Genomic DNA, 54,074 nt, shown 5'->3' with positions numbered 1-54,074 from the left:
CGGAAGGAATACTGGCTTCCGGCCACTAATTCTGAAGGGACTAGATAAGTGAAATTGTTTGTGTCAACTAACCGGTCGACATTATATATCTGCCCGCTGTTTGCATCTTCAATAATAAAGGACTGCGTACAGGCTGCATCGTCCATGTCCCATCTGAGCATTACCTGGTTATCTGTAAATTCATAGGTCAGCGCATTAACGGCTTCTGGTGCCATACACTTTGAAAAGTATGCAATTAATTCTGCGTTTTCTTCAGGAATACGATAATGCCCGTCCTCAACAGTCGCCGACCAACCGGTCAAAACATATATTCCTTCCTCTCCTGCTATTTCCTGTTCTTCAGCACTAACAGGCAGGCGAAGGGATTCGACAAATTCCTGTGTGAGCGGGGTCTGATATGCTGGTCCGTCAATCGAAATTTCAAGCCCTGGGGGTTCCGTCCGGAACGAAATTTCAGATTTCCGGGGATAGATGGCAACCGTATCACTGGACTCCTGGCCTAATTCATCATGCACACGCACTCGTAGGACGTACCAGACATTTGCTGAAGTTTCCCCCACATCTGGTAGTTCGAGGGACCCACTAGAGACCTGGAGTGCCACTGCCGGTGCATCGTGAATATGATCGTCGTGGTGAAAATCGAGGAACCATTCAAAACGAGAATCCGGCAGGACTCCTTCTTCCGGATCGGTTGCACTGGCTTCGAACATTAGTGTCTCCCCTGCCCGATACAAGTAATCCTCGTTTGGTGCATCTATTTTGACGATCGGTTTGTAGTTGAATGGAATCACCTCGAGCGAAAAAGTCTCACTCCATATTTCACCAAATTCATTGTATACACGTACCTGATAGTTACCGGCGCGACTTTCCTGGGTATCACCAAAACTATATGAACTCCGGTCCGGAGCACTATTGATCCGGTTCCCCTCTCGATACCATTCATAGTGTAATTCCCCCGCACCTACAGCGTTAATGGAAAACCTGGTTCTCTCTCCAATCATAGTTACGGAGTTCTCCGGCTGCTCCAAAATGATGGGCGCTTCTCCATCATAGAAAATTATTTTATAAAGTATGTTATCAATCCGACTGAAATAATAGAGATTCCCATCCGGACCCACCTGCAGATAAATTCCCCCTTTTGGCAGTTGTGTGCCAAAGGTTTCCCTGGTGGGGCTCAAATCATGGTAGTGACCGTGATCATCGTGGCCATCTATTTGTGCATCAATGGTGTTGATCCATTGGTTCCCGAATTCCAGAAAAAAATACTTGTCCCTGTAAATTTCCGGATAATTTGAAATTCTGGGGTTATAAAATGCTCCGCCTGTTATAGCCACACCCGTGCTGTCGTTATCCGCCGTGTTGTGTGAATAGGCATAGGATGGCGGATAATACTGAGCATCCTCAGCCACCGGATAACCTTCGTAGATCGGCCAACCAAAATTTCTTCCTGGCTCGGAAGCGTCATTAACTTCCTCCGAACCCGTTTTACCCACGTCGTTGACAAAAATCAGACCATCTTCCCGATTGATGGCCATGGTATATGGATTGCGCAACCCAAGGGACCAAATGAGGTTCTGGACTTCCCCTCCGCCATAAAACGGATTGTCGGTGGGCACGCGTCCGTCTTTGTGGATACGAAGAACCTTTCCGTGGGTAGTGTTCATGTCCTGTGCATTATCCGGGGTACTATTATCTCCGGTTGTTGTGTAAAGGAATCCTTTGGAGTCAAAAACGATTGCGCCACCAACATGCCATTTGGAATAAATGGGACTAAGTTCCAGAAGTACTTGCTCTGAACTTAAATCGATACGGTCGTTTTCGAAAACAAACCGGGAAACGCGATTGTGTGTAGCCGCCTCAACTGTATAGGTTAAGTAGATATAGGGGGAATTCGGGAAATCCGGATCGATCGCTATTCCAACCAGGCCTCGGTCACCTCCAGAAGCTGCAATGATCGTTGGTATTCGTACGATAGGATCGGGGTAAAGAACGCCTTCCTTATAAAGAAAAATGTCTCCGTCCTGCTCTGCAATCAAAATGGAATCATCATCCAGAAAGGCAAAACAGCTAACATTTTCAACTCCAGAAGTTACACGCACAATCGAAAATCCCTGCGGCAACTCCTGGCCTCCAATAGTCCCGAACTGCAAAATCAGAATAAAACAACTTATGAAGGTGCAATACCTACTCCATAAATCATTGCAGGGGGAAATTGCATTTAATTTCATGTTCACAAATGTGGCTGATCTACTACATAAACTAAATAAGTAACGAGATCGTATAAAGTCTGCTTACCTGTTTACTTTAAATGCATTCGGCCCCGGATAGTAGGCCACGCTTCCGAGTTCCTCCTCAATTCGGAGCAACTGGTTGTATTTGGCCATACGGTCGCTGCGGGAAGCCGAGCCGGTCTTGATCTGCCCGGTATTCAGGGCAACGGCCAGGTCGGCAATGGTATTGTCCTCGGTTTCCCCGCTGCGGTGGGACATCACAGAGGTATACCCGGCATTCTTGGCCATGTTCACGGCGGCGATGGTTTCGGTCAGGGTGCCAATCTGGTTTACCTTGATCAGGATGGAATTGGCAATTCCCTCATTTATGCCGCGGGAGAGACGTTCCACGTTGGTAACGAAAAGGTCGTCCCCCACCAGCTGCACTTTTTTGCCCACCTTTTCGGTGAGCATCTTCCAGCCGTCCCAGTCGTTCTCGTCCATGCCGTCCTCAATGGAGATGATGGGATATTTGGAGCAGAGGTCCGCCAGGTACTGGGCCTGTTCGGCCGAGGTCCGTACGGCCCCTTTGTCGCCTTCGAACTTGGTGTAATCGTATTTCCCGTCCACAAAAAATTCGGCTGCGGCGCAGTCCAGGGCAATCATCACCTCATCCCCCATTTTATACCCGGCCTTTTCCACAGCATTGGCAATGGTGTCCAGGGCATCCTCCGTACCGTCCAGGGTCGGGGCAAAACCGCCCTCATCCCCGACGGCAGTACTCAGCCCGCGGTCGTGGAGTACTTTTTTGAGGTTGTGGAAGATTTCCGTGCCCATCTGCATGGCATGGGTAAAGCTCTTCGCCTTTACCGGCATCACCATGAATTCCTGGAAGGCGATGGGCGCATCCGAGTGGGATCCGCCATTGATGATGTTCATCATAGGGACCGGAAGCGTATTGGCGCTTACCCCGCCCACATAGCGGTACAGGGACTGCCCCATTTCGTTGGCTGCCGCCTTGGCAGCCGCCAGGGAGACCCCCAGGATGGCATTGGCCCCCAGGCGTCCCTTGTTCGGGGTGCCGTCCAGCTCAATCATGACCTGGTCGATCTTATTCTGGTCAAATACGAGCATGCCGCGGACCTTTTCGGCGATTTCCGTATTTACATTCTCAACGGCCTGGCTGACGCCTTTGCCCATATAGGCCTTGCCGCCGTCGCGCAGCTCTACCGCTTCGTGCTCCCCGGTGGAGGCACCGGAAGGTACCGCGGCCCTGCCCAGGACGCCGTTTTCGGTAAGTACATCCACCTCGACAGTCGGGTTTCCGCGGGAATCAAGGATTTGTCGTGCGTGAACGTCGATAATTATACTCATAAGGTTGTCGATTTATTCGGTTGTGTTCAGGTTGCAAAGATACGAAAACAGGCGCGTACCCGGGAGAAGTCCCGGGGCGGGGTGTAAAGGCGTAACAATATCTTAAACAGCCGTGTTTTTTGTCATGTGTTCCCGGATGGTTTCAAAGAATTGGTCAAACAGGTACTCGGCATCGTGCGGGCCCGGGCTGGCCTCCGGGTGGTACTGTACGGAAAACACGTTTTTGTCCTTCATCCGGATACCCGCCACCGTCTGGTCATTCAGGTGGATGTGGGTTATCTGCAGGTCGGGGTGCGCCTCGGTCTCTTCCCGGTTGACGGCGAAGCCGTGGTTCTGGGAGGTAATCTCCCCTTTCCCGGTTTCCAGGTTGATCACCGGGTGGTTGATGCCGCGGTGCCCGTGGTGCATCTTATAGGTGCTGACCCCGTTGGCCAGGGCAATGACCTGGTGTCCCAGGCAGATCCCGAAGAGGGGTTTGTCTGTGGCGATGATCTTCCGGGCCAGTTCCACCGCCTCTTTCAAGGGCTGGGGGTCTCCGGGTCCGTTGGAGATAAAGTATCCGTCCGGGTTCCAGGCCTCCATGGTTTCGTAAGAGGTGTCGTGTGGAAACACCTGGATGTATGCGCCCCGTCTGGCCAGGTTGCGCAGGATGTTCTTTTTGATGCCAATATCCAGTGCGGCGATCCGGATGGAGGCATCGGCATCCCCGACAAAGTAGGGTTCCCGGGTGGACACGGCGGAAGCGAGCTCCAGGCCTTCCATCCCCGGCACCTCTGCCAGTTCGGCTTTCAGGGCGTCCAGTTCGTCCACCCTCGTGGAAATCACGGCGTTCATGGCGCCGTTATCGCGGATATAGCTTACCAGGGCGCGGGTGTCCACATCGGAAATGGCAAACAGCCCGTTTTTATCCAGGAATTCCTGAAGGCTGTAATCCGCATCGGGACGGCTGTAGCTATAGGCAAAATTTTTGCAGATCAGCCCGGCGATCTTCACCCCGTCGGATTCCGACTCCTCTGCCCGGGTACCGTAATTCCCGATGTGGGCATTGGTGGTTACCATCAGCTGCCCGAAATAGGACGGGTCCGTAAAAATTTCCTGGTAGCCGGTGGTTCCCGTGTTAAAACAAACTTCGCCAAAGGCGGTTCCCTCTTTATCGCCCACCGCCTTGCCGTAAAAAACGGTGCCATCCGCGAGCAGGATCAATGCTTTTCTCTTGGCCTGATACTTCATAAATTCTTCCGTGATTTTAAGGTGTTTAACAAAATAACATAAAAAAAGGGACAGCCTGTGAGACTATCCCTTTTTGGTTTAAAACTTTTGATAAAGTCGGCTTATTCCTTGGAACCATCCGCCTTCTGATCATTTTCTTCCGGGGCTTCCTCCGGATTCCCGGTTTCCTTCGCTTCGGCAGCGGTCTCAGCAGCAGGAGCTGCTTCAGCCGGTTTGGTTTCTTTCGGTTCCTCGGCCTGCTCAGCAGCCGGCGCCTCTTCAGCAGCCTTGGTTTCCCCGGTTGCCTTGGCTTCCTTGGCTGCAGGTGCAGCAGATGCCTCGGTGTCCTTGGACTTGGAACGGCGGCTTCGCCTTGTGGATTTCTTCTTCGGCTTATCGGCGTTGTAGAGTTCGTTGAAATCTACCAGCTCGATCATGGCCATGTCCGCGTTGTCACCCAGCCGGTTGCCCAACTTGATGATCCGGGTATACCCCCCGGCTCGGTCCCCTACCTTCTCAGCCACCGAGCTGAACAGCTCGGATACGGCTTCCTTGCTGCGCAGGCTGCTCATCACGATCCGGCGGTTGTGCGTGCCTTTTTCAGCAGACTGGTTGTTCTCGGCCTTGGATTTGGTGATCAGCGGCTCCACAAACTGCTTCAGGGCCTTGGCCTTGGCAACCGTGGTGTTGATCCGCTTATGTTCGATCAGGGAACAGGCCATGTTGGCGAGCATCGCCTTGCGGTGTGCTGTTTTCCTTCCCAGGTGATTGACTTTCTTTCCGTGTCTCATCTCGTATCAATAATTTCGCTGGATGCGCTTCCCGCAACCGGCTTAATCCTTATCCAGTTTATATTTTGACAGGTCCATCCCAAAGTTCAATCCTTTGTTGATGACCAGTTCCTCCAGCTCGGTGAGGGATTTCTTCCCGAAGTTCCGGAACTTCATGAGGTCGTTCTTGTTGAAGGAGACCAGGTCCCCGAGGGTATCCACCTCTGCTGCCTTCAGGCAGTTGAGGGCGCGGACGCTCAGGTCCATGTCCACCAGTTTGGTCTTCAGCAGCTGCCGCATGTGCAGGGACTCCTCATCATAGGTCTCGGTCTGCGCTATTTCATCGGCTTCCAGGGTGATCCGCTCGTCTGAGAAGAGCATGAAATGGTGGATCAGCACCTTGGCAGCTTCGGTAAGCGCGTCCTTGGGATGGATGGATCCGTCCGTCAGGATTTCAAAGACCAGCTTTTCGTAGTCGGTCTTCTGCTCTACCCGGTAGTTTTCAATGCTGTATTTCACATTGCGCACCGGGGTGAAGATGGAGTCCACGGCAATGCTTCCCAGCGGCGCGTTGGACTTTTTGTTCTCCTCGGCAGGTACGTACCCGCGGCCCTTCTCGATGATGATCTCCATATTGATGCTCACCTTCGGGTCCATATTGCAGATAACCAGCTCCGGGTTCAACACCTGGAAACCGGAAATGAACTTCTGGAAATCCCCCGCGGTCAGCTGCTCCTTGCCGCTGACGGATATGGAGACGGTTTCTTCGTTTACGTCGTCGATCTGACGCTTGAAGCGGATCTGCTTCAGGTTCAGGATAATCTCGGTCACATCCTCTACAACCCCCTCAATCACCGAAAATTCATGTTCCACCTTGTCGATGCGCACCGAAGTGATCGCAAAACCTTCAAGGGAGGCAAGCAGCACCCTGCGGAGTGCGTTCCCGACAGTCAGACCATAACCGGGCTCCAGGGGACGGAATTCGAACTTCCCCTCGAAGTCGGTGGAGTCTATCATGATAACTTTATCGGGCTTCTGAAAATTAAATAATGCCATAATCGGATCTGTGTGGTTTTTATTTAGAGTATAACTCGACGATCAGTTGTTCCTTGATATTCTCCGGAATCTGGAGCCTTTCGGGAACAGCTACAAACGTACCCTCCTTCTTGTCGGCATTCCAGCTGATCCATTCGTAGACACTGCTGCTGTTGGACAGGGAATCCTCGATAGCCTGGAGGGATTTTGATTTTTCGCGAACCCCGACCACATCGCCGGCATTCAGGGAATACGAAGGGATGTTCACCAGTTCCCCGTTCACGGTGATGTGCCGGTGGGAAACCAGTTGGCGGGCAGCCCTCCTGGAAGGTGCGATACCCATGCGGTATACCACATTGTCCAGGCGCGACTCGCAGAGCTGGAGGAGTACCTCACCGGTTACCCCCTTGCTGCGGTTCGCCTGGGCGAACAGGTTGCGGAACTGACGCTCGAGGATGCCATAGGTGTACTTGGCTTTCTGCTTTTCCATCAGCTGGATGGCGTATTCCGACTTCTTGCCCCTGCGGCGGTTGTTGCCGTGTTGCCCCGGAGGGTAATTCTTTTTCTCGAAGGATTTGTCGTCCCCGAAGATAGCCTCACCGAACTTGCGGGCTATTTTTGATTTTGGTCCTGTATATCTTGCCATTTTCAGAAATTTTGAGGATGTGGCTATGAATTAAGGCTTGGTCCTTCGATAGCCGTGCTACACCCCCAGTGAAAAAATTATTTAATTGGGTTCTGTGTAAACTTAAACTCTGCGTCGTTTGGGCGGACGACAGCCGTTGTGCGGCAGCGGGGTCACATCGATGATTTCGGTGACCTCGATCCCGTTGTTGTGGATGGTACGGATAGCAGACTCGCGCCCGTTCCCCGGCCCCTTCACATATACCTTCACCTTGCGCAGGCCCGCTTCATGGGCCGTTTTTACGCATTCCTCAGCAGCAACCTGTGCGGCGTAAGGGGTGTTCTTCTTGGAACCGCGGAATCCCATTTTCCCGGCTGATGCCCAGGAAATCACATCGCCCTTCTTGTTGGTAAGGGAGATAATGATGTTGTTGAAGGAAGCCGTGATATGCGCTTCCCCGGTGGATTCCACCGCAACCTTGCGCTTCTTGGTCGCTTTGGCTGTTTTTGTGCCTTTTGATCCTGTCTTTGCCATATCTGCTATTACTTGGTAGCCTTCTTCTTGTTCGCTACGGTTTTACGCTTTCCTTTCCGGGTGCGCGAGTTGTTCTTGGTACGCTGACCCCGCAGCGGCAACCCCGCACGGTGGCGGATCCCGCGATAACATCCGATATCCATCAACCGCTTGATGTTGATCTGTGTTTCGGAACGGAGTTCTCCTTCAATGGTAAATTCGGACACGGCTTCCCGGATACGACCAATCTCGTCGTCGTCCCATTCTGAAACCTTCTTATCCACATCTACCTTGGCCTTCTCGAGGATTTCCTGGGCCCTGCTCTTACCGATACCGAAAATGTAGGTAAGGGCAATTACGCCTCTTTTTTGTTTTGGGATGTCTACCCCTGCGATTCTAGCCATAGTTACCCTTGTCTTTGTTTAAATCTAGGATTCTTCTTGTTGATTACGTACAGTCTGCCTTTGCGCCGTACGATCTTGCAATCGGCGCTGCGTTTCTTTATGGATGCTCTTACTTTCATCTTGTCCGTGTCTTTAGTATCTGTATGTGATTCTGGCTTTGGTCAGGTCGTAGGGGCTCATCTCAAGCTTTACCTTGTCCCCGGGCAGCAATTTGATGTAGTGCATACGCATCTTGCCCGAAATATGAGCCGTCACCACGTGACCATTTTCCAATTCCACGCGGAACATGGCGTTGGAAAGCGCTTCTATTATCGATCCGTCTTGTTCTATCGGAGCTTGCTTGGCCATATATTATGCTACTTTTCTGTTCTTACCGGTTTTCATCAGGCCGTCATAGTGGCGGTTGAGCAGGTAGGAATTTACCTGTTGCACCGTGTCGATGGCCACCCCTACCATAATCAGCAGGGAGGTTCCCCCATAGAACAGGGCCCAGCTTGCCTGCATGTCCATCAGCTTTACCACCACGGCCGGCAATACGGCCAGCAGTGCCAGGAAAACGGAACCGGGCAGCGTAATGAGCGACATCACCTTGTCCAGGAAATCCGCGGTCTCCTTACCGGGACGGATGCCCGGGATAAAGCCGCCGCTGCGTTTGAGGTCGTCGGCCATTTTGTTGGTCGGCACCGTGATCGCCGTATAGAAATACGTAAAGATGATGATAAGCAGCCCGAAGAGGATGTTGTAATACAGGCCAAAGATATCCTGGAACTGTACTTCCATCCACTGTCCGACAGCCGTCTCGTTAAACGTACTCCCCAGCAAACCGGGCGCAAACATGATTGCCTGCGCAAAAATGATGGGCATAACCCCTGAGGCATTCAGCTTCAGCGGGATGTATTGACGGGAGCCCATGATATTCTTTTCGTATCCACCGGATGCCGTGCGGCGCGCATATTGCACCGGGATGCGGCGGGTAGCCATCACCAGCAGGACGCTGGCGAGGATCACCACGAACCAGAGGATTACCTCTACCAAAATCAGCATCGGCCCGCCGTTTCCATTGAGGCGGGAAGCCGATTCCTGCAGGAAAGCCTGCGGCAGGGTGGCGATGATCCCGATCATGATCAGCAGGGAAATCCCGTTGCCGATGCCCTTGTCGGTGATCTTTTCGCCCAGCCACATGGCAAATACGCAGCCGGTTACCAGGATGATGACGGAAGGCACCATAAAGCCGAGGCCTTTGCCCAGCAGGAAGGCGCTGTCCGGCACCCCGAGGGCCCCGAGGCTGTATAGGTAGGTCGGTGCCTGGATGATACAGATAGCGATGGTGAGCCAGCGGGTGATCTGGTTTTTGGTCTTGCGGCCGCTTTCCCCTTCCTTGTCGAGTTTCTGCAGGTAGGGGATGGCAATCCCCATCAGCTGCACGACGATGGAAGCGGAGATATACGGCATGATCCCCAGGGCAAAGACCGAAGCGTTGGCAAAGGCCCCGCCGGTAAATGCATTGAGGATCCCCAGGATCCCGGTATCCGTACTGTCGGCAAGCTGGGCCAGCTGGTTGGTATCGATACCCGGGAGGACAACCTGTGCCCCGAAGCGGTATACCAGCAGCAGACCGAGCGTCACCAGGATGCGGCTCCGGAGCTCATCGATCTTCCAGATATTTGTTATGATCTCTATAAATTTCTTCATAACGGGCTCGCTTATAAACTTATCGCCTCACCACCAGCAGCCTCAATTGCGGCTTTGGCACTGGCTGTAAATTTATGAGCAGTGATTTTAAGGGGGGCTTTGATTTCGCCCCGTCCCATGATTTTTACCAGGTCGTTTTTGTGTGCAAGGCGGAGTTCAACCAGGTTTTCCAGGCTGATTTCCTTTTTCACGGCCCCGCTTTCTGCGAGTTCCTGGAGCGTATCCAGGTTGATGCCGCGGTATTCCACACGGTTGATGTTGGTGAAACCGAATTTGGGCACGCGGCGCTGAAGCGGCATCTGCCCACCTTCGAACCCGATCTTCTTCGAATAGCCGGAACGGGATTTTGCACCCTTGTGTCCGCGGGTGGCAGTACCTCCCTTACCGGAGCCCTGACCGCGTCCAACGGCTTTTCCGCCCTTGTGAACAGATCCCTTTGCAGGTTTTAAATTACCTAAGTCCATTTTCCCTCTGTTTTAAGCTTCTTCTGTAGAAACCAGGTGTTTTACTTTTGCTATCATTCCGAGGATGCTCGGGGAGGAGGTGTGTTCCACTTCCTGGCCGATACCTCTCAGCCCAAGGGCTTCCAGGGTCCGTTTCTGGTCCTGGGGACGCTTGATGCTGCTCTTTACTTGTCGTACTTTGATCTTAGCCATCTCTCTGCTGCTTATCCGTTGAATACTTTCTCCAGGGAAATACCGCGCTGTTGCGCCACGGTATTGGCATCGCGCAACTGCAGCAGGGCGTCAAAAGTAGCCTTGACCACATTGTGCGGGTTGGACGACCCCTGGGATTTTGACAGTACGTCCTGTACGCCCACGGCTTCGAGTACGGCGCGAACCGCACCTCCGGCGATTACCCCGGTACCGTGAGAAGCAGGCTGGATATAGACACGGGCTCCCCCGTACTTGCCTTTCTGCTCGTGCGGAAGGGTTCCTTTGTTCAGGGGGATACGGATCAGGTTCTTCTTGGCATCCTCCACCGCTTTCGCAATGGCGGTAGCCACCTCCTTGGATTTGCCGAGCCCGTGACCCACCACGCCGTTTTCGTCACCGACCACGACGATGGCAGAAAAGCCGAAGGCACGTCCACCCTTGGTTACCTTGGTAACCCGTTGTACTCCCACCAAACGGTCCTTCAGTTCGAGACCGCCCGGTTTAACCGTTTCCACATTTTTGTATTTCCCGTACATAGACTTGTATTAAAATTTTAATCCGCCTTCTCTGGCTCCATCGGCCAGGGATTTTACCCGACCGTGGTATTGATATCCTCCCCGGTCAAAAGAAACCATCTCCACACCGGCAGCCTTGGCTCTTTCCGCCAGGCTCTTGCCCACGGCTTCAGCAATCTCCGATTTGGTCCCTTTGGCTTTGGCGAGCTCTTTATCGCGTGACGATGCAGCAGCCAGCGTCCTGCCGGTGGTGTCGTCGATGACCTGGGCGTAGATTTCCTTGTTGCTCCGGAAAACCGACAGGCGCGGACGCTCTGCGGTGCCGAAGGACACCTTGCGGATACGCCTCCTGATCTTGTTTCTTCTTTCAGACTTGGTTAGTCCCATGATTCCTTGGATTATGCTGATTTACCTGCTTTTCTTCTCAACTGTTCACCCTTGAACTTCACTCCCTTGCCTTTGTAGGGCTCCGGTTTGCGGAAGGAGCGGATCTTGGCAGCTACCTGCCCCACGAGTTGCTTGTCGTGGGAAGTGAGCTTGATGGTCGGGTTCTTCCCTTTTTCCGAAGTTGTCTCAATCTGGATCTCCGGTGCGAGGTCCAGCACGATGTTGTGCGAGAACCCGAGGGCGAGATCCAGTTTCTGGCCCTGGTTGCTGGCGCGGTATCCTACCCCGACCAGTTCCAGTTCCTTGGTCCATCCCTTGGTCACTCCCAGGAGCATATTATTGATCAGCGCCCGGTACAGGCCGTGCTTTGCCTTATCTTCCTTGGTAAAGTTGTCCGGCCGGGAAACGATCACCTGGCCATCTTCCACCTTTACCCCGACATTGCTGAATTCCTGGGTAAGTTCGCCCAGTTTGCCTTTAACGGTAACCACGTTCTCGGAAACTTCCACCGTGGCACCCTCTGGGATCGAAATCGGGTTTAAACCTATTCTAGACATGCTTCTTCTTCTTTATAATTCTGTTAATAAACGTAGCAAAGCACTTCGCCGCCTACGTTTTCCTGCCGGGCCTGCTTGCTGGTCATCACCCCGTGTGAGGTGGAGACGATGGCAATCCCCAGGCCGTTGAGTATGCGCGGTAACTCCCCGCTGCCGGCGTATTTCCGGAGACCCGGCTTGGAAATCCGCTGGATTTTGCGGATGACCGGCTCCTTGGTATCCTTGTCGTATTTCAGGGCGATCTTGATGATTCCCTGTGTTTCGTTTTCCTCGAACTTGTAGCTGAGGATGTACCCCTGGTCAAACAGGATCTTGGTGATCTCCTTCTTTGTATTGGAAGCGGGGATCTCCACCACACGGTGCCCGGCGCGGCTCGCGTTCCGGATGCGTGTCAAATAATCTGAGATAGGATCTGTAAACATCTTCTTTCCTGTATTTAAGAGGTTACCAACTGGCTTTTTTGACGCCGGGAATCAATCCCTGGTTTGCCATTTCGCGGAACATTACCCGGGAGATGCCGAATGTCCGCATATAGCCGCGGGGCCGGCCGGTGAGCTTGCAGCGGTTGTGCTGGCGAACCGGGGAGGCATTTCGCGGGAGCTTTTGCAGCGCTTCGTAGTCGCCGGCCTCCTTGAGGGCCTTGCGCTTCTCTGCGTACTTTGCTGCCAGTTTAGCCCTTTTGCGTTCACGGGCCTTCATTGATTCTTTAGCCATACTAATTCTTTTTAAAGGGTAATCCCAATTCGCTTAACAGTGATTTCGCTTCCTTGTCCGTCTGGGCGGATGTCACAAAGGTGATGTCCATCCCGTTGATACGGTTGATCTTGTCGATATTGACCTCCGGGAAGATGATCTGCTCGGTGATCCCGAGGTTGTAATTCCCGCGGCCGTCAAATCCGGTGGCGCGGATCCCCTGGAAGTCCCTTACCCTTGGCAGGGCAGTGGTTACCAACCGGTCCAGGAACTCGTACATCCGCTCTCCGCGGAGGGTCACCTTGGCCCCGATGGGCATGCCTTTCCGGAGCTTGAAAGCCGCGACATCCTTCTTGGAATTGGTCGATACGGCCTTCTGGCCAGTGATCATGGTCAGTTCGTCCACGGCGTGGTCAATCAGCTTTTTATCGGCTACCGCGGCACCTACGCCCCGGCTTACGACGATTTTCTTAAGCTTGGGAACCTCCATTACGTTCTTGTACCCGAACTCTTCCTCGAGCGCCTTGATCACGCGCTCCTTGTATTCCTGTTTTAATCTTGGTACGTAGGCCATAACTAAATAACTTCATTGGATTTCTTAGCAACCCGCACCTTGTTTCCGTCCCGCATCTCGTAGCCCACCCGGGTAGCGTCCCCGGACTTGTCGATCAGCGAAAGGTTGGAAATATGGATGGGAGCTTCCTTTTCAACAATCCCGCCCTGGGGGTTGCTGGCGCTCGGCTTCTCGTGCTTGGAAACCGTGTTCACACCTTCCACGATGGCTTTGTTCACCTCGCGGATGATCCGCACGACCTTGCCTTCGCTTCCCTTATGGTCGCCGGCAATGACGCGAACGGTATCTCCTGATTTGATCTTGAACTTCATATCTCGTCTGTTTAGAGTACCTCGGGAGCCAAGGAAACGATTTTCATAAATTGTTTTTCACGCAACTCCCGGGCAACCGGCCCGAATACGCGGGTTCCGCGCATTTCCCCGGTGGGGTTGAGCAGCACACAGGCGTTGTCGTCGAAACGGATGTAGGATCCGTCCGGGCGGCGGACTTCTTTGGTGGTCCGCACGACCACGGCTGTCGAAACAGCACCTTTTTTGATTGTCCCGTTGGGCGTAGCCTCCTTTACGGTAACCACAATCTTATCACCGAGGGAGGCATACCGCCTTTTGGTCCCTCCCAACACGCGGATGGTCAGCACTTCTTTGGCCCCGGTGTTATCTGCTACTTTGAGTCTTGATTCCTGCTGTAACATAATTATTTGGCTCTTTCAAGGATTTCTACGAGTCTCCAACACTTGGTCTTGCTAAGCGGACGGGTTTCCATGATCTTCACGGTATCGCCGATATTGCAATCATTGGTTTCGTCGTGCGCAACATATTTTTTGGTCCGCAGTACGAACTTCCCGTACATGGGGTGCTTTACCCGCTTGACCTCAGCAACGACAATGGATTTCTCCATCCGGTTGCTGGTCACAACGCCTATACGCTCTTTTCTTAGATTTCTATTTTCCATAAAGCAACACCAATTATTGGTTTTCCCTTTTTGTTAATTCAGTTGCCAGCCTTGCCACTGTCCTGCGGGCTGTTTTGAGTTGGAGCGGATTCTCCAGGGGCGTTACGGCGTGTGCCATTTTCAGGTCGTCGTACTGCTTCTTGAAGTCGCCCATCTTCTCTTTCAGCTCCTCTACGGACAGTTCTTTTATTTCTGCTTGTTTCATGATCCTGTTCAATTAGGAGGGATCGTAATCCCTGGCAACTATAAATTTTGTCTTGACCGGCAGTTTCTGTGCAGCCAGGCGCAGGGCTTCCTGCGCGATGTCCAAAGGCACTCCGGCCACTTCAAACATGATCCGGCCCGGTTTTACAACCGCTACCCAGTATTCCGGGGCTCCCTTACCCTTACCCATCCGAACCTCGAGGGGTTTCTTGGTGATGGGCTTGTCCGGGAATATCTTGATCCAGAGCTGTCCCTGGCGCTTCATGTAACGGGTGGCCGCAATACGGGCTGCCTCGATCTGCCGGGAGGTGATAAAGCTGGAATCGAGGGATTTGATCCCGAACATCCCGTTGGAGAGCTGGTGTCCCCGCTGCGATATACCTTTCATTCGGCCTTTCTGGGCCTTCCGAAACTTGGTTCTTTTTGGCTGTAACATGTTCTTTAAGCTTCTTTATTTATTTTCTGCGGCGCTTTTTGCCTTCCTGTTTTCCGGTTTTGCCAGTTCCCTTGGACATGCCGATCAGGGGGGACAGCTCGCGCTTGCCGTATACTTCGCCTTTCATGATCCACACCTTCACGCCCAGGCGGCCGTAGGTGGTATGGGCTTCGTGCAGGGCGTAATCGATGTCCGCACGGAAGGTGGACAACGGGATACGACCGTCCTTATAGCTTTCATTCCGGGCCATTTCGGCTCCGTTCAGTCGACCGGAGATCTGGATCTTGATCCCTTCGGCATTCATCCGCATGGCCGCCGCAATAGCCATCTTGATGGCCCGGCGGTAGGAAATCCGGCTCTCGATCTGCCGGGCGATGCTGGCCGCAACCAGGTTCGCATCCAGCTCGGGGCGCTTGATCTCAAAGATGTTGATCTGTACCTCCTTGTCGGTGATCTTCTTGAGCTCTTCCTTGAGCTTGTCCACTTCCTGTCCTCCCTTACCGATAATGATACCCGGGCGTGCCGTGGTGATGGTTACGGTAATGAGCTTCAGGGTGCGCTCGATGATGACGCGGGAAACACTGGCCTTGGCCAGACGGGCGTGGATATACTTCCGGATCTTGTCGTCCTCGGCGAGTTTGTCGCCGTAGTCGTTGCCTCCGTACCAGTTAGATTCCCAGCCCCGGATGATTCCCAGGCGATTCCCAATCGGATTCGTTTTTTGTCCCATACTGTCTTTTACTAGCTTGCGTTATTTCTGGCTCCCAATACCAAGGTTACATGGTTGGAACGCTTTCTGATTCTGTGTGCCCGACCCTGGGGTGCGGGGCGCAGGCGCTTGAGCATGCGGCCACCGTCCACGCGGATCTCCTGTACAAAGAGGTCGGCGGCTTCGATATCCGCATCCTCGTTTTTGGCCTGCCAGTTGGCAATAGCCGAAAGCAGGAGTTTCTCGAGCCGGCGCGAGGCTTCCTTGGTACTGTAGCGCAGGATTGCGAGGGCCTTCTCGACTTCTTCGCCCCGGACCTGGTCTGCGACCAGCCTCATTTTGCGGGGAGAGGTCGGACAATTGTTGAGCTTGGCAAATGCCAGCTCCTTCTTCTCCTCTTTGATCCTCTCGGCCATCTGTTTTTTACGAACACCCATAGCGCTTATTTTTTACCTTTATTTTTAGCTCCGGCATGTCCCCGGAAGGAACGCGTCGGGGAAAATTCCCCCAGTTTGTGTCCTACCATGTTCTCGGTAACATATACCGGGACGAATTGCCGTCCGTTGTGCACGGCGATGGTCTGCCCCACAAAATCCGGGGTGATCATCGAAGCCCGTGACCAGGTCTTGATTACGGTTTTCTTGCCGGAATCCACGTTTTGCTGAACTTTCTTCTCCAGGCTGTAATGAACGTAAGGTCCTTTTTTTAGGGAACGTGCCATTTCTTACTGTTTTATTTCTTTCTGCGTTCTACAATATACCGGTTGCTGTCCTTGGTCCGGGAACGGGTACGGTATCCTTTGGCAGGAACCCCGTTGCGGGATCTCGGGTGGCCTCCGGAAGCGCGGCCTTCCCCACCACCCATCGGGTGGTCGACAGGGTTCATGGCTACCGGACGGGTCCGCGGACGGCGGCCGAGCCAACGGCTGCGACCCGCTTTTCCTGAAACGATCAGCTGGTGGTCCGAGTTGGACACCGCGCCGATGGTAGCCAGGCAGTTTGCCAGGATCATCCGGGTTTCTCCGGACGGCAATTTGATCGTGGCGTATTTGCCATCACGGGCCATCAGCTGGGCAAACGTCCCGGCGCTCCGCGCCATCACTGCTCCCTGACCGGGACGCAGCTCAATGCAGGAGATGATCGTACCCAGGGGCACTTCTGACAACGGCAGGGCATTCCCGATTTCGGGGGCCGAACCGGCTCCCGCATGGACCTTCTGCCCTACCTGCAGGCCGTTCTGGGCAATCACATACCGTTTCTCGCCATCGGTGTATTCCACCAGGGCGATGAATGCAGAACGGTTCGGATCGTACTGAATCGACTTGACTTCGGCGGCAACGTCTTGTTTGTCGCGCTTGAAGTCGATTACACGATACCGCCTTTTATGACCGCCGCCCTTATAGCGCATGGTCATTTTTCCTCGGCTATTCCGGCCGCCCGACTTCTTGATCGGGGCGAGCAGGCTTTTCTCCGGTGCGTCCGTAGTAATGGCATCGAAGCCATTGACTATCTTGAATCGCTGTCCGGGCGTGATCGGTTTTAATTTTCTAACTGACATGCCGTGTCTTTAGAGATTACTGTAAAAATCTATTACGTCCCCATCCTGCACATCTACAATGGCCTTCTTGAACGCATTGGTCTTCCCTTGCTGTACACCGGTTTTGGTGTAGCGGGTCTTCCGGGAAGGGCCGTAATTCATGGTGCGAACCTTCTTTACGGTCACCCCGTAAGCAGCCTCCACAGCATCCTTGATCTGCAGTTTGTTGGCCGCCGGGTTCACGATGAAACCGTAGCGGTTGTACAACTCACTGTCGGAGGTCATTTTCTCGGTAATGATCGGTTTAATCAACACACTCATGATTTCTTACTTGTTTAGGTTCGCCGCAATTCCTTCTAAAGCACCTTCCGTCAGGACTACGTTATTCGCATTCATGATTTTGTAAGTGCTTAATTCTGAATTGGTTACAACTTCCGTACCTTTCAAATTACGCGACGACAAATATACGCTATTATTTTGTTCACCCAACACTATCAGGGACTTTTTGTCCTCCAGCCCGAGTGCCTTGAGCACCGCCTGGAAATCCCGGGTCTTCGGGGAATCAAAAGAGAAGTTCTCGACCACGGTGATGGCGTTATTCTGAGTCTTGAGGCTCAGGGCCGATTTCCGCGCCAGGCGCTTGACGTTTTTGTTGAGCTTCTGGGTATAATCCTTGGGGCGGGGACCAAAAATACGTCCACCTCCGCGGAATATGGGCGACTTGATGCTACCCGCACGGGCGGTACCCGTACCTTTCTGCTTCTTGATCTTCCGGGTACTACCGGCGATCTCCGCGCGTTCCTTGGACTTGTGCGTTCCCTGCCGCTGGTGGGCCAGGTACTGCTTCACATCCAGGTAAATGGCATGCTCGTTCGGCTCAATCTTGAAGACATCGTCGGCAAGCTCTGCTTTCCGGCCGGTCTCTTTTCCCTTGATATCTAAAACTGCTACCTTCATTACTTCTCGATGGTTATATATGCATTCTTATGGCCCGGAACAGCTCCCTTGAGTACCAGGAGGTTCTTTTCCGGAACGACTTTCAGCACGCGCAGGTTCTGAACCGTCACACGCTGGTTCCCCATTTGACCGGCCATCCTCATACCCTTAAATACCCGTGAAGGGTCCGAGCCGGCTCCGATGGAACCGGGGGCCCTGAGGCGGTTGTGCTGGCCGTGGGTGGACTGGCCTACCCCGGCGAATCCGTGGCGCTTTACCACGCCCTGGAAGCCTTTTCCTTTGGAAATGCCGTTGACATCCACAAATTCCCCTTCCTTGAACAGGTCGACACTGAGGGTGTCTCCCAATTTGTATTCTCCTTCAAAATAACGGAACTCGACGACCTTCTTTTTCGGCGCGGTGCCTGCCTTCTTGAAATGACCGTGTTCGGCCTTGTTGGCACGCTTATCTGCCTTGTCATCGAAACCGAGCTGAAGGGCCTTGTACCCGTCTACCTCTTCGGTTCTGACTTGGGTGACGACACAGGGACCCGCTTCGATAACGGTACAGGGGATGTTCTTCCCGTTCTCGTCAAAGATGCTGGTCATGCCGACTTTTCTTCCGATTAACCCAGACATACTTAATTTAATTTAGTTGGGATCCGGACCTTGGATTCCGGCTCCCTGAGGAACCGGAACCGGGTCCTGCCTCCCGGTTATTAATGGTTTACTTATTCCTTTTCAATTTTCCGACAAAAAAACAGGGTCAAAAATAATCCGACCCCGAATGTATTTTTGTTTCCGTTTTTCCTTCGCTTGCAGCTCCGGACATGTCGTGGGGGGGCGCACCCCCCGGTTTTGTCAATGGTCCCCCTGCCCTCCCGGGCCCTGGAACCGGCTTGCCCAATGGCGTCAGACCTTGATCTCCACCTCGACGCCGCTGGGAAGTTCGAGCTTCATCAGCGCATCAATGGTCTTGGAGGAAGAGCTGTATATGTCCAGCAGGCGCTTGTAAGAGCTGAGCTCGAACTGCTCCCGGGACTTCTTATTCACGTGGGGCGAACGCAACACGGTGAATATTTTCTTGTGCGTGGGCAACGGAATGGGTCCGGTAACCACCGCTCCGGTCGTCTTGACCGTCTTGACGATCTTCTCGGCAGACTTGTCTACCAGGTTGTGATCGTACGATTTCAATTTGATTCTGATTTTCTGACTCATCACTACCGGAATTAAGCGGTTACTCCTTTGGTTGCTTTAATCACTTCTTCTGCTATGTTCGACGGGGTCTCCGCATAGTGGGAGAATTCCATGGTCGAAGTGGCCCGGCCCGAGGAAAGGGTCCGCAGCGACGTCACGTATCCGAACATCTCGGAAAGCGGCACATCTGCCTTGATTACCTTGGAACCGGCACGGTCGGACATGTTGTTCACCTGCCCGCGACGGCGGTTCAGGTCACCCACGATATCCCCCATGTTCTCTTCCGGGGTCAGCACCTCCAGCTTCATGATCGGCTCCATGATGATCGGGCGGCAGGCCCTTGCAGCGGCCTTGTAGCCCATCTTGGCTGCCAGCTCAAAGGAAAGGGAATCCGAATCCACCGGGTGGAAGGAACCATCCTTGAGGGTAACCTTCATGCTGTCCATTTCAAATCCGGCCAGCGGTCCGTTTTTCATCGCTTCCCGGAAGCCTTTCTCGACTGAAGGGATATATTCTTTGGGGATGTTACCCCCCTTGATCTCGTTGACAAAGGTCAGCCCCTGGTCCTCCTCGCTGTCCGCGGGGGACATGGTGAAGACGATATCGGCAAACTTACCACGGCCACCGGTCTGCTTCTTGTAGACCTCGCGATGGTTCGCTTCGGCGGTAAGGGCCTCTTTGTATTCCACCTGGGGTTGCCCCTGGTTGACTTCCACCTTGAATTCGCGGCGGAGGCGGTCGACGATGATGTCCAGGTGCAGCTCTCCCATCCCGGAGATTATGGTCTGCCCGCTGGCTTCATCGGTTTTGACCTGGAAGGTCGGGTCCTCTTCTGCCAGTTTGGCGAGGGCCATACCGAGTTTGTCCACATCGGCCTTGGTCTTGGGCTCTACGGCAATACCGATAACCGGTTCCGGGAACTTCATGCTCTCCAGCACGATGGGGTGTTTCTCGTCACAGAGGGTATCCCCTGTCTTGATATCCTTGAACCCCACTGCTGCGCCGATATCCCCGGCGGCGATGGAATCGATGGCATTCTGCTTGTTGGAGTGCATCTGGTAGATCCGGGAGATCCGCTCCTTGTTGCCCGAACGGGTGTTCAGCACATAGGACCCTGCATCCAGTTTTCCGGAATAGCAGCGGAAGAAGGCCAGGCGCCCCACAAAGGGGTCGGTGGCAATCTTGAATGCCAGTGCGGCAAAAGGTGCAGACGGGTCCGGCTTGCGCTTGGCAGGCTCTTCCGTATCCGGGTTGATCCCTTCGATGGCTTCCTTGTCCAGGGGAGAAGGCAGGTACCGGCAAACAGCGTCCAGCAAAAACTGGACTCCTTTATTTTTAAAGGCAGAACCGCAGATCATCGGGATGATGCTCATGTCCATTACGGCTGCGCGGAGGGCAGCGTGCACTTCTGCTTCGGTGATGGAATCCTCGTCCTCAAAGAACTTCTCCATCAGGTTTTCATCGTATTCGGCCACTGCCTCGATAAGCTCGGCGCGGTATTTTTTCACCTCGGCCTCCATATCGGCGGGGATGTCGATCTCCTCAAAGGTAGACCCCATGTTTTCCTCACTCCAGATGATGGCCCGGTTCTTCACCAGGTCGACGACGCCCTTGAAGTCCGCCTCGTCCCCGATCGGCAATACGATCGGCACGGCATTGGATTTCAGCATGTCGCGCACCTGCTGGCACACGGCCAGGAAATTGGATCCCTGGCGGTCCATTTTGTTGACAAAGCCCATGCGGGGCACCTTGTAGTTATCCGCAAGGCGCCAGTTGGTCTCGGACTGGGGCTCTACCCCGTCCACCGCACTGAACAGGAAAACGAGCCCGTCCAGTACCCGCAGGGAACGGTTTACCTCAACGGTAAAATCCACGTGCCCGGGGGTGTCGATGATATTGAAATGATAAGGCCTGGTATTGTCGGTAGGCTGGCCGTTCTCAAGCGGAAACTGCCAGGTACAGGTAGTCGCCGCGGAGGTAATCGTAATCCCGCGTTCCTGCTCCTGCTCCATCCAGTCCATGGTAGCCGCCCCGTCGTGAACCTCCCCGATCTTGTGGCTTACGCCCGTGTAGAAAAGGATGCGTTCGGTCGTGGTGGTCTTCCCGGCGTCGATGTGAGCCGCAATGCCAATATTCCTTGTATATTTTAAATCTCTCGCCATTATTCTTAGAATCTAAAGTGAGAAAATGCTTTGTTCGCTTCGGCCATCTTATGGGTATCCACCCGCTTTTTAACGGCCGCGCCCTCTTCTTTGGCTGCTGCAATCACTTCACCAGCAAGCTTCTGGGCCATGGATTTTTCATTTCTTTTCCGCGAATAGCTGATGAGCCATTTCATGGCGGTGGAAATCTTGCGATCCGGACGGATCTGCATCGGTATCTGGAAGGTGGCACCACCTACCCGGCGGCTGCGCACTTCCACGTGGGGCATGATATTGGAAAGGGCTTCCTTCCACAACTCAACGGCGGATTTCTCCTCGTCCGTTTTCTTTTCCTCGACGATGTCCATCGCATCGTAAAAAATCCGGAATGCCACGGATTTCTTCCCATCCCACATCATCATATTCACAAAACGCGTTACCAGCTGGTCGTTATACCTCGGATCCGGCAACAGCGGTCTTTTCTTAGCCTGTCTTTTTCTCATTGCTTCTGATTAATGTGGTGAATTACTTCTTGGGGCGTTTGGCTCCGTATTTGGACCGGCGCTGCGTACGTCCGGCCACGCCGGCTGTATCCAGTGCACCGCGTACAATATGGTATCTCACACCCGGCAAGTCTTTCACCCGTCCGCCTCTAACCAATACTATCGAGTGCTCCTGGAGGTTGTGTCCTTCGCCGGGGATGTAGGCGTTCACTTCCTTACCGTTGGTAAGACGCACCCGGGCCACTTTCCGCATGGCGGAATTCGGCTTCTTGGGGGTGGTGGTGTAAACGCGCGTACATACTCCTCTGCGCTGAGGGCACGAATCCAAAGCAGCCGATTTACTCTTCTTGGTAATTGTGGCCCTTCCTTTTCGTACTAATTGTGAAATTGTTGGCATATAATTTTGCTAAATAAAAAAATCTACCCCTGTTTAAGGGCTGGCAAATGTAGCAATTATTTCCTGTAATTCAAATCCCTGCCCCTTAATTTTCAAGCATTTTTATCACCATCCCGGCGGGGTACTGCCGGATGCCGGTCCCGGCCCGTGGGGCACCCGGGTGGGCCACCCCGGAAACCGGAAAAATTATACCTTAATATATATACTTTAAAAACCGCTTTAGGACCGCTTGAGTATCCGGCTGCTGTTCTCGCGCTATGACCCCTTCCGGTTGGACGCTCCTTTCCGCACCTTATCCAGCCCATCCGTAGAGCACGTCCGGTCCTGTTTACTGAATCCCCCATCCACAAAGGCCTGGCGCCTGGTGTCGCATATTGGTTTCGGATTGGAACGGATTTAACATAGAATTTACCTAACAGATACAAAAGTGCAAAGCTGGCTAACGCGTCCTAATGCCGCCTGAAATTGTGTTTTTCGCAATCAGAAGCGGGGTAAAATACCGATCTAACAAACAGGAAAGGCCTAAAATTATGACTACGAATTATCTCGGGAGGGCTTAAAGTTTTATTAAAATAAGTTTGGATTATTAACACATAATTAGGATTTTCGCACTTAGCTAATTCAAATAATTTAAAAATGAGAACAAAGTTAAATGGAATCCTGACGCTATTTATGGCGTTGGTTGTGCAGATTTCCTTTGCACAAGAAAAGACGATTTCAGGTACGGTTTCCGACGCAGACGGCTTACCGTTGCCTGGGGTTAACATCCTTGTTCAGGGCACTACCACAGGTACCCAGACCGATTTTGACGGTAATTACGCCATTCAGGCGAGCACCGGCGATGTACTGGTCTATACCTACCTGGGTATGCGCGCTGAAAACCGAACCGTGGGAGCCAGCAACACAATCAATGTGCAGATGACTGAAAATGCGCAGGCCCTTGAAGAGGTGATTGTGACTGCCCAGGGTATCAAGCGTGAAAAGAAAGCACTTGGATACGCGGTTTCCTCAGTTGACTCCGACCAGTTGGAGCAGCGTACGGAAGGCGACGTGGGGCGGGTGCTCCGCGGTAAGGCATCCGGGGTTAACATCACCCAGCAAAGCGGGGTTTCCGGATCTGCCACCAACATCATTATCCGGGGCTACCAGTCGTTCAGCCAGAACAACCAGCCGCTCTTTATTGTAGACGGCGTTCCTTTCAGCAGCGACACCAACCCTGCTGGGGACTTTGTTGATGGAAACAACGGTTCGTCCCGTTTCCTTGACCTGGACCCGAACACCATTGCCAGCGTAAGCGTACTGAAAGGTCTTTCGGCTGCCACCCTTTACGGGGAGCAGGGGAAGAACGGGGTAATCCTTATTACCACCAAGAGTGGAGCCGCCGGAGCCGGCGGGCCGAAGAAATCCGAAATCACGGTGACTTCCTCCATGTTCTTCAACGAGATCGCTTCGCTGCCTGACTACCAGAACTCCTACGGAGGTGGTTTCGACCAGGCATTCGGATGGTTCTTCAGTAACTGGGGACCTTCTTTCTCCCCCAGCGGACGCGCCAGCTACACGAACCCGGCCAACTTCCCGGGCATCTACGATCTGGATCCTTCGGACGGAAGTATCCGCCACCCCTATTCCACCGCCAGCGCTGCCACAGGCATCCCGGCGGCATTCCCGGAACTGGCCAATGCGCGGTACATCTTCCAGCCATACCAGAGCGTACCGAACTTCTTCCGCACCGGAACTGTTTCCAATATCTCTGTTAACGCCAACGGCTCATCAGACGACGGAAAGATTTCCTACAACGTGAGCGGAGGCCAACTGGAAGACAACGGTTTTACTCCAGGAAACAAGCTGATCCGCTCCAACATCAGTGTGGGTGGACGCGCTCAGCTCAGCAATAAATTCACCATAAGCGGTACCATGAACTATTCCCGCACCACGTTCAGGTCGCCTCCAGTTGCGGCCAGTACGGGTAACGGATCCTTCGGAGACGGGTCTTCCGTCTACGGGCACTTGTTCTTTACACCGCGTTCGGTTGACCTGATGAACCTGCCTTTCCAGAACCCGATTACGGGAGGAAGCGTATACTACCGCCAGGGTAACGACATCCAGAACCCGCTTTGGACGGTAGCCAACTCAGGTAACAAGCAGCTGACCAACCGGGCCTTTGGTAACATCGCCACCCAGTTCGATATCAGCGAAAACCTGAATATCCTCTATCGTCTCGGATTTGACGTCTACAACGAGCGGAACACCAACTTCCAGAACAGAGGAGGAACCAGCGGAAGTACACCGGTTCAGAGCGGTTTGCTGTCTACATATGACAACAACAATACCATCTGGGACCACAGTATCATCCTCAACGGTACCTTTGACCTCTCGGAAAAACTCGATATGAATTTCAACCTCGGGGGAACCACACGTAGTACTACCTTCGACCAACAGGGGGTTCGGAGTACCGGACAGAACGTTTTCGGCGTTAAACGGCACTTCAACTTCGACCTGCAGAATGAAATCCAGTTCACCACCTACCAGAACATCGCCGGTCTTTATGGCCAGGTAGACTTCGGGTATGACGAATTTCTCTACCTGACGCTGAATGCCCGGAACGACTGGGTATCCAACCAGTCCAGGGACAACCGTTCCCTGCTTTACAAGGGAGCCAGTTTCTCCTTCGTGCCTACCGGCCTGATCGGGACCTGGAACGATGCACTGGGAATCAACTACCTCAAATTACGTGGTGGATACGGAGAATCGGCTGGTTTTGCCACTGGTTTCCCGGTATCAGTTGACCTTTCGATCGACACCCAGGATTTCATCAACGGTGATGGGAATACCGTAGTAACCAACACGGTATCCAACCGGGTAGCCAACCCGAACATCCTGCCGGAGCGTTACTCCGAATTCGAAGTAGGTCTGGAATCCAGGTTGTTCAACAACTTTGTAACCCTCGACCTTTCCCTCTACAAGCGGATCACCAACGACCTGATCGTTGACCGCCCGCTCGACCCGAGTTCCGGTGGTACGGTAATCGCCACGAACGTCGGTAAGATCGAAGGAAAGGGTATTGAAATTGACATGGGTCTGTACCCCTTCCGCAGTGGAGATTTCCAGTGGAGCATCAACACGAACTTCAACGCGAACAACTCCATCGTGAAGGACCTCGGACAGGACACAGACATCATCGTCTTTGCCGGATTCAGCAACCAGGGTAACGCCGCCATCGTTGGCGAGCAACTCGGGGTGCTGGTCGGAGGCCGGATAGCCCGCGACGCGGAAGGAAACTTCCGTGTGGACGCTGCCGGTAACTATATCAACGAAGAAGTGGATGAAAATGGCCGCCTGCCGATTATCGGAAACCCGAACCCGGACTGGATTGCCAACGTTTCCAACACTTTCTCATACAAAGGATTTTCCCTGAACTTCCTGTTGAACTATCAGCAGGGCGGGGATATCTGGACCAGTACAGTGGCCACGCTGCTCGGACGGGGTCTGATCGAAGCTACCACAGACCGGGAGCGCTCGTTCATCCTGCCTGGTGTAGGACCTGACGGCAGCCCGAACACCGTTCAGATCAACAACTCGGATTACTACTTCAACAACGTAGTATTCGGTCCGTCTGAACTGCAGGTTTACGATGCCACCACCCTCCGCATTCAGGAAGTTTCCCTGGGATACAGCTTCCCGAGCAAATTCCTGGACAAGACGCCTTTTGGCTCACTGAGTTTCACCCTTACCGGATATAACATGTGGTTCCGTGCGTTCAACATGCCGAAGAGTGCTAACTTTGACCCGAACGTTGCCGGACTGGGTGTAGGACTCGGACAGGGCTTTGACTACCTCAACGGACCCAGCTCTAAGCGGTACGGGGTTAGTGTTAAAGCATCCTTTTAATCATTATAAAAAAAAGACGATATATCATGAAAATATTGTTTAACACATTATGTTTCGTAGGCGTACTCGGGCTCTTTATGCTCCAGTCCTGCGAGACGACGGACCTGGATCTGACAAAGAATCCGAACCAGCTCTCTCCTGACCAGGCGAGCCCTGACTTCCTGCTCAACGGAATTCAGGAAGACTTTGCCCGGGTGGTTGAGGCCTTTGGCCGCACCGGAGCAGAGGTAACCCGTATCGACTATATGTTCGGTCGGAGTTACATCAATAACTACCAGCCCAACACCTTCGACGGCAGATGGGAGGATGCGTACACTGAGATCCGTACGGACCTCGGTGCAATGTATGGCATCGCAAATGAAAGGGGCCTGAATTACCACATTGGAATGGGGAAATTCATGGAGGCCTACACCATGGTCACCCTGGTTGACTTTTTCGGCGATGTCCCTTACTCTGAGGCAAACCTCGGGGCGGAGAACTTCAACCCGAACCTCGATGACGGCGCCAGCGTTTATGCAGCCGCCTTCGACTTGCTCGACGAAGCGCAAGCGGCTTTTGGCGCACCTGCTGCAGCCCTGCCGCAGAATGACTTCTTCTACGACGGAGATGAAGACCTCTGGATCAAGGCGATCAATTCGCTGCGTATGAAGATGTACATGACCACCCGCCTGGTAGACAACGGGGCGTTAGCTGCCTTCAACCAGATTGTGGCTTCCGGTAATTACATCACTTCCATTGAAGAAGACCTGCAGTTCAGCTGGGGCACGAATGTGGTACAGCCGGATACGCGTCACCCGCGTTATGGTCTGAACTACGCTCCTTCCGGAGGTGCTTCCGACTACATGTCCATTGACCTGATGAACTACATGGATACTAACGACGATCCCCGCCTGCGGTACTATTTCTACCGCCAGAACGAGGTGACTCCCGGCTCTGACGGATCTGATCCTGCCCTGGAAACTCTCCAGTGCTCGCTTCAGGAAGCACCGGCTCATTACGACGGATTCCCTTTCTGTACGCTGCCCAACGGTTTCTGGGGACGCGACCACGGAAACAACGAGGGGATCCCGCCGGACGGCTTCCTCCGTACCACAGTGGGTGTTTATCCTGCCGGGGGCAAGTTTGACGATGATTCCTTCGAAGGCATGCTCCTCGGAGACGGTGCCGGCGGTAACGGTATCACCCCGATCATCCTGAGTTCTTCCATGGACTTCCTGATTGCCGAAGCTGCTATGGTGGCCGGCAATGTTGGAGCAGCCAAAGCCGCCGTCCTGGAAGGCCTTACCAAGTCAGTGGAAAAAGTACTGTCATTTGGAGAACGCGACGGCTCATCGGATCTTTCCCTTGCACCCACGCAGGCGGAAGTTGACGCTCATGCCGACCTGGTCGACGCAGCATTTGATGCAGACACTGAAGGCGGTTGGAATGTACTGGCTCGTGAGTTCTTTACCTCCCTCTACGGAAACGGTATCGACGCTTACAACTTCTACCGGAGAACCGGTTACCCGACTAACCTGCAGCCGAATGTCGAGCCGCAGCCAGGTGGGTTTATCCGCTCGTTCTTCTACCCTGCGAACTTCGTGAACAACAACTCGAACGTTACGCAGAAGTCAGGAGTAACTTCCCAGGTATACTGGGATACTAACCCCAGTTCACCCGGGTTCCCGGAATCTAATTAAAAAACAACTGCAATGAAAAAAGCAATAAATAAGTTTCTAACTGCATCTCTGGTACTCGCCCTCTTGGGTTGTAGCAGCGATGACAAAGTAATCGATATCGTTGAGGCGGAGCTCCAGACCGGAGCCTTCCTGCGGATCACAAATACCACGGGTGGTGCCATCAACAAAAATGACACCTCTTCCAGTGCCTCTGTGACCTTCGAATTCGATGGCCAGGACCCTTCGGAGCTGGCATCAGTGGATGTTTTCCTTACCTACACAGATAATGATGACACCGATGGGGCCGATGAATCCGTAGGACCTCTCCAACTTGGTCCGACCCTTACTCCGGATGATTTCGAAGTAAGTGATTTCGGCCTGCCGATCACCACTGTGGAATATACACTTGGGGATGCCTTGACACTATTTGGGTTGAATGCTTCTCAAATTACCGGAGGAGACCGCTTCACCCTGGAGTGGACGGTAACCCTTACCGATGGCCGGACCTTCGGGCCCGGTGATGCCAACGGTAACGTTTCGGCTGTAGGAGGGTTTTATTCTTCTCCCTACAACTATGTATCACTGGTTGTTTGTCCGCCACAACCTGGCGTCTGGACAATTGACATGGAAGATACCTACGGTGACGGCTGGCAGACATCCTCCGGAGGCGGTGGTTCCGGAATCACCTTTGAGCTGAACGATGGTACTGTATTTGAAGTATCGCTTTGCTCCGACTACGGACCCCGTCCGGGTTGTGTGGAGGATCCCAATGATGTAGCCGGATCTGTGCCTTCGCAGGGTACTGCAACCATTACGGTTCCGGAAGGTACCAGCTCTATGGTCGCTACGTTCCCGGGAGATTTTTATGGTGAGATTGCTTTTACCATTACCTCGCCCACCGGAAATGTACTTGCGAATTATTCACCCGGTTCATCAGCTGGTCCTATCGATCTGGACTACTGTAACGACACCTTCTGATAGTCGCAGACCAATCTATATTTTTAAAGCTCCCTCCCTTTTTCGGCAGGGAGCTTTTTTATTAGGCCGCTTGTAAGGAACCTTGATTTTTCTTTGTTTTCTGACAACAGATGTTCTTGGTATTCCCTCGATTGGACCTTCCAGTTATTCTTTAAATTCCCTATATTACCACCTTAAATATTTCAAAATGATTAAAACAGTTTTATCAAGCTTCCTGATGCTGGCCCTCATGGGTACTGCCTTTGCCCAGGCCCCGGTTCAGCTGCGGTATGATGGCTCCAGCGCCACCCAGAATGAATTCTTTAACCAGCTCCGCAATAAAAAGGAGATCAATACCGGTGTGTTGGAAACCGTCGGCACCCCCTATATCGAAGATGATTTCAAGCCCTGTGAGATCTTTTTCGGGGATGAAAAAATCGGTAAGTTTTTCTATCGCCACAACGCCCTGAACGATGAAATCGAGATTAAGGACTCCCAGGTCGCAGGGGAAGAGGTCAGCTCCCTGGCTACCATGCGGCAACTGACCCTCATCGACCTGGAAAACGGGAATGAGCTCTCACTGATGACCTACGAGAACAAAAAGGACCAGATGCGCAATGGGTACCTGTACCGCCTCAAGGACGGGGACAAATACAGCCTGCTCTTTAAGAAAAACGTGAAGTTTACCCAGGGTACGCAGCCCGTAAATTCGCTGGTACGGCCTACCCCGAATAAATTCTCCCTTTTTATCGAGTACTACTACTTTACCCCTGACGGAAAGGTGGCCCAGTACCTCCCCACTCGTAAAAACCGGTTTATCCGTTCCTTCGACAAATCCCTGCAGGATAAATTAAAGGAATTTATCGATGAGCAGGATATCAACCTCAACCAGGAAGAAGACCTGGTACGCGTCTTCAGTTTCCTGAACAAACAGGCATGAGGCCACGATAAACTATGTAAGGAGCCATCCGCGAAACCGGATGGCTTTTTTTATTTAACTTGCCGCCTGTTCACCAAACCCTGCAGGGAAAGCCACTATGAAGGAAGAAATGGAAATATTCGGGATCCGGGCCGTTCTCGAGGCACTGGAATCCGGCAAGACCCCGGAACGTATCCTGGTGCAAAAGGACCTTTCCGGCAGCCTGTTCCGCCAGCTGCAGGATGTGGCCAAAAAACACCAGATGACCCTGACCGTGGTCCCTCCGGAACGGTTTCGGCGTTTTGCCTCCAAAAACCACCAGGGGGTGGTAGCGATCCTCTCCCCTATTACCTACAGGGATCACACCTCATTGATCGACGAGGTGATGGCCCGGAAAACCAATCCTTTGTTCCTCCTGCTCGACGGGGTGTCCGACGTGCGCAACCTGGGTGCCATCATACGCTCTGCCGAATGCGCGGGACTCGATGGCCTGTTCCTGCCGGCCAGCGGAAGTGCGCCGGTTTCCGCCGATACCATAAAAACGTCGGCAGGAGCTGCGTTTAATCTGCCCATTTCCAGATGCCCGCACCTCAAAGACGCCATCTATTACCTCCAGGCCTGCGGGGTGCGGATTGTTGCCGCCACGGAAAAAGCCGGCAAGACCCTGTACGAAACAGACCTGACAGGGCCCCTGGCAGTACTCATGGGTTCGGAAGACAGGGGGATCAACCCGTCCCTGTTGAAACTTTGCGACCAGCAGGCGCGGCTGCCGATGCAGGGCACTATCGAATCCCTGAATGTTTCGGTTGCCAGCGGCGTCTTCCTCTTCGAGGCCCTCAGGCAGCGCCTGGGATAGGTATCGCTGCGCCCCGAATGCCCGGGCAGGGCCCCTATTCCGGAGAAGACCCGGAGTCCCTGTCCGTGCGGTAATGGTACCGAATGCGGACGCCTCCTCCACTCCGGGAGCCGCCCTCCCCCTTGTTTTGGTCCGGTTCTGAGGCATTTCCGGCTCCTGTGGAGGTCCTGGCCCCGCCAGCGATATTTCCGACTCCCGTCGAGGCCTCTGCTTCCCATGCAGCCGGCCCCTCATCGGATGCTCCCGGTGTCTCGATGAAATTTCCATCCCGGTCAAAATGCTGCATAAAGGGATCGTCATCTTCCCGGTAATCCTCCCGTTCCCAGTCGTATTTCGGGGGGGACGGCAGGCGTACCCGCAATAGTGCCGCAAAAATGAGCCCGCTGACGGCCCCGCTCAGGTGCCCTTCCCAGGAAATGCCCTCCTTGACGGGGAATATGTACCAAAGCAGGCTGCCGTAAAGGAACACCACCCCCAGTGAAAGCGCCACCAGGCGGTAATGTCGGGTGAGGATGCCTTTGAAAAAGATAAAGCTCGCCAGCAAATAAATGACCCCGCTGGCCCCGATGTGGTAGGAAGGCCTGCCAATGCACCATGTAAGGATCCCGGTAAGCAGCGTCCCCCAAATGAGCGTACGCCAGGCGATGGGCCTGTAAAAATAGAAGAGCGCGGCCGTGAGGATGGCCAGGGGCAGCGTATTGTTGTACAGGTGATCCAGGGACCCGTGTATCCAGGGGCTGGTGAAGACGCCCCGTAACCCCTGCAGGTCCCTGGGGTAAATTCCCCAGGAATTCAGGTTCAGGCCCAGGCGCAGTTCGAGCATATAAACGCTCCAAATGCCCAGCACCAAACCCAGGGGGACGGTAATTACCCGGCCGGAATACCGAAAATGTTGGACCTCAGACATTGGATGCCAAGTTACTAAATTACCTGCCCACCACCTGAAAATCCTGGTCTACCGGCTGCCCCTTTCCTGCCAATTATAGTATTTTTACGGTATGAACGAGCCGCTAGCAGAACGCGTCAGACCCCGGAAACTGGAAGCCTACCTAAGCCAGTCCCACCTGGTGGGACCGGAAGGAGCGCTGACTCGGCAAATCCGGACAGGCACTATTCCCTCCCTGATATTGTGGGGCCCGCCGGGTACCGGTAAAACCACCCTGGCCCACATCATCGCAGAGGAGAGCGGCCGCCCTTTTTATACGCTCTCGGCCATTAACAGCGGGGTGAAGGACGTGCGGGAGGTGATCGACAAAGCCCGGCAGAGCGGAGGCCTGTTCACTACCCGGAACCCCATCCTGTTTATAGATGAAATCCACCGCTTCAGTAAATCCCAGCAGGATTCCCTCCTGGCAGCCGTTGAAAAGGGATGGGTAACCCTAATAGGCGCAACTACCGAAAACCCGAGCTTCGAGGTAATCCCCGCCCTGCTCTCCCGCTGCCAGGTATATACCCTGGAATCCTTCGGCCGGGACGATCTGCTGAATCTGCTGCACCGCGCCATGGAACACGATTCCTGGCTGCAATCCCGGAAGATCGAATTAAAGGAAACCGACGCCCTGTTGCGGCTGTCCGGGGGGGACGGGCGGAAGCTCCTCAATATTTTTGAGCTCGTGGTTGCCGCATCCGAATCGGACCCTGTGGTGGTCACCGACCAGCGGGTAACCGAACTGGTACAGAACCAACCGGCCCGGTACGACAAAACAGGGGAACAGCATTACGATATCATCTCGGCCTTCATCAAATCGATCCGGGGGAGCGACCCCAATGCCGCCGTCTACTGGCTTGCCCGTATGGTCGCCGGTGGGGAAGACGTAAAATTCATTGCCAGGCGCATGGTCATATCCGCCTCTGAGGATATCGGGCTGGCCAACCCCACGGCCCTGGTGATGGCCAATGCCACCTTCCAGGCCGTACAGGTCATCGGGCACCCGGAGGCCCGGATCATCCTGAGTCAGTGCGCGGTATACCTGGCAACTTCCCCCAAGAGCAACAGCAGTTATACGGCCATCCAGGCTGCCATGGATGCCGTTGGCCGGACAGGCGACCTCCCGGTACCCCTGCCGTTGCGCAATGCCCCCACCAAGCTAATGAAGGACCTGGGCTATGGTTCCGAGTACCGGTATGCCCACGACCACCCGGGGAATTTTGCCCAAATGGAATTCCTCCCGGACGACCTCTCCGGCACCGGCTTCTACCAACCCGGCAATAACCCAAGGGAAGCCTCCCTGAAGGATTTCCTCCAGTCCCGTTGGAAGGATAAATACGATTTCGGTAAATAAATAACGGGCATCGAATGATGCCGTTCAGAATTTTATCTGGAGTGCTTCAGTTCGCAGCTCACCCGCTTCGTAGAATTCGTGAACCCATTGGGTTCCCTGCTGGTAAACCATCCCCTTGGGCTGCCCGTCGACCAGGGCGATAAAACGGTCCGGCTGGGAGGTTTCCATCAGTTTCATCCGGACTTTTGGCGTACTGTCCACCAGCTGGTAACCATTTTCAATTTCCTGGGCATACAACAAATCTGCCGGAGCGGTTTTCTGGTCGGCAACGGCATTCGCGGGCGCAGCAGCGGAACTTCCCCCTGCGGCCACTGCCATCGCAGTCGATGCCGCGGGGTTCCCTCCAGCCGCAGCGGGGCTTTCCCTGCCCTCGGGCACGGCATCCCGGGCAACATCGAGGGCCTCGGCCATCCCGGTTTGGGCTTCTTCTTCAACAGGCATCTCCCGGCTGGGTGAATCCGCCACGTCAGCCCTGGTTGCAGCCACGGAAGCGGAAGCCGCAACCGCAGGGTCCCCGCCGGCTGTTGCCGGCGGATTATAGGTGTATTTTACGCCCGAAAGGGACTCCAGGGCATCGGCAATGGCTTCCTTATACGCCGAATCATAGTCCTTGATCTTGCTGGAACCCTGCCTGGTTTCCAGCAGGATATTCCCCTCGCAATCCGAGAATTCCACGACCACGCGGGTCTGGAACATGCCGGACTCGTCCCGGAGGTTGACATAGGCGGCCTGGCAGGGGTCGACCTTGATTTCCTTTGGTTGCTGGGCATCGTAAACGGCCGGCAACCCCTTTTCGACCAGGTAATACTTCAGGATGGTGCTCGTCTGGTGCTGGTTGGTCTTCCGGAAGTCCTCGAAACGCGTCGGGACCACCATGTATTTATACGAATTGAACTGGGCCCGGCCGGTAAAAAAACAACTGGCACAGATCAGGAAAGCGCTTATTTTCAGTAACATATATGGATTCTCAATTGCGTTTCCAAGATAGGATATTTAATCCGAACTGGAAAGAGGCGTAGCGGCTGCCCGCCAGGTTCCGATAGCCCAACAGGTTATCCGCCAGCAGGTATGCCTGCACGGGCCCGGCCTGGAACTGCATCCCCAGGCCCAGGTTGGAAAGGGTGAACTTATCCGCCGTATACGTAGCCTTCAGGGCAAGCCAGTTGCCAACCCGCCGGAGATAGAAAGCCGTCAGGGCCGCCTGCGGGCCCCTTGGCCGGTTGATGGCAAACAATTGGGCGCCCACGGCGTTCCGGTACCCGGATATTTGCCGGCCAGCTGCTCCCCCTGTCCTGTAATCGCAGTCACAGGGCTCGGGTACCGGCCCCGATTGCGGCTGCCCCCAATTGTATCGGATGGAACCGTAGAGCTTGGTGGGCCTGAAGCCGACAAAAGCCCTTGAATCTTCCTCAAATGGGACCAGTGCCTCAACTTCATCCACCAGGTCCTGCCAGAAATCCCGGTCGGGGTCGGCCAGGGCTTCCGGCAGGATTACCTCAACCCCTTCAACAGTAGCCGCCCCGCGAAGCGAAAAATTCCTGGTATCCGTGTGGTAGACCATGAGCCCGAGGTCCAGCAGGCTGCCCGTGACCACCAGCCTGTTGGTCAGGGAATACGTAAATCCCAGGTCCAGGCCCACCCCGAGGTCACCCCCGAAAAAGCCCCGCCGGACCAGGTGGCTGCGCAGGGCCGGAAACTGGTCTGCCGTGTCGTCGTCCAGGATTTGCCTGAGCCCCTCAAACCCTGAGGTCTGCAGGCGCATGTCTGCATCTATCGAATTGGCAACCAGGTTGTTTTCCCCCTCCTCAGTAAGGAAATAGCCGGTATTCCGGGAGCTGCGGTAATGCAGGATCCCGGAATAGATTTTCGCACGTGCCCCTAACGTCCAGCGGTTGTCTACTTGTCGGTTGACGCCAAAGTGGAATACATTCAGGAGTTCTCCCCGGGTTTTCAGGTGGCCCAGGTTAAACCGCCTTCCCAGTTGGTCCGCATTACCTTCCCAGGCGAGGATCGCCAGGTCCCGGGGCCAGTACAGGATCATGTCCCATTCGTGATAGATCCCAAAGGAATAAAAGTCGGACGGGCGGGAGCGGCTCCTGAACCCACCGCTCAGCAACTCCACCTGGTAGGTGGTGCTGAATTCGTCCCGGGTATCCATCCCGTAAACGGCCCGGTCCCTGACCTTGTCATTGATATCCAGGCCGTCATTGGCAAAGAGGTCATCCACGCTGATACCGCTGGATCCCGCCTGTACCGAGATACCCGAAAGGAGGGGGACCCCGGCATACCATTGATACCCGGCAACCGCCCCCGGGTTGACCAGCAGCGCCTGCGGGATTTCGGTAAAATCATAGAGTAACTGCCTGTTTTGCCCCGGCATCAGGCCCGTGCAGGCAATACAGAACAAGGCTGCCATCCGCAGGCCTTTCATTTTAAACGAATCCGGAATTTGGCACTGGACCTGAGGATCACCTTCGGGTCCGGAATGCTGGATACACTGGTATTATCCCCCAGGTTGGCGGCACTCAGGCGGATTGCAGAGGTGTTGCGGATAATGTCGATACTGCGGTTTCCCATTCCCCCATAGGCCACCTCCCGTCGCAGGACGGCAGTAGGTGCCGCAGGAACGGCGAACGTCTCCGTGTCCAGCACGTTGTCGGCGTCATCCAGGTATTCGAAACGGATATCCAGGGGTTTGCTGGTGGTATTTTCCAGTTCGTACGTGACCACCCCGTCCAGGACCCGCTCGGCCACGAAGTTTTCGGCAAACGCATCAAAATTGAAGGTCTGCTGGACAAAACTTATATCGGTTATCTGGTTGATGATCCGTTCCGGGGCTTCCACATAGAGCATGCTCGCCTCCACCGTAGGAGTCACATTCAGGTCCTGATACTGGTCAAAATCCTGTTCTTCGGCACACCCGGCAGGCAGGACTGCCCATACCAGGATGCCCATCCGCAAAAGGATTCCCTTGAAATTCATAGCAAATGGATTACCTGTATTACGCCGAAGCCGGCGGCATACGATCTCCGTTCTTAATGAATAACTCTATAAATAGGATTTTATTTCCCTGAGGCCGTGGATCACCGGCCCCGCAGCCCCGACAGCATCCCCGTGCACATTGAAGTGAATGGTCTGAAAGCCCACCGCCCGTGCACCAAGGATGTCCGCCTCCAGGCTGTCCCCGATCATCACAGCCTGCCGCGCCCCGATACCGGCCAGTTCCAGTGCGAGCCGGAATATTTTCGGATCCGGCTTTTTCACACCGGCCCGCTCTGAGTGGATTACCTCGGTGAAATACCCGTCAATCCGGCTATTCCTGAGCTTTTTATATTGCACTTCCCCAAAACCGTTGGTAATAATATGCAACCGGTATTTCCCGCTCAGGTAACCCAGGATGTCCTCCGCATCCGGCATCAGGTATGTGTGGGTGGATAAAAATTCGATATACGCCTCTGAAAGCCATTCGATCTGCTGGTCCCCCACCGCCATGCCCAATTTCTCAAAAACGCTGCGAAGCCGGGTATACCGAAGTTCCCGGGATCCGATCCTGCCCTCCCGGTACGCCTTCCAGAGCTCAAAATTCAGGGGGATGTAAACCTGCAGGAAGGCCGGGATATCCACCTGAAGGCCCGCATCCCGGAAGATCCGGCGGTAGGTGAGTTCCGAATTCCGCTCAAAGTCCCACAGGGTGTGGTCCAGGTCAAAAAACACATCGGTAACGGGTTGCTCAAGCATGGTATTTGGATACAACCTGTTCATACAGTTCCAGCCAGCCCCTGGTCTGGTACCCACCCAGCAGCTCATTGGAGAAAACACAGCCAAAATACCCGTTGACCCGCTTGAGGTTTGCGTACAGTTCATCCAGGGTCTCCCAAAGCGCCTTCCGGTTTGCAAAGGCCAGCAGGGAATAATCGTGGAAGGCAAAGGGGTACACGCGGATGGGTTGCTGGGTTTCCAGGTTGATGTCGTAAAAATAGAAGGGGGTACAGGTACTGGCGCGGAAACCGATCCGGTGGGTGTACCCCATGGTATAATCCTCGCTGAACTCGGCCTCGATCAGGTCCCGGTAAGACTGGGGGATGTCGACCCGGTTATAGCGCAGGCGCGAGTACTTTACCGGGCGGTTCAGGACGTCGGACAACCTCTTTTTCTCCTCTTTCAGCACAGGCAGATTGCGGGAAGCCGTGTAGGAAACGGCCAGGGAGACAATGGAATAATCGGCGACCGATTTGATCAGGTGCCGGAACCGGTTGTTGTTGGGGGATACATTCTTGTCGTAGGTGGAATATTCGGCAAACTGGAAAAAGAACATGGCTTCCACCGGGTATTTCTTGTGGATGGCAATCAGTTCCTCATAATTGTCATAGGGGTCCCGGGACGGGTCGAACCACACCTTTACCCGTTCCCAGTTCCGGCGGAATTTCAGGCGGGAAAGGTCAAAAAGGAACCCTCCCAGGCTCCTGAAAAGCCCGCGCCGGGCAAAGCAATGCGAAGTGGTCACATCGATGACCGGCCGGAATGCATATCCCTCCGGCCGGGCCTGGAGGTCCGGGAACCGCTCCTGCAAAAGGCCGAGGAGTTTATAGGCCCAGAGGTCAATCAGGGGGAGGTGGAGAAAGTCGTGCTCAAATGCCAGGCTTTCCCGGGGCGGAAACCTCCCGTGCATATCCTTTAGATGGGGCAGGTACTCCTCGTACCGGCTGATCAGGTAAAAGGAGGCGGCAAAGATGTCGTAGGGAATGTTGGAGCGCTCCCCGGTACGGAAAAAACAGGGCAGCCCGTCCCAGTCCCCCATCTGGATCGGGATGGTGTCCACCCCCTGCTGGAAGAGCAGGTCGTGGCTGCGGATAAAAAACTCATTTTGCAGGGGTTGGCGGGTATACGTAATCTTGGGGCCCTTGTGGGCGATGAAATCCTCCACCTTGCTGCTGAACCGTACGTCGATCCCCAGGGTGCGCGTAAACAACTGCCGGGCCGTGTACGAAAATCGCGGGCTGATTTTGTGTGTATAAATTAGAAGTTCTGCCAATTCCTACAGTAATTGTTCGTCTGCAAAGCTAAAATACGTCGTTCCTCCGAGTATCAGGTGGTCCAGCACGCGGATATCCATGGTATGGGCCGCTTTTACGATTTTCCGGGTGATCTGCCGGTCCGCATTGCTCGGCTGCAGGTTCCCGGAGGGATGGTTGTGCACGAGCACCAAAGATACGGCGCCCAATTCAAGTGCCCTTCTAAGCAGGAGTCGCACATCCACCAGGGTACCGGTCAGCCCCCCCTTACTGAGTTGGAACCGGCTGATCACCGCATTGGCGTTATTCAGGTATACCACCCAGAACTCCTCGTGTTCCAGCCTGGAAAGGACGGGCCGCATCAGCTGGTGTGCATCCCGGCTTTCCCGGATCCGGACCCGGCTATTGCCGGGCGCCTGGGCCAACCGGTTGCCTATTTCCATGGCCGCGCCGATGGCTGCCGCCTTCGCAGGGCCGATCCCGTCTAAAACAAGCAGCCGCTCCAACGGAAGCCTTTGCAGGCCGGAAAGTCCGCCTGCCTGCTCCAGTATCCGCCTGGCTAGCGCAACGGCCGAGGTTCCCCGGGTGCCGGAACCCAGCAGGACAGCCAGTAACTCAGCCTCCGACAGGGCCGGGGGCCCGGAATCGAGGAGGCGTTCCCGGGGACGTTCCCCCGGCAACCAGCAGCGGATGGTTACCCGTTGTTTTTCCTGCGGCATTTCAAAAATAAATAACAATTTCAAAATGCAAACCGGAAGCAGCGGGCTTCGATTTTTTTGTAATTTCCGTTCAAAAGCAACCCGTGAAATCCCTATTTGAACCGGAGGCCTACCGGGAAATCAGGCATCGGCTAAATTCGTTGAACAAGGATGACAAACCCCTCTGGGGCCGTATGGACGCCGGGCAGATGGTCTGGCATTGCCAGTTCCCGCTCAAGGTGGCCATTAAGAACAAAGACCTGAAGCTTAAAAGCAATCCGTTCCTGGTATGGTTCTTCAAAAAAAGCCTGTACAATGACCGCCCCTGGCGGAAAAGCCTGCCAACAGCACCCCAGGCCAGGGCAATCGAGCCAAAGGATTTTGAAACCGAATATCCCGTATTGCTGGATTTGGTGGACGCCTGCCACGAACTGAAAAGCCGGGAAACATGGAACCCCCATCCCATGTTTGGGAAACTCACCCCCCAGCAGTGGGGGCAGATGCAGTACAAGCACCTGGACCACCACCTGCGGCAATTCGGGAAATAAACCGATTCGTCCGGGCCTAACCCAGTTTTCCAGCCAGGGCCTGGAGGTCGAGCCCCCCGTAGTTCCCGCTGCTCATCAGCAGCAGGACCGAATCTGTGAAATCGAGTTGGTCCAGGGTATCCCGCAAAGAGGCCGTATCCGTGTAAACCTCCAGGTTGGGAAGGGCAAAGGCCCTGCGGATGTCCTCCGGGCTGATCTCCGCCAGGCCCTTAATCCTGAGCGAATCCGGGATATAGAAGACCAGGGCGCGGTCCGCGGCATCCAGGCTGCCCCGGTAATCCGACAGGAAGCCGGCATTGAGGCTGCTGTAGGTATGCAACTCCAGGCAGGCGATGAGTTCCTTCCCGGGAAACTGCTCCCGTACCGCATGGGTGGTTGCAGCCGCCTTGCTCGGGGAATGCGCAAAATCCTTGAAGAGGTACCCTGAATCGCTTTTTGCGAGCAATTCCAACCGCCTTGCCGCCCCCCTGAAAGTAGCCATAGCCTCGTAAAAATCGGTCGCATCCACCCCCATCTGCTGGCAGATCCACTGGGCACCGGCCAGGTTGTTCAGGTTGTGCTGCCCGAAGATCTTCAATGGCATGGGTCCTTCCGGCGTATCCAGCAGGGTCACCCCGTCGACCACTTCATAGGCCGGGGTTTCGTAGGGAAATTTGCGGATGGGTGCTTCCAGCCCCTCGATAAGCGCCCGTACTTCCGGGTCTTCCGTATTGTAGGTAATGCTGCCCCCCGGGACGATCCCCTCCAGGAAAATGCGGAATTGCTCCCGGTAGTTGTCGAAGGTGGGGAATACATTGATGTGGTCCCAGGCAATACCGCTCAACAAGGCAATATTCGGCTGGTAGAGGTGGAATTTGGGCCGTCGGTCGATGGCTGAGGAGAGGTATTCATCCCCTTCGAGGACGATGAAATCGTTTTCTTCCGTCAGGTGCACCATGCGGTCAAAACCCTCCAGCTGCGCCCCGACCATGTAATCGGCGGGTTTGTCCCAGTAGTTGAGCACATGCAGGATCATGGAGGTAATGGTGGTCTTTCCATGGCTGCCGCCGATAACCACCCGGGTCTTGTTTTTGGACTGTTCATATAGGAATTCCGGGTAGGAATAGATGGGCAGGCCCAACTCCTGTGCCCTGGAGAGTTCCGGGTTGTCGGCCTTGGCATGCATCCCCAGGATCACGGCGTCCAGGCCCGAATGGACCTTGTCGGGAAACCAGCCAAAGGATTCGGGCAGCAATCCGGCCCGGTCCAGGCGGGTCCTGGAGGGTTCGAAGATCACGTCGTCGCTGCCGCTGACCCGGTATCCCCTGTCGTGGAGGGCCAGGGCCAGGTTGTGCATGGCGCTGCCGCCGATTGCGATAAAATGGATGTTCATGCGGAATAGCTAATTGCCGCCAAAGATACACAATGGCCGCGGGGTTTGCCAGCTGCTACACGGGCCCCGGAAGGGCGCTGTCGCTCCGGGTCCGGGAAACGCCTTGCCATTTGGACCGAAAGACGTAATTTACCTTTCCAACCCGAAATATCAGCACATGGAATATTCCCTGCAAACCATGACCCCGAAGGAAATCATGCCGGGCTTTAGCGGCCGGATGGTCCACGGGCAAAAAATGAGCCTTGTTTTCTGGGAGGTTACCGCCGGCGCGGAAGTCCCCTCCCACCACCATGAACACGAGCAAATCATGCATGTACTGGAGGGCCGCTTTGAGTTTACCCTGGATGGCCAAACCGGCACCTACGGCCCGGGCGACCTGGTACTGATCCCATCCGGGGTGCCCCACAGCGGTAAGGCCCTTACGGATTGCCGGCTGCTCGATGCCTTTGCACCAGTCAGGGAGGAATACCGATAAACCGCCGCATATGGAAATCTCTTTAAAAGGAAAACACGCGCTCATTGGGGGCAGTAGCCGGGGGATTGGACTGGGGATTGCCCGGCAGCTGGCCCGGAGCGGGGCACAGGTGACCCTTGCCGCCCGCAGCGGAAACCGCCTGGAGCGCCTTGCCGGAGAACTCAAAGCGGAGACCGGCCGGGAACACCGCTTTATACAGGTGGACTATACCCGCCTGGATACCTATAAATCCGAAATCGGGAACTATCTGCAGGCCCACCCGGTGGATATCCTGGTCAACAACACCCAGGGGCCGCCGGCGGGCACCAGCCTGGAACAAACCACGGAGGACTATCAGGAGGCGTTTGACCTCCTGTTCCAGTCGGTGGTACATACCACCCATTGCGCGCTGCCCCATATGCAGGATCAGGGTTGGGGACGCATCATCAATGTTGCCTCGGTCTCGGTACGGGAGCCCCTGGGCTACCTGGCGCTTTCGAACAGCATCCGGGCAGCCGTGGTGAGCTGGGCCAAGACGCTGGCCTCCGATGCGGGACCCTACGGCATCACTGTAAATTCGGTCCTTACGGGCTATTTTGACACGGAGCGCCTCGCCTCCCTGAATGCCAAAAAAGCCAAACAAATGGGGATCGCCCCCGAAGAGGTCGCAGATGCACTACGGGAAAAAGTACCGTTGCGCCGCCTGGGGCAGCCCGGGGAATACGGTTATCTGGCAGCGTTCCTTGCATCGGACCAGGCCGCCTACCTGACCGGGGCGGTAATCCCGTTGGACGGGGGGTTGCTCAGGTCTTATTAGGGGGGGGTAAGTTAGCCGGGCAGGGTGCCCGGTGAAAATCTTCAGGGCCAGGCCTTATAATCAGAAATCCTATTGAGGGGGGAACCGGGAAAAGGCCTTTTCGGCCACCCGGTAGAGTTGTCTTTCCCGTTCCAGGGGATCGGCATCCTCCCTGAAGCGGTCCGTAGTGATGGCCTGCCAGACCAGGGATTCCTTTGCCCGGTCGATGACATCAAAAGTCAGCTGCCGGCTGAGGGAGTTGCCTTCCACCGGGATCCCCACGGAAACGCCTCCGCCCACATTCCGACCGGTACCGCCAATCCCAAGTCCGAAACTGCTGCCGGATGGCCGCTGGTAGGTTTCCCCGTAAACATTCACCAGGAAATCCGGCTCCTCCGACTGCCGGAAACCCTGCTGGCGCAGGACCGTTTCCACCGCATCGAGTAACCGGCGGCTATCCAGTTCACTGAGCCCGGTTTGCATGTCCGGATAAAAATTGAACGTGGAATACCCGGCCCATTGCTGCTCCCGCTCGTAATCGGTCTGCAGGCGGATGCCGGCGCAACCGGCAAGCAGGAACACACAGGTCAGGAGCAGGATACGCTTCATGTTACAGGGTCTTCAATCGTTTACCCTAAAATACGGAAATGGGGGCGGGTCGTAAAACCTGCGGGGATTTATTCGTTCAACAGCTTCCAGAGGCGATCCTTCAGGGCGGTCAGGCCCTTGCCGGAAACCGAGGAGATAAAGGTAAATTCCACATCCGGCAGGGTACGCTCCAGTTCGGCCTGCATTTCACGGGTGAGTTCCTCATCCAGGAGGTCCGCTTTGGAGATCGCCAGCAACCGGCGTTTATCGAGTAATTCGGGGTTGTATTTACGCAGTTCCCCCAGCAGGATTTCATAATCTGCCGCGATATCCGCACTATCGGCAGGGATAAGGAAAAGAAGGGCCGCGTTGCGCTCGATGTGGCGTAGGAAGTAGTGCCCCAGGCCCCGTCCTTCAGAGGCCCCCTCGATGATACCGGGGATGTCGGCGATGACGAAGCTCTGGAAATCCCGGTACTTCACAATCCCCAGGTTGGGTTTGAGGGTGGTAAATTCGTAGTCCGCGATCTTTGGTTTGGCAGAGGTCATGGCTGCCAGCAGCGTGGATTTGCCGGCATTGGGAAAGCCGACCAGGCCTACGTCGGCAAGCACCTTCAGTTCGAGAAGCAGGGTTTTTTCTTCCCCGGGAAGGCCGGGTTGCGAATACCGCGGGGTCTGGTTTGTGGAGGTTTTGAAATGCCAGTTGCCGCGTCCCCCAAGGCCTCCTTCGGCCAGTATCTCCTGCTGACCGTCTTCGGTAATCTCAAAAAGTTGCTCCCCGGATTCCAGGTCTTTGATCACCGTGCCCAATGGCACCTCGAGTACCACGTCTTCCCCGTCCGCCCCGGTACTCCGCTGGCGTCCGCCGTGCTCCCCGTGGCCTGCCTGGAAATGCCTTTTAAACTTAAAGCCAAGCAGGGTCCACAGGTCCTTGTTCCCGCGTACCATAACGTGGCCGCCGCGACCCCCGTCCCCTCCGTCAGGGCCTCCCTTGGCCACATACTTTTCTCTCCTCAGGTGGGAGGAACCCTGTCCCCCCTTCCCGGATTGCAGGTGGATTTTAACGTAATCGACAAAATTACCTTCCGTCATGGAGATGGGTTTAGTGGTATTCCGTAAGTGCCGGGTCCCCGGGTCCCCTTCAGAGGGATTCGATGACTGCGGCCAACCGGCCGGTGATCTCCTGGATCTCCCCGATGCCGTTTACGCTGTGGAATTTGCCCTGCTCCTCGTAATAGGATTTCAGCGGGGCGGTTTTCTGGTTGTATTCCTCAAAGCGATTCCGGATTTTTTCAGGATCCTGGTCATCCGAACGGCCGCTGACCTTTCCGCGCTCCAGCAGGCGCTCCAGAAGCACCTCATCGCCCGCTTCCAGGGCGATGGTAGCATCGATCCGCATCTCCTTGCTGCGCAGGAATTCATCCAGGGCTTCTGCCTGGGCTACGGTCCTTGGGAACCCGTCGAAAATAAACCCGGCAGCATCCGGGTCCTTTTCCACTTCGCCCTGCAGCATGCGGATGGTTACCTCGTCGGGGACCAGGTCGCCCTTGTCGATATACGACTTGGCGAGTTGCCCCAGTTCTGTCCCGTTTTTAATGTTTTGGCGAAACACGTCGCCGGTGGAAATGTGTTTCAGGTCGTACTTCTCTTTCAGGAAGGCTGCCTGGGTGCCTTTGCCGGCCCCGGGTTTCCCGAATAAGACAAGGTTGATCATGGGTTGTCGGTTTAGTTGGTAGATATCGCGCAGGTTCCGGCCCTGTTCTTTGTAATCCAGGCCGTACCCCACAATGAACTTATCCGGGATTTCAAGCCCGAAGTAATCGATGGGGTATTCCCCGTTGTAAATTTCGGATTTGTAAAAAAGGGAGGCGATCTTGAAATCGCGGACATTCTTGTTGGCAAAAAGGTGGACCAGTTCCTGCAGGGTCCGGCCCGTATCCACAATGTCCTCTAGGATAATCACATGCCGGCCGGCCACCTGCTCGGGCAGGTCCAGCAGGGTCTCCACGATGCCCGTGGAGGTCAGCCCCCGGTAGGAACCGAGCTTGACAAAGGTGAGCTCGCAGGGGTGGGGATAGTGCTTCATGAAATCGGACACGAACATATAGGCCCCGTTCAACACCCCTACAAAAACGGGCACTTCATCTTTGTAATCCCTGGCGATATCCGCAGCCATTTTTTCAACGGCCTGCAGGATCTCGGATTCCGGGATAAAATGATCGAAGCGTTTGCCAAAAAGTGTTACCGTGCGTTCCATGCTTACTCGAACCGCGAAGATAGTGTTTTGATTTTTCTTTTTTACGCAGGGGGTCCGTGCTTTCTGAGATTAAGCTGTATTTTTGTGGGACTGATGCCAATCGGAACACAACGGAATATGCCCGGTACCACCCCTTATTTTTCGACCGATTTTACGCTGGGTATCCTCGGCGGAGGACAACTCGGTAAGATGCTCCTTTACCAGACCCGCAAGTGGGACATCGCCACCAAGGTGCTCGATCCGTCGGCCGCAGCCCCTGCGCGACTGGCCTGTAACACCTTCGTCGAGGGAGACCTCATGGACTATGATACGGTCATGGCCTTCGGACGGGATGTGGATGTGCTCACCATCGAGATCGAAAACGTGAATGTCTCCGCCCTGGAAGACCTGGAAGAACAGGGCGTGCGCGTCTACCCGCCACCCGGCATGCTCCGAACCATCCAGAACAAGGCCTCCCAGAAACTGTTCTATACCGACAAGGGTATCCCGACCGCCCCGTTCAACCGGTTTGCCTATACGAGCGAGATCCGCGACAGCCTCAGCAACGGCGGGCTTTCCTTCCCATTTGTGTGGAAAAGCGCGCGTTTCGGGTACGACGGCCAGGGGGTGAAGGTCGTCCGGGGTTCCAAAGACCTGGAAGGCCTGCCCAATGTGGAATGCATTGCAGAACACCTGGTGGATTTTACCACCGAGCTTGCGGTGATCGTGGCGCGAAACCCCGGCGGGGAGGTCACAACCTATCCGGTAGTGGAAATGGAATTCCACCCGGAGGCCAACCAGGTGGAATATGTCCTCTGCCCGGCACGGATACCGGATCACCTGGCGCAAAAAGCCCGGGAAACGGCGCTTAAAGCCGCATCGGCCTATGGGGCAGTGGGCCTGCTTGCCGTGGAGTTGTTCCTGACCCCGGAAGGGGACATCCTGGTCAACGAGGTCGCCCCCCGGCCACACAACAGCGGGCATTTCAGTCTGGAAGGCAGTTACACGGACCAGTTTGAACAGCACCTGAGGGCCATCCTGGACCTCCCCCTGGGCAAAACGGACAACAAAGTGGCCACGGTGATGGTGAACCTGGTAGGTGAAGAAGGCTACCGGGGACCTGTCCGCTATGACGGGATCGGGGATATCCTCGCGATGCCCGGGGTGAGCCCGCATATATATGGTAAAAGAGAAACCCGGCCGTTCCGGAAAATGGGCCATGTGACCATTGCGGATGCCTCCCTGGAAAAAGCGCGGGAAACCGCTGCCCTGGTCAAATCCCGGATCCGCGTGCAATCTAATACAGAAGAGAAATGAGTAAAGTAGCCATTGTCATGGGGAGTACCAGTGACCTGCCTGTCATGCAGGAGGCCATCGAGATCCTCAAGTCCTTTGAAGTCGATTTTGAGGTGGACATCGTGTCTGCCCACAGGACCCCCGGAAAACTCGCGGAATTTGCCAGCGGGGCCCACAAGAAAGGAATTTCGGTAATCATTGCCGGAGCCGGTGGCGCAGCCCACCTGCCCGGGATGGTAGCCGCCTATTCGCCCCTGCCGGTGATCGGGGTACCGGTCAGGAGTTCCAACTCAATCGACGGCTGGGATTCCGTACTTTCCATCCTGCAGATGCCCGGAGGGGTCCCGGTTGCCACGGTTGCCCTGAATGGCGCTAAGAATGCCGGCATCCTGGCTGCTCAGATCCTCGGCAGTGCCGACCCCGAACTTCAGGCCAGGATCTCGGGGTACAAGGAAAGCCTAAAGGAAAAGGTTTTGGATGGTGCCGGGGAGGTCCGCCGGAAGTTCAATTCCTGAAGTCCGGAATCGAACCCTAAGCTCCGGAACCCACCCAAGCCCAGAATCAACCGACGAAGTCCAGAATCAACCCACAAAGCCCCGAATCAGCCCCGGAATGGACCATGCGATCCATCCGATATCTAAATCATAATTCCCTATGAACGACAACCCCCTGTTGCAGCCCTTTGATGCGGCTCCCTTTGATGCCCTGAAAACAGATCAATTCAAACCTGCTTTCGAAAAAGCCCTGGCCGAGGCCCGGGCGGAAATCGATGCCATTGCTCAAAACCCGGAGCCCCCGGATTTCAAAAACACCATTGCGGCCCTGGATTATGCCGGCTACCGCCTGGATCGCATCAGCAGCATCTTCTTTAACCTGAATTCGGCCGAAACGAATAAGGAAATCCAGGCACTTGCACAGGAAATATCCCCCCTGCTTACCGAATTCAGCAACGATATTACCCTGAATCAGGGGCTTTTTGAACGGGTCCGGGAAGTATTTGAACAGCGGGAATCCCTGGAGCTTGACCCGGAATCGGCCACGCTGCTGGAAAAAAAATTCAGGCATTTCAGCCGGAACGGGGCACTGCTGGATGAAAAGGACAAAAAACGCCTCAGGGAAATCGACTCGGAGCTTTCCCGCCTGAAGCTCACGTTCGGGGAACACGTCCTGGAGGAAACCAACACCTACGAATTGCACCTTACCCGGGAAGAGGACCTGGAGGGCTTGCCGGAATCCCTCCGGGAAGCCGCGCGCATGAAGGCGGAATCCCGCGACAAGGAGGGCTGGGTCATCACCCTGGAATACCCCTCCTACCTCCCCTTTATGAAGTATGCCGCCAACCGCGGCCTGCGCAAGAAACTCTACCTGGCATTCGGGAGCAAGGGCTTTCACGGGGATGCGCTGGACAACCGGGAGATCGTCCTTAAAATAGCGAAACTCCGGTATCAGCGGGCCCGGTTGCTGGGTTACGACAGCCATGCCGACTTTGTGCTGGAGGAACGGATGGCGAAATCCCCCGGGGCCGTGCTGGAATTTCTCGAATCCCTTAGGGAAAAAGCGCTCCCGGCTGCAAAACGGGAACTGGAGGAACTCCGGGCCTATGCAGAACGCAGGGACGGTTTGCAGCACCTGGAGCCATGGGACAAAGCCTTCTACTCGGAAAAATTGAAGCAGGAAAAATTTGAGCTGGACGACGAGGTGCTCAAGCCCTATTTCCAGTTGGAAAAAGTCATCGACGGCGTATTCGAGGTGGCCGGGAGGCTTTATGGCATTTCCTTTGAGCCGGATGATTCCCTGCCGGTATACCACGAAGAAGTGCGCACCTACCGCGTTGTGGACGCCGACGGGAAACTGGTTGCCCTCTTCTACGCAGATTTCCACCCCCGGCCCGGAAAACGCGGCGGTGCCTGGATGACTTCCTACAAACCACAGTTCCGCAAGGGGGATACGGAGGAGCGGCCGCATATATCCATTGTTTGCAATTTTACGCGTCCAACCGCCAGCCAGCCGGCCCTGCTGACCTTTGACGAGGTGACCACCCTGTTCCACGAATTCGGCCATGCCCTGCACGGGATGCTCGCAGACACCAACTACCCCGGGCTATCGGGGACTTCCGTATACTGGGATTTTGTGGAGTTGCCCAGCCAGATCATGGAGAACTGGTGTTACCAGCCGGAAGCCCTTGCACTTTTCGCGCGGCATTACGAAACCGGGGAAATCCTTTCTGAGGAGCTCGTGGACAGGATCCGGGCCAGTGCAAATTTCCAGGAGGGGATTGCCACGGTCCGCCAGCTGAGCTTTGGTTTCCTGGATATGGCATGGCACGGGGGGGACCCGACGGGAATCTCAGATGTAAAGGCACATGAATCCGGGGCTTTCGCGTCCACACGACTGTTCCCTGAGCATGAGGATACCTGCATGAGCACGTCCTTTTCCCATATCTTCCAGGGGGGGTATGCCTCCGGGTATTACAGCTATAAGTGGGCTGAGGTCCTGGATGCAGATGCCTTTGCCTTTTTTGAGGATTCGGGGATCTTTGACCCGGAGGTAGCCGGACGTTTCCGGGAACATATCCTGTCGAGGGGAGGTACGGAGGACCCCATGGAACTCTATGTGCGTTTCCGGGGGAGGGAACCTCAAATCGACGCCCTCCTGAAAAGGGCCGGCCTGGTACCGGCAGTCCGGTGAGCCGGGTTCAGCCGCCTTTCCGATAGGCCTCGTACCCCCCGGTGAGGTCCGTTACTTGGGTGAAACCCAGTTCGCTCAGGCGCCCGGCAGCGCGGGCACTGCGACCCCCTTTCTGGCAATAGACGTATATGTGGGCATCCTTTGGGATGTCCGCCCAACGCGCGTTGAAGTCTTCGGCAAACCAATCGATATTCACGGCCCCGGGCAGGTGGCCCCCGGCGAATTCCCCCGGGGTGCGTACATCCACCAGTACCGCATCCCCGGGAAGTTCCGCAGCCCGGAATTCGGTGATGGGCATTTGTTGCAACTGGGCAGGGGCCTGAAGGGCGAAAAGGGAAAATAAAAGGAACAGGGTAGTTTTCATGGCAATCCGGCTTGTGGATCCAAGGTACCAATATTCTTCAAATTTCACTTATTTTTGAGTCCTATTTCGGCCGGATGACCCAGCATGCCCTACATCCTGAAACCTGGGTAGACCGCTATGCGGACTACCTGTTCAACTATGCGGTAGTACGGGTGAACGACGACGAACTCGCCAGGGACCTGGTACAGGAGACCTTTGTCGCCGGGCTGCAATCCGCCGTCAACTTCAAGGGGAATGCCGCAGAGCGCACCTGGCTGGTAGCCATACTGAAACGGAAGGTGATTGACCATTACCGGAAATCCAACACCTTCAAGGGTCAGGCAGAGGTAAAGATGCATTTCCCGTCCCAGTCGGACCAGGAAGGCGACTGGCTGGAACAAATGGCCGCGGACCCCGAAACCACCCGCGAAAATGACCCCCTGGAAAATGAAGAACTGGGGCTGGCCATCCGGGAATGCCTGGCCCGGCTGCCCGAAAAACAGGCCCTCGTATTCACCCTGAAAACCATCCGCGGGATGAGCACGGAAGATGTTTGTAAAGAATTGGATATTAACCCGTCTAATCTCTGGGTTATCGTACACAGGGCCAGGACGTCCCTGATGGGATGCCTCAACCAGACGTGGTTTAATTGATTGCATCATGATTACATGCGAGCAGGCGGTGACCATCTGCCATAAGAACCAATACCGGGAAGCCACCTTCATGGACCGGCTGCGCCTCTGGACGCACCTGGCCGTTTGCAGGCAATGCGCCCGGTTTTCCCGGAAAAACAGCCGGCTGACGGACCTGTGCAATCAGGCCTCCCTGCGGTCCCTTTCGGAAGCCGAGAAAGAAGCCATCCGGAAACGCCTGGACCAGGTTCGCGGTCAGGGCCCGGCAAACTGAGACCAGCCCAGGTACACAAGCAGGCAGGCAATCGGGATGCTTTCCACCCAGAAAGAAGCGTAGTAAGCGGGCTGGTCCTCCTTGCTCCCCGAAACGGCAAGGCCAGTGAGGATGGCGGCAACTCCCTTACTTACCCATTCCGCCAGGGCAGGGGCGTCTTTCAATCCAACCGCCAGTACAAAAAGCATTGCAGCGATCCAGGAGAGCCGACGCGTAAGGGGCAGGCCCAGGCGGCGCGGCAGGGTGCGCATCCCCGGGGGGTCGGTTTGCATGTCCCGGATTTCAAAAGGCAGCATCAACAGGCAGACCCAAAGGAACCTTTGCCCGCTTTCCACCCATAAGTCCCAACCCAGGGAGGCGCCTGGGCCCCAAACGGGGATCCAGACCGTGGCGGCTACCCATATAAGGGCCACCAGGGGAACCTTCAGCAGACCAAAACTCCTCAGGTTCCGGAAACCCGGCATGACCGGCAGCGCATAAAGCCCTGCCAGCAGGACGCATCCTGCGCTTAGCAACCAAAAGCGGAACCCGAGTTTTAACAGAAAACAGCCCCCGGCCAGGAGGCTCAGCAGGCTGATGGCGTATATAAGCCGGTAGCGGCCTCCCGGCCGGGGACGGTCCCTCCAGTGCTCCACCCCGTATTTGAGGAGGTTATACCCAGCTACGCTGCCAAAAAAAAGGGCCCCGTAATACGATGGGGCCACCTGAAAACCCGACAGCATTTCGGTATACAGCAAAAGGGAGATCAGGGCCGCGGACACGTGGAAACTCCCGTTTACGTAAAATCCCAAAACGGAGCGGAAAAAACGCATGAGGCAAAGGTATGCCAAAGTGTTCATAAGCCCGGGGAACGGTTAAAAACTTTCGGCCTGCCGGACAACCGCACGTGCGGTTATCCAGTAATTTATACCTAATTTTGTGTCCTTAAAAGTTGAATCGGACTTCCATGAAAACTGCGCAATTTGCCTCCCGTCATTTGGGCATCCGCCCGGGGGACCTCTCGTCCATGACCGAGCGGATCGGGGTGGAAAACCTCGAACAATTGATTTACGAAACCCTGCCGGACGGCATCAGGCTCAAAAGCCAGATGCAGCTGGACCCGCCTATGAGCGAATACGAATTCCTGCAGCACATCCACGAGCTGGGCCGGGAAAACCAGCTGCTGAAGAGCTATATCGGACTTGGCTACCACCCGACCATCACCCCTTCCGTCATCAAACGGAACATCCTGGAAAACCCGGGCTGGTACACTGCTTATACCCCCTATCAGGCCGAAATCGCCCAGGGACGCCTGGAAGCGCTGATCAATTTTCAGACCGTGATCAGCGACCTGACCGGTATGGAACTTGCCAACGCTTCGCTGCTGGATGAAAGCACCGCTGCGGCCGAAGCCATGACCATGATCTTCGAGCTGCGCAGCCGGGACCAGAAAAAAGCCGGTTGCAACCGATTTTTTGTGTCCGAAGGGGTGCTCCCCCAAACAATGGCCCTGCTGGAAACGCGGTCAGCTCCCCTCAAAATTGAGCTGGTCGTTGGCGACCCATCCGAAGCCGGCCTGGACGAATCCTATTTCGGGGTGCTCCTCCAGTACCCTGACGCCAACGGGGCAATCCGGGATTACAGCGAATTCGTTGCCCACGCGCATACCCTGGATATCAAGGTGGCTTTTGCCGCCGACCTGATGAGCCTCTGCCTGTTGGTACCCCCTGGGGAATTCGGGGCCGATGTGGTGGTTGGCAGCAGCCAGCGGTTCGGGGTTCCCCTGGGTTACGGGGGGCCGCACGCAGCTTTCTTTGCCACCCGGGAAGCCTACAAACGGCAAATTCCAGGGCGCATCATCGGGCTGAGCAAGGACATGGACGGGAAACCTGCCATGCGCATGGCCCTGCAAACCCGGGAACAGCACATTAAACGGGACAAGGCCACCTCCAATATCTGTACCGCCCAGGTCCTGCTGGCGGTCATGGCCGGGGCCTATGCGGTTTACCACGGCCCGGCGGGCCTCCGGGCCATTGCGGGACGCATCCATGCGGCCGCGGTATCCCTGGCGGAAGGCCTGGAGAAAATGGGGCTCACCCTGGTACATACCTCCTATTTTGATACGGTCACTGTGGCCGCAACCCCGGAGAAGGTTCGGCCCGTTGCCGAAGCAGCCGGCATCAACCTGAATTATTTTTCCGCCACTGCTGTATCCGTTTCCCTGAACGAAACCACGGGCCCGCAGGATGTTACAGAAATCCTGGGCGTATTTGCAAAAGCCCTTGGGGCAGACCCGGTAGCCTGTGAGGATTTCGGGGACGGGATGCGCATCCCGGAAGGCCTGCAACGGCAATCTGCTTACCTGCAGCAGGACGTATTCAACCGCTACCACTCAGAGACCGAGATGATGCGTTACCTGAAAAGGCTGGAACGCAAGGACCTATCACTCAACCAGTCCATGATTTCCCTGGGGTCCTGCACCATGAAATTAAATGCCGCCTCCGAAATGCTGCCGCTGAGTATGCCGGAATGGGGGAACCTGCACCCCTTTGTACCCATCGGGCAGGCAACCGGCTACCAGAAAATGCTCCGCAAACTGGAGGACTACCTGACCGAAATCACCGGCTTCGCGGCTACCTCCCTCCAGCCCAATTCCGGGGCACAGGGCGAGTACGCAGGCCTGATGGTGATCCGGGCCTATCACGAATCCAGGGGCGAAGGGCACCGCGATGTGTGCCTGATCCCGGCTTCCGCCCATGGTACCAACCCGGCATCGGCTGTCATGGCCGGCATGCAGGTGGTGGTTACCAAGACGGACGAAAAGGGGAATATCGACGTGGCCGACCTGGAGGAAAAGGTGTTGGCGCACAGCGATTCGCTGGCTGCCCTGATGGTAACCTACCCCTCGACCCACGGGGTGTTTGAGTCATCCATACGCCAGGTTACCCAACTGATCCACGATCACGGGGGGCAGGTGTATATGGACGGCGCCAACATGAATGCCCAGGTAGGGCTGACCAACCCGGCCACCATTGGCGCGGATGTCTGCCACCTGAACCTCCACAAGACCTTTGCCATCCCGCACGGCGGGGGCGGCCCGGGGGTGGGTCCTATTTGCGTGGCGCCCCAGCTGGTTGCGTTCCTTCCCAAAAACCCGCTGATCGAAACCGGCGGGGCCGAGGGGATCCCCGCCATCTCGGCAGCCCCCTGGGGAAGCGCCCTGGTATGCCTGATCTCCTATGCCTATATCCGGATGCTCGGGGCCGAGGGGCTCACCCAGGCCACCAAGGTTGCCATCCTGAACGCCAACTACATGAAAGAGCGCCTCAAGGAGGCGTATCCCATCCTCTATACCGGGGAGCTGGGACGGGCGGCACACGAGATGATCATCGACTGCCGGCCCTTCAAGAAACTGGGTGTGGAAGTGACCGATATCGCCAAAAGGCTGATCGATTACGGCTTCCACGCGCCCACGGTTTCCTTCCCGGTGGCCGGTACCATGATGATTGAACCGACGGAAAGCGAAAGCCTGGAAGAGCTGGACCGCTTCTGCGATGCCTTGTTGTCCATCCGACAGGAAATCGAAAATTCGGGGGCGGAACCCAACCCCCTCCTGAAAAATGCCCCGCACACCCTGGAGATGGTTACTGCAAACAGCTGGGACTACCCGTACAGCCGGGAGGAAGCCGCCTTCCCCCTGCCTTACGTCCGGGAAAACAAATTCTGGCCAAGTGTGCGCAGGGTGGACGACGCGTTCGGGGACCGGAACCTCATGTGCACCTGTGCCTCCATGGAAGCCTATGCGGAAACCGTCCAGTAAGATGTACACCCACTATCCCGAAAAACGGTATCGCCTGACGCTGGAGTTCCTGAAGAAACATATTGATACCGGGGAAACCATCCTGGACCTGGGGGTGGACAACCCCTTCGCAAAAATCATGCGCGACAATGGATATACCGTGGCCAATACCTCGGGGGAAGACCTGGACGACGACCTGGAGGCTATTGAAAACACGCAAGCCGGGGTGGTGGACGGCATTTGAGATCCTGGAACACCTGGTTGCTCCATACAACGTCCTGCGGGCCATCCCTGGTGATAAACTGCTTGCCAGCATCCCGCTGAAGCTCTGGTTTGTCAGTGCCTACCGCTCCCGGACGGATGCGCGCGACCGGCATTTCCACGAATTTGAAGCCTGGCAGTTCGACTGGCTGCTGGAAAAGTCCGGCTGGGAAATCAAGGACCGGCTGCAATGGGCCCACCCCGTGCGCAAATTTGGGGTCCGCCCGCTGCTCCGGCGGTTTACCCCCCGCTATTACCTGGTCTACGCAGAACGCACGGGCCAATAACCGGAAATCCCTGGAATTGACTGACGGAT

At 55.2% G+C, this 54,074-nt stretch carries 63 protein-coding genes and 2 pseudogenes (2 of these 65 cut by a window edge); 17 read left to right on the top strand and 48 right to left on the bottom strand.

Features of this window, described 5'->3' with window-relative positions; genetic code table 11:
* The 35 genes and pseudogenes from H7F20_RS09915 to rpsL all read right to left on the bottom strand — a co-directional run.
* A protein-coding gene (locus H7F20_RS09915; protein ID WP_185786027.1) for a PQQ-dependent sugar dehydrogenase crosses the window boundary here: on the bottom strand, window positions 1-2,228 show its 5' portion. The gene continues 319 nt to the left of window position 1, outside the view; the window shows 2,228 of its 2,547 coding nt (coding positions 1-2,228); the start codon lies at window positions 2,226-2,228; the stop codon falls past the left edge of the window.
* A 63-nt stretch (window positions 2,229-2,291) separates the two neighbouring features.
* Window positions 2,292-3,584, bottom strand: coding sequence for a phosphopyruvate hydratase (gene eno / locus H7F20_RS09910; protein ID WP_185786026.1), 1,293 nt, complete (start codon window positions 3,582-3,584; stop codon window positions 2,292-2,294).
* 102 nt (window positions 3,585-3,686) lie between these two features.
* A complete protein-coding gene (carA, locus tag H7F20_RS09905; RefSeq protein WP_185786025.1) occupies window positions 3,687-4,814 on the bottom strand; it encodes a glutamine-hydrolyzing carbamoyl-phosphate synthase small subunit in 1,128 nt (375 codons plus the stop codon).
* 272 nt (window positions 4,815-5,086) lie between these two features.
* A pseudogene (gene rplQ, locus H7F20_RS09900) lies at window positions 5,087-5,584 on the bottom strand (50S ribosomal protein L17); the annotation flags it as partial.
* 42 nt (window positions 5,585-5,626) lie between these two features.
* Complete coding sequence (locus tag H7F20_RS09895; protein WP_185786023.1) at window positions 5,627-6,619, bottom strand: DNA-directed RNA polymerase subunit alpha; 993 nt, start codon at window positions 6,617-6,619, stop codon at window positions 5,627-5,629.
* Between the two features lie 19 nt (window positions 6,620-6,638).
* Window positions 6,639-7,244 carry a 30S ribosomal protein S4 gene (gene rpsD, locus H7F20_RS09890; protein ID WP_185786022.1) on the bottom strand — a complete coding sequence of 202 codons (606 nt, stop codon included), beginning with the start codon at window positions 7,242-7,244 and terminating at the stop codon, window positions 6,639-6,641.
* 102 nt (window positions 7,245-7,346) lie between these two features.
* On the bottom strand, window positions 7,347-7,757 hold the full coding sequence (rpsK, locus tag H7F20_RS09885; RefSeq protein WP_185786021.1) for a 30S ribosomal protein S11: 411 nt from the start codon (window positions 7,755-7,757) through the stop codon (window positions 7,347-7,349).
* An 8-nt stretch (window positions 7,758-7,765) separates the two neighbouring features.
* Window positions 7,766-8,140, bottom strand: a complete 375-nt coding sequence (gene rpsM / locus H7F20_RS09880) for a 30S ribosomal protein S13 (protein ID WP_185786020.1) — start codon at window positions 8,138-8,140, stop codon at window positions 7,766-7,768.
* Between the two features lie 2 nt (window positions 8,141-8,142).
* Window positions 8,143-8,259: a type B 50S ribosomal protein L36 gene (ykgO, locus tag H7F20_RS09875; protein WP_010519235.1), complete on the bottom strand. Its 117-nt coding sequence runs from the start codon at window positions 8,257-8,259 to the stop codon at window positions 8,143-8,145.
* A 13-nt stretch (window positions 8,260-8,272) separates the two neighbouring features.
* Window positions 8,273-8,488 (bottom strand): translation initiation factor IF-1, encoded by a 216-nt coding sequence (infA, locus tag H7F20_RS09870; protein ID WP_015753973.1) that lies wholly within the window; start codon window positions 8,486-8,488, stop codon window positions 8,273-8,275.
* Between the two features lie 3 nt (window positions 8,489-8,491).
* Window positions 8,492-9,832 (bottom strand): preprotein translocase subunit SecY, encoded by a 1,341-nt coding sequence (secY, locus tag H7F20_RS09865; protein ID WP_185786019.1) that lies wholly within the window; start codon window positions 9,830-9,832, stop codon window positions 8,492-8,494.
* 11 nt (window positions 9,833-9,843) lie between these two features.
* The gene (gene rplO, locus H7F20_RS09860; protein ID WP_185786018.1) at window positions 9,844-10,296 is read right to left on the bottom strand and encodes a 50S ribosomal protein L15; all 453 of its coding nucleotides are present in this window, start codon (window positions 10,294-10,296) and stop codon (window positions 9,844-9,846) included.
* A gap of 12 nt (window positions 10,297-10,308) precedes the next feature.
* Window positions 10,309-10,488: a 50S ribosomal protein L30 gene (rpmD, locus tag H7F20_RS09855; RefSeq protein WP_185786017.1), complete on the bottom strand. Its 180-nt coding sequence runs from the start codon at window positions 10,486-10,488 to the stop codon at window positions 10,309-10,311.
* A gap of 11 nt (window positions 10,489-10,499) precedes the next feature.
* Window positions 10,500-11,024: a 30S ribosomal protein S5 gene (gene rpsE / locus H7F20_RS09850; RefSeq protein ID WP_185786016.1), complete on the bottom strand. Its 525-nt coding sequence runs from the start codon at window positions 11,022-11,024 to the stop codon at window positions 10,500-10,502.
* A 9-nt stretch (window positions 11,025-11,033) separates the two neighbouring features.
* Window positions 11,034-11,390: a 50S ribosomal protein L18 gene (rplR, locus tag H7F20_RS09845; protein ID WP_185786015.1), complete on the bottom strand. Its 357-nt coding sequence runs from the start codon at window positions 11,388-11,390 to the stop codon at window positions 11,034-11,036.
* Between the two features lie 11 nt (window positions 11,391-11,401).
* Complete coding sequence (rplF, locus tag H7F20_RS09840) at window positions 11,402-11,947, bottom strand: 50S ribosomal protein L6 (protein ID WP_185786014.1); 546 nt, start codon at window positions 11,945-11,947, stop codon at window positions 11,402-11,404.
* Window positions 11,948-11,970: 23 nt separating this feature from the next.
* On the bottom strand, window positions 11,971-12,369 hold the full coding sequence (rpsH, locus tag H7F20_RS09835; protein WP_185786013.1) for a 30S ribosomal protein S8: 399 nt from the start codon (window positions 12,367-12,369) through the stop codon (window positions 11,971-11,973).
* 22 nt (window positions 12,370-12,391) lie between these two features.
* Window positions 12,392-12,661: a 30S ribosomal protein S14 gene (gene rpsN, locus H7F20_RS09830; protein ID WP_041327039.1), complete on the bottom strand. Its 270-nt coding sequence runs from the start codon at window positions 12,659-12,661 to the stop codon at window positions 12,392-12,394.
* Between the two features lies 1 nt (window position 12,662).
* Window positions 12,663-13,214 (bottom strand): 50S ribosomal protein L5, encoded by a 552-nt coding sequence (rplE, locus tag H7F20_RS09825; protein ID WP_185786012.1) that lies wholly within the window; start codon window positions 13,212-13,214, stop codon window positions 12,663-12,665.
* 2 nt (window positions 13,215-13,216) lie between these two features.
* The gene (gene rplX / locus H7F20_RS09820) at window positions 13,217-13,525 is read right to left on the bottom strand and encodes a 50S ribosomal protein L24 (protein WP_185786011.1); all 309 of its coding nucleotides are present in this window, start codon (window positions 13,523-13,525) and stop codon (window positions 13,217-13,219) included.
* 11 nt (window positions 13,526-13,536) lie between these two features.
* Window positions 13,537-13,905, bottom strand: coding sequence for a 50S ribosomal protein L14 (gene rplN, locus H7F20_RS09815; RefSeq protein ID WP_185786010.1), 369 nt, complete (start codon window positions 13,903-13,905; stop codon window positions 13,537-13,539).
* Between the two features lie 2 nt (window positions 13,906-13,907).
* Window positions 13,908-14,165 (bottom strand): 30S ribosomal protein S17, encoded by a 258-nt coding sequence (gene rpsQ / locus H7F20_RS09810; protein WP_185786009.1) that lies wholly within the window; start codon window positions 14,163-14,165, stop codon window positions 13,908-13,910.
* Window positions 14,166-14,178: 13 nt separating this feature from the next.
* Entirely contained in the window at window positions 14,179-14,370 is a 192-nt protein-coding gene (gene rpmC, locus H7F20_RS09805; protein ID WP_185786008.1) for a 50S ribosomal protein L29, read from the bottom strand.
* Between the two features lie 12 nt (window positions 14,371-14,382).
* Window positions 14,383-14,805: a 50S ribosomal protein L16 gene (gene rplP / locus H7F20_RS09800; RefSeq protein WP_185786007.1), complete on the bottom strand. Its 423-nt coding sequence runs from the start codon at window positions 14,803-14,805 to the stop codon at window positions 14,383-14,385.
* Between the two features lie 19 nt (window positions 14,806-14,824).
* A complete protein-coding gene (gene rpsC, locus H7F20_RS09795) occupies window positions 14,825-15,535 on the bottom strand; it encodes a 30S ribosomal protein S3 (RefSeq protein WP_185786006.1) in 711 nt (236 codons plus the stop codon).
* Window positions 15,536-15,546: 11 nt separating this feature from the next.
* Complete coding sequence (gene rplV / locus H7F20_RS09790) at window positions 15,547-15,951, bottom strand: 50S ribosomal protein L22 (protein ID WP_185786005.1); 405 nt, start codon at window positions 15,949-15,951, stop codon at window positions 15,547-15,549.
* A gap of 5 nt (window positions 15,952-15,956) precedes the next feature.
* The gene (gene rpsS / locus H7F20_RS09785) at window positions 15,957-16,235 is read right to left on the bottom strand and encodes a 30S ribosomal protein S19 (RefSeq protein ID WP_185786004.1); all 279 of its coding nucleotides are present in this window, start codon (window positions 16,233-16,235) and stop codon (window positions 15,957-15,959) included.
* Window positions 16,236-16,246: 11 nt separating this feature from the next.
* Entirely contained in the window at window positions 16,247-17,071 is an 825-nt protein-coding gene (gene rplB, locus H7F20_RS09780) for a 50S ribosomal protein L2 (RefSeq protein ID WP_185786003.1), read from the bottom strand.
* Between the two features lie 9 nt (window positions 17,072-17,080).
* Window positions 17,081-17,371 (bottom strand): 50S ribosomal protein L23, encoded by a 291-nt coding sequence (gene rplW, locus H7F20_RS09775; protein WP_185786002.1) that lies wholly within the window; start codon window positions 17,369-17,371, stop codon window positions 17,081-17,083.
* A gap of 6 nt (window positions 17,372-17,377) precedes the next feature.
* Window positions 17,378-18,007, bottom strand: coding sequence for a 50S ribosomal protein L4 (gene rplD, locus H7F20_RS09770; RefSeq protein WP_185786001.1), 630 nt, complete (start codon window positions 18,005-18,007; stop codon window positions 17,378-17,380).
* On the bottom strand, window positions 18,007-18,624 hold the full coding sequence (rplC, locus tag H7F20_RS09765) for a 50S ribosomal protein L3 (protein ID WP_185786000.1): 618 nt from the start codon (window positions 18,622-18,624) through the stop codon (window positions 18,007-18,009). Before rplC ends, rplD begins: the two co-directional genes overlap by 1 nt.
* Window positions 18,625-18,897: 273 nt before the next feature.
* Window positions 18,898-19,203: a 30S ribosomal protein S10 gene (rpsJ, locus tag H7F20_RS09760; protein ID WP_013073266.1), complete on the bottom strand. Its 306-nt coding sequence runs from the start codon at window positions 19,201-19,203 to the stop codon at window positions 18,898-18,900.
* Between the two features lie 11 nt (window positions 19,204-19,214).
* Window positions 19,215-21,344 (bottom strand): elongation factor G, encoded by a 2,130-nt coding sequence (gene fusA / locus H7F20_RS09755; protein ID WP_185785999.1) that lies wholly within the window; start codon window positions 21,342-21,344, stop codon window positions 19,215-19,217.
* Window positions 21,345-21,349: 5 nt separating this feature from the next.
* Window positions 21,350-21,826: a 30S ribosomal protein S7 gene (rpsG, locus tag H7F20_RS09750; protein ID WP_185785998.1), complete on the bottom strand. Its 477-nt coding sequence runs from the start codon at window positions 21,824-21,826 to the stop codon at window positions 21,350-21,352.
* 22 nt (window positions 21,827-21,848) lie between these two features.
* Window positions 21,849-22,223 carry a 30S ribosomal protein S12 gene (gene rpsL / locus H7F20_RS09745; protein WP_013305196.1) on the bottom strand — a complete coding sequence of 125 codons (375 nt, stop codon included), beginning with the start codon at window positions 22,221-22,223 and terminating at the stop codon, window positions 21,849-21,851.
* A 636-nt stretch (window positions 22,224-22,859) separates the two neighbouring features.
* Here rpsL and H7F20_RS09740 point away from each other — a divergent pair.
* The 5 genes from H7F20_RS09740 (at window position 22,860) to rlmB (ending at window position 30,501) form a co-directional block, all read left to right on the top strand.
* Window positions 22,860-26,111: a SusC/RagA family TonB-linked outer membrane protein gene (locus H7F20_RS09740; protein ID WP_185785997.1), complete on the top strand. Its 3,252-nt coding sequence runs from the start codon at window positions 22,860-22,862 to the stop codon at window positions 26,109-26,111.
* A gap of 26 nt (window positions 26,112-26,137) precedes the next feature.
* The gene (locus tag H7F20_RS09735) at window positions 26,138-27,790 is read left to right on the top strand and encodes a SusD/RagB family nutrient-binding outer membrane lipoprotein (RefSeq protein ID WP_185785996.1); all 1,653 of its coding nucleotides are present in this window, start codon (window positions 26,138-26,140) and stop codon (window positions 27,788-27,790) included.
* 12 nt (window positions 27,791-27,802) lie between these two features.
* Window positions 27,803-28,747: a hypothetical protein gene (locus tag H7F20_RS09730; protein WP_185785995.1), complete on the top strand. Its 945-nt coding sequence runs from the start codon at window positions 27,803-27,805 to the stop codon at window positions 28,745-28,747.
* A gap of 187 nt (window positions 28,748-28,934) precedes the next feature.
* A complete protein-coding gene (locus H7F20_RS09725) occupies window positions 28,935-29,666 on the top strand; it encodes a hypothetical protein (RefSeq protein WP_185785994.1) in 732 nt (243 codons plus the stop codon).
* 97 nt (window positions 29,667-29,763) lie between these two features.
* Window positions 29,764-30,501, top strand: a complete 738-nt coding sequence (gene rlmB, locus H7F20_RS09720; protein ID WP_185785993.1) for a 23S rRNA (guanosine(2251)-2'-O)-methyltransferase RlmB — start codon at window positions 29,764-29,766, stop codon at window positions 30,499-30,501.
* A gap of 34 nt (window positions 30,502-30,535) precedes the next feature.
* Here the strand turns inward: rlmB and H7F20_RS09715 are convergent, their stop codons facing one another.
* Window positions 30,536-31,408 (bottom strand): rhomboid family intramembrane serine protease, encoded by an 873-nt coding sequence (locus tag H7F20_RS09715; RefSeq protein ID WP_185785992.1) that lies wholly within the window; start codon window positions 31,406-31,408, stop codon window positions 30,536-30,538.
* 91 nt (window positions 31,409-31,499) lie between these two features.
* Between H7F20_RS09715 and H7F20_RS09710 the strand changes: the two genes are divergently transcribed.
* Window positions 31,500-32,783 (top strand): replication-associated recombination protein A, encoded by a 1,284-nt coding sequence (locus H7F20_RS09710; RefSeq protein ID WP_185785991.1) that lies wholly within the window; start codon window positions 31,500-31,502, stop codon window positions 32,781-32,783.
* A gap of 24 nt (window positions 32,784-32,807) precedes the next feature.
* On the opposite strand, the gene H7F20_RS09705 is transcribed toward H7F20_RS09710, so the two are convergent.
* The 6 genes from H7F20_RS09705 to radC all read right to left on the bottom strand — a co-directional run bounded on the left by H7F20_RS09705 (window position 32,808) and on the right by radC (window position 38,514).
* Entirely contained in the window at window positions 32,808-33,740 is a 933-nt protein-coding gene (locus H7F20_RS09705; RefSeq protein ID WP_185785990.1) for a hypothetical protein, read from the bottom strand.
* Between the two features lie 10 nt (window positions 33,741-33,750).
* Window positions 33,751-35,214, bottom strand: a complete 1,464-nt coding sequence (locus tag H7F20_RS09700; RefSeq protein ID WP_185785989.1) for a DUF5723 family protein — start codon at window positions 35,212-35,214, stop codon at window positions 33,751-33,753.
* Complete coding sequence (locus H7F20_RS09695; protein WP_255444055.1) at window positions 35,211-35,765, bottom strand: hypothetical protein; 555 nt, start codon at window positions 35,763-35,765, stop codon at window positions 35,211-35,213. The genes H7F20_RS09700 and H7F20_RS09695 overlap by 4 nt, the downstream gene beginning before the upstream one ends.
* Window positions 35,766-35,831: 66 nt before the next feature.
* Window positions 35,832-36,521: a YjjG family noncanonical pyrimidine nucleotidase gene (locus H7F20_RS09690; protein ID WP_185785988.1), complete on the bottom strand. Its 690-nt coding sequence runs from the start codon at window positions 36,519-36,521 to the stop codon at window positions 35,832-35,834.
* Window positions 36,514-37,815 carry a polysaccharide deacetylase family protein gene (locus H7F20_RS09685; protein ID WP_185785987.1) on the bottom strand — a complete coding sequence of 434 codons (1,302 nt, stop codon included), beginning with the start codon at window positions 37,813-37,815 and terminating at the stop codon, window positions 36,514-36,516. The genes H7F20_RS09690 and H7F20_RS09685 overlap by 8 nt, the downstream gene beginning before the upstream one ends.
* Window positions 37,816-37,818: 3 nt before the next feature.
* Window positions 37,819-38,514 (bottom strand): DNA repair protein RadC, encoded by a 696-nt coding sequence (radC, locus tag H7F20_RS09680; RefSeq protein WP_185785986.1) that lies wholly within the window; start codon window positions 38,512-38,514, stop codon window positions 37,819-37,821.
* Window positions 38,515-38,597: 83 nt separating this feature from the next.
* Here radC and H7F20_RS09675 point away from each other — a divergent pair, with 83 nt between their 5' ends.
* Window positions 38,598-39,041 carry a DUF1569 domain-containing protein gene (locus H7F20_RS09675; RefSeq protein WP_185785985.1) on the top strand — a complete coding sequence of 148 codons (444 nt, stop codon included), beginning with the start codon at window positions 38,598-38,600 and terminating at the stop codon, window positions 39,039-39,041.
* A 16-nt stretch (window positions 39,042-39,057) separates the two neighbouring features.
* Here the strand turns inward: H7F20_RS09675 and murC are convergent, their stop codons facing one another.
* Window positions 39,058-40,413, bottom strand: a complete 1,356-nt coding sequence (murC, locus tag H7F20_RS09670; RefSeq protein WP_185785984.1) for a UDP-N-acetylmuramate--L-alanine ligase — start codon at window positions 40,411-40,413, stop codon at window positions 39,058-39,060.
* A gap of 157 nt (window positions 40,414-40,570) precedes the next feature.
* Between murC and H7F20_RS09665 the strand changes: the two genes are divergently transcribed.
* On the top strand, window positions 40,571-40,888 hold the full coding sequence (locus tag H7F20_RS09665) for a cupin domain-containing protein (protein WP_185785983.1): 318 nt from the start codon (window positions 40,571-40,573) through the stop codon (window positions 40,886-40,888).
* A 10-nt stretch (window positions 40,889-40,898) separates the two neighbouring features.
* Entirely contained in the window at window positions 40,899-41,684 is a 786-nt protein-coding gene (locus H7F20_RS09660) for an SDR family oxidoreductase (protein ID WP_185785982.1), read from the top strand.
* Between the two features lie 69 nt (window positions 41,685-41,753).
* Here H7F20_RS09660 and H7F20_RS09655 read toward each other — a convergent pair whose 3' ends face one another.
* The 3 genes from H7F20_RS09655 to H7F20_RS09645 all read right to left on the bottom strand — a co-directional run bounded on the left by H7F20_RS09655 (window position 41,754) and on the right by H7F20_RS09645 (window position 44,507).
* Complete coding sequence (locus H7F20_RS09655) at window positions 41,754-42,272, bottom strand: DUF4136 domain-containing protein (RefSeq protein WP_185785981.1); 519 nt, start codon at window positions 42,270-42,272, stop codon at window positions 41,754-41,756.
* 68 nt (window positions 42,273-42,340) lie between these two features.
* Entirely contained in the window at window positions 42,341-43,342 is a 1,002-nt protein-coding gene (obgE, locus tag H7F20_RS09650) for a GTPase ObgE (protein WP_185785980.1), read from the bottom strand.
* 49 nt (window positions 43,343-43,391) lie between these two features.
* On the bottom strand, window positions 43,392-44,507 hold the full coding sequence (locus tag H7F20_RS09645; RefSeq protein WP_185785979.1) for an adenylate kinase: 1,116 nt from the start codon (window positions 44,505-44,507) through the stop codon (window positions 43,392-43,394).
* A 117-nt stretch (window positions 44,508-44,624) separates the two neighbouring features.
* Here H7F20_RS09645 and purK point away from each other — a divergent pair, with 117 nt between their 5' ends.
* The 3 genes from purK (at window position 44,625) to H7F20_RS09630 (ending at window position 48,470) form a co-directional block, all read left to right on the top strand.
* A complete protein-coding gene (gene purK, locus H7F20_RS09640) occupies window positions 44,625-45,803 on the top strand; it encodes a 5-(carboxyamino)imidazole ribonucleotide synthase (protein WP_185785978.1) in 1,179 nt (392 codons plus the stop codon).
* Window positions 45,800-46,297: a 5-(carboxyamino)imidazole ribonucleotide mutase gene (purE, locus tag H7F20_RS09635; RefSeq protein ID WP_185785977.1), complete on the top strand. Its 498-nt coding sequence runs from the start codon at window positions 45,800-45,802 to the stop codon at window positions 46,295-46,297. Before purK ends, purE begins: the two co-directional genes overlap by 4 nt.
* 139 nt (window positions 46,298-46,436) lie before the next feature.
* Window positions 46,437-48,470, top strand: coding sequence for a M3 family metallopeptidase (locus tag H7F20_RS09630; RefSeq protein WP_185785976.1), 2,034 nt, complete (start codon window positions 46,437-46,439; stop codon window positions 48,468-48,470).
* A 7-nt stretch (window positions 48,471-48,477) separates the two neighbouring features.
* On the opposite strand, the gene H7F20_RS09625 is transcribed toward H7F20_RS09630, so the two are convergent.
* Window positions 48,478-48,834, bottom strand: a complete 357-nt coding sequence (locus H7F20_RS09625) for a rhodanese-like domain-containing protein (protein WP_185785975.1) — start codon at window positions 48,832-48,834, stop codon at window positions 48,478-48,480.
* 74 nt (window positions 48,835-48,908) lie between these two features.
* Here H7F20_RS09625 and H7F20_RS09620 point away from each other — a divergent pair, with 74 nt between their 5' ends.
* Window positions 48,909-49,466 carry a sigma-70 family RNA polymerase sigma factor gene (locus tag H7F20_RS09620; RefSeq protein ID WP_185785974.1) on the top strand — a complete coding sequence of 186 codons (558 nt, stop codon included), beginning with the start codon at window positions 48,909-48,911 and terminating at the stop codon, window positions 49,464-49,466.
* Window positions 49,467-49,473: 7 nt separating this feature from the next.
* Complete coding sequence (locus H7F20_RS09615) at window positions 49,474-49,719, top strand: hypothetical protein (protein WP_185785973.1); 246 nt, start codon at window positions 49,474-49,476, stop codon at window positions 49,717-49,719.
* Here H7F20_RS09615 and H7F20_RS09610 read toward each other — a convergent pair.
* Window positions 49,701-50,531: a hypothetical protein gene (locus H7F20_RS09610; RefSeq protein ID WP_185785972.1), complete on the bottom strand. Its 831-nt coding sequence runs from the start codon at window positions 50,529-50,531 to the stop codon at window positions 49,701-49,703. The genes H7F20_RS09615 and H7F20_RS09610 overlap by 19 nt on opposite strands.
* Window positions 50,532-50,665: 134 nt before the next feature.
* Here H7F20_RS09610 and gcvP point away from each other — a divergent pair, with 134 nt between their 5' ends.
* The 3 genes and pseudogenes from gcvP to H7F20_RS09595 form a co-directional block, all read left to right on the top strand.
* A complete protein-coding gene (gene gcvP / locus H7F20_RS09605; RefSeq protein ID WP_185785971.1) occupies window positions 50,666-53,518 on the top strand; it encodes an aminomethyl-transferring glycine dehydrogenase in 2,853 nt (950 codons plus the stop codon).
* Window position 53,519: 1 nt separating this feature from the next.
* Window positions 53,520-54,045 (top strand): annotated as a pseudogene (locus H7F20_RS09600) (methyltransferase).
* A protein-coding gene (locus H7F20_RS09595) for a glycosyltransferase family 2 protein (RefSeq protein WP_255444054.1) crosses the window boundary here: on the top strand, window positions 53,972-54,074 show its beginning. The gene runs 857 nt beyond the window's last position; only the first 103 of its 960 coding nucleotides appear in the window; its start codon is at window positions 53,972-53,974; its stop codon lies off the right edge, out of view. The pseudogene H7F20_RS09600 and the gene H7F20_RS09595 overlap by 74 nt, the downstream one beginning before the upstream one ends.

The organism is Robiginitalea sp. SC105 (assembly GCF_014243345.1).
Taxonomy (GTDB): Bacteria; Bacteroidota; Bacteroidia; order Flavobacteriales; family Flavobacteriaceae; genus Robiginitalea.
This window is presented reverse-complemented; position numbering and strand designations above follow the sequence as displayed.

What these genes read in the sequence shown, in the direction of transcription:
- rpmD (WP_185786017.1), bottom strand. Translation starts at nt 10,488, where the DNA reads ATGGCTAAGATCAAAGTACGACAAGTAAAGAGCAGCATCAAGCGTCCC.
- infA (WP_015753973.1), bottom strand. Translation starts at nt 8,488, where the DNA reads ATGGCCAAGCAAGCTCCGATAGAACAAGACGGATCGATAATAGAAGCG.
- rpmC (WP_185786008.1), bottom strand. Translation starts at nt 14,370, where the DNA reads ATGAAACAAGCAGAAATAAAAGAACTGTCCGTAGAGGAGCTGAAAGAG.
- rplD (WP_185786001.1), bottom strand. Translation starts at nt 18,007, where the DNA reads ATGAAGGTAGCAGTTTTAGATATCAAGGGAAAAGAGACCGGCCGGAAA.
- H7F20_RS09620 (WP_185785974.1), top strand. Translation starts at nt 48,909, where the DNA reads ATGACCCAGCATGCCCTACATCCTGAAACCTGGGTAGACCGCTATGCG.
- ykgO (WP_010519235.1), bottom strand. Translation starts at nt 8,259, where the DNA reads ATGAAAGTAAGAGCATCCATAAAGAAACGCAGCGCCGATTGCAAGATC.
- H7F20_RS09625 (WP_185785975.1), bottom strand. Translation starts at nt 48,834, where the DNA reads ATGAAAACTACCCTGTTCCTTTTATTTTCCCTTTTCGCCCTTCAGGCC.
- rplV (WP_185786005.1), bottom strand. Translation starts at nt 15,951, where the DNA reads ATGGGTGTTCGTAAAAAACAGATGGCCGAGAGGATCAAAGAGGAGAAG.
- H7F20_RS09730 (WP_185785995.1), top strand. Translation starts at nt 27,803, where the DNA reads ATGAAAAAAGCAATAAATAAGTTTCTAACTGCATCTCTGGTACTCGCC.
- obgE (WP_185785980.1), bottom strand. Translation starts at nt 43,342, where the DNA reads ATGACGGAAGGTAATTTTGTCGATTACGTTAAAATCCACCTGCAATCC.
- rpsC (WP_185786006.1), bottom strand. Translation starts at nt 15,535, where the DNA reads ATGGGACAAAAAACGAATCCGATTGGGAATCGCCTGGGAATCATCCGG.
- secY (WP_185786019.1), bottom strand. Translation starts at nt 9,832, where the DNA reads ATGAAGAAATTTATAGAGATCATAACAAATATCTGGAAGATCGATGAG.
- rlmB (WP_185785993.1), top strand. Translation starts at nt 29,764, where the DNA reads ATGAAGGAAGAAATGGAAATATTCGGGATCCGGGCCGTTCTCGAGGCA.
- rplR (WP_185786015.1), bottom strand. Translation starts at nt 11,390, where the DNA reads ATGGGACTAACCAAGTCTGAAAGAAGAAACAAGATCAGGAGGCGTATC.
- gcvP (WP_185785971.1), top strand. Translation starts at nt 50,666, where the DNA reads ATGAAAACTGCGCAATTTGCCTCCCGTCATTTGGGCATCCGCCCGGGG.
- H7F20_RS09705 (WP_185785990.1), bottom strand. Translation starts at nt 33,740, where the DNA reads ATGTTACTGAAAATAAGCGCTTTCCTGATCTGTGCCAGTTGTTTTTTT.
- H7F20_RS09665 (WP_185785983.1), top strand. Translation starts at nt 40,571, where the DNA reads ATGGAATATTCCCTGCAAACCATGACCCCGAAGGAAATCATGCCGGGC.
- eno (WP_185786026.1), bottom strand. Translation starts at nt 3,584, where the DNA reads ATGAGTATAATTATCGACGTTCACGCACGACAAATCCTTGATTCCCGC.
- H7F20_RS09700 (WP_185785989.1), bottom strand. Translation starts at nt 35,214, where the DNA reads ATGAAAGGCCTGCGGATGGCAGCCTTGTTCTGTATTGCCTGCACGGGC.
- rpsG (WP_185785998.1), bottom strand. Translation starts at nt 21,826, where the DNA reads ATGAGAAAAAGACAGGCTAAGAAAAGACCGCTGTTGCCGGATCCGAGG.
- rplW (WP_185786002.1), bottom strand. Translation starts at nt 17,371, where the DNA reads ATGAGTGTGTTGATTAAACCGATCATTACCGAGAAAATGACCTCCGAC.
- rplE (WP_185786012.1), bottom strand. Translation starts at nt 13,214, where the DNA reads ATGGCCTACGTACCAAGATTAAAACAGGAATACAAGGAGCGCGTGATC.
- rplO (WP_185786018.1), bottom strand. Translation starts at nt 10,296, where the DNA reads ATGGACTTAGGTAATTTAAAACCTGCAAAGGGATCTGTTCACAAGGGC.
- rpsS (WP_185786004.1), bottom strand. Translation starts at nt 16,235, where the DNA reads ATGGCACGTTCCCTAAAAAAAGGACCTTACGTTCATTACAGCCTGGAG.
- H7F20_RS09895 (WP_185786023.1), bottom strand. Translation starts at nt 6,619, where the DNA reads ATGGCATTATTTAATTTTCAGAAGCCCGATAAAGTTATCATGATAGAC.
- H7F20_RS09735 (WP_185785996.1), top strand. Translation starts at nt 26,138, where the DNA reads ATGAAAATATTGTTTAACACATTATGTTTCGTAGGCGTACTCGGGCTC.
- rplB (WP_185786003.1), bottom strand. Translation starts at nt 17,071, where the DNA reads ATGTCAGTTAGAAAATTAAAACCGATCACGCCCGGACAGCGATTCAAG.
- rplP (WP_185786007.1), bottom strand. Translation starts at nt 14,805, where the DNA reads ATGTTACAGCCAAAAAGAACCAAGTTTCGGAAGGCCCAGAAAGGCCGA.
- H7F20_RS09655 (WP_185785981.1), bottom strand. Translation starts at nt 42,272, where the DNA reads ATGAAGCGTATCCTGCTCCTGACCTGTGTGTTCCTGCTTGCCGGTTGC.
- H7F20_RS09725 (WP_185785994.1), top strand. Translation starts at nt 28,935, where the DNA reads ATGATTAAAACAGTTTTATCAAGCTTCCTGATGCTGGCCCTCATGGGT.
- rpsL (WP_013305196.1), bottom strand. Translation starts at nt 22,223, where the DNA reads ATGCCAACAATTTCACAATTAGTACGAAAAGGAAGGGCCACAATTACC.
- purK (WP_185785978.1), top strand. Translation starts at nt 44,625, where the DNA reads ATGCCCGGTACCACCCCTTATTTTTCGACCGATTTTACGCTGGGTATC.
- rplN (WP_185786010.1), bottom strand. Translation starts at nt 13,905, where the DNA reads ATGTTACAGCAGGAATCAAGACTCAAAGTAGCAGATAACACCGGGGCC.
- rplX (WP_185786011.1), bottom strand. Translation starts at nt 13,525, where the DNA reads ATGAAGTTCAAGATCAAATCAGGAGATACCGTTCGCGTCATTGCCGGC.
- H7F20_RS09630 (WP_185785976.1), top strand. Translation starts at nt 46,437, where the DNA reads ATGAACGACAACCCCCTGTTGCAGCCCTTTGATGCGGCTCCCTTTGAT.
- rpsJ (WP_013073266.1), bottom strand. Translation starts at nt 19,203, where the DNA reads ATGAGTCAGAAAATCAGAATCAAATTGAAATCGTACGATCACAACCTG.
- murC (WP_185785984.1), bottom strand. Translation starts at nt 40,413, where the DNA reads ATGAACATCCATTTTATCGCAATCGGCGGCAGCGCCATGCACAACCTG.
- H7F20_RS09690 (WP_185785988.1), bottom strand. Translation starts at nt 36,521, where the DNA reads ATGCTTGAGCAACCCGTTACCGATGTGTTTTTTGACCTGGACCACACC.
- rpsK (WP_185786021.1), bottom strand. Translation starts at nt 7,757, where the DNA reads ATGGCAAAGACAGGATCAAAAGGCACAAAAACAGCCAAAGCGACCAAG.
- rpsD (WP_185786022.1), bottom strand. Translation starts at nt 7,244, where the DNA reads ATGGCAAGATATACAGGACCAAAATCAAAAATAGCCCGCAAGTTCGGT.
- H7F20_RS09710 (WP_185785991.1), top strand. Translation starts at nt 31,500, where the DNA reads ATGAACGAGCCGCTAGCAGAACGCGTCAGACCCCGGAAACTGGAAGCC.
- H7F20_RS09645 (WP_185785979.1), bottom strand. Translation starts at nt 44,507, where the DNA reads ATGGAACGCACGGTAACACTTTTTGGCAAACGCTTCGATCATTTTATC.
- H7F20_RS09615 (WP_185785973.1), top strand. Translation starts at nt 49,474, where the DNA reads ATGATTACATGCGAGCAGGCGGTGACCATCTGCCATAAGAACCAATAC.
- carA (WP_185786025.1), bottom strand. Translation starts at nt 4,814, where the DNA reads ATGAAGTATCAGGCCAAGAGAAAAGCATTGATCCTGCTCGCGGATGGC.
- rpsH (WP_185786013.1), bottom strand. Translation starts at nt 12,369, where the DNA reads ATGTTTACAGATCCTATCTCAGATTATTTGACACGCATCCGGAACGCG.
- rpsN (WP_041327039.1), bottom strand. Translation starts at nt 12,661, where the DNA reads ATGGCTAAAGAATCAATGAAGGCCCGTGAACGCAAAAGGGCTAAACTG.
- rpsE (WP_185786016.1), bottom strand. Translation starts at nt 11,024, where the DNA reads ATGTACGGGAAATACAAAAATGTGGAAACGGTTAAACCGGGCGGTCTC.
- rpsM (WP_185786020.1), bottom strand. Translation starts at nt 8,140, where the DNA reads ATGGCTAGAATCGCAGGGGTAGACATCCCAAAACAAAAAAGAGGCGTA.
- H7F20_RS09660 (WP_185785982.1), top strand. Translation starts at nt 40,899, where the DNA reads ATGGAAATCTCTTTAAAAGGAAAACACGCGCTCATTGGGGGCAGTAGC.
- rplF (WP_185786014.1), bottom strand. Translation starts at nt 11,947, where the DNA reads ATGTCTAGAATAGGTTTAAACCCGATTTCGATCCCAGAGGGTGCCACG.
- H7F20_RS09715 (WP_185785992.1), bottom strand. Translation starts at nt 31,408, where the DNA reads ATGTCTGAGGTCCAACATTTTCGGTATTCCGGCCGGGTAATTACCGTC.
- H7F20_RS09610 (WP_185785972.1), bottom strand. Translation starts at nt 50,531, where the DNA reads ATGCGTTTTTTCCGCTCCGTTTTGGGATTTTACGTAAACGGGAGTTTC.
- H7F20_RS09695 (WP_255444055.1), bottom strand. Translation starts at nt 35,765, where the DNA reads ATGAATTTCAAGGGAATCCTTTTGCGGATGGGCATCCTGGTATGGGCA.
- fusA (WP_185785999.1), bottom strand. Translation starts at nt 21,344, where the DNA reads ATGGCGAGAGATTTAAAATATACAAGGAATATTGGCATTGCGGCTCAC.
- radC (WP_185785986.1), bottom strand. Translation starts at nt 38,514, where the DNA reads ATGCCGCAGGAAAAACAACGGGTAACCATCCGCTGCTGGTTGCCGGGG.
- H7F20_RS09740 (WP_185785997.1), top strand. Translation starts at nt 22,860, where the DNA reads ATGAGAACAAAGTTAAATGGAATCCTGACGCTATTTATGGCGTTGGTT.
- purE (WP_185785977.1), top strand. Translation starts at nt 45,800, where the DNA reads ATGAGTAAAGTAGCCATTGTCATGGGGAGTACCAGTGACCTGCCTGTC.
- rplC (WP_185786000.1), bottom strand. Translation starts at nt 18,624, where the DNA reads ATGTCTGGGTTAATCGGAAGAAAAGTCGGCATGACCAGCATCTTTGAC.
- rpsQ (WP_185786009.1), bottom strand. Translation starts at nt 14,165, where the DNA reads ATGGAAAATAGAAATCTAAGAAAAGAGCGTATAGGCGTTGTGACCAGC.